We start from the raw sequence: 57671 nt of genomic DNA on the forward strand, positions 1-57671 counted from the left end.
ATATGATCCCCTCGGCGATCATGGTGCTCGACCACATCTGTCTCACTTCCACCGGCAAACTCGACCGCAAGGCATTGCCCGAGCCGGTGTTCACCGAGACCACGCCGTTCCGGCCGCCCCGCACCCCACTCGAACACACCATCGCCGAGATATTCGCCGAGGTGCTGCACACCGATACCGTGGGGCTCGACGACTCGTTCTTCACCCTCGGCGGCGACAGCATCATGTCGATTCAGCTGGTCAACCGGGCCAAGGCGGCGGGGGTGGTGTTCACCGCGCGTGATGTGTTCGAGCGCAGGACGGTTGCCGGATTGGCCGAGGTCGCCGCGCTCGACAGCGCCGCGACGACCCCACTTCCGGCGGAACTCCCCGGCGGCGGGGTGGGACGCATCCCGCTCACCCCGATCATCCTCCGGCTGCTCGACCGGGCGGAGTCGGGGTTCGGTCGCTTCTCCCAGGCGGTGCTGCTGGGGCTGCCCCCGGGAATCGACCGGCAACGCCTGGCGGACACGATTCAGGTGGTCCTCGATCGACACGATATGTTGCGCGCGCGGCTGTACCCGGCGGCCGACGGCAGCTGGACGTGGGAAACCCTGCCGGTCGGTTCGATCCGAGCCGATGATGTCGTCCACCGGGTGACGATGGTGGGCAAACCGGGAAGCGCCGAATTCCGCGCATCGGCGGCGGCCGAACTGGACGCCGCCGCGGACCGATTCGATCCGGGCTCCGGAATCGTGGTGCAGGTGGTCTGGTTCGACCCGGCGGACACCGCGGAATCGGGCAGGGCGCTGGTGCTGGTGCACCATACGGCGATCGACGGAGTGTCCTGGCGGGTGCTCATACCGGATCTCGCGGCCACATGGGCGCGAATCGACTCCGGGGAGCCACCGGAACCGGCCCCGGTGGGAACATCGATGCGTCGGTGGGCGCATGGTCTGGTCGAGGCCGCCCAAAGCTCGGAGCGGGCCGCCGAGCTCGCGTTCTGGCAGGCGATGATCTCCGGCGACGACCCGGTGATCGGCTCCCGGTCCCTCGACCCCGCGGTCGACGTGACCGCCACCACCGACACGGTCGAAATCGATATACCCCCCGAGGTGACGGGTGCGCTGTTGACCACCGTGCCCGCGGTATTCCACGGCAGTGTGTCCGACGGGCTGCTGGCCGCCCTGGCGGTGGCGGTGGCGAAGTGGCGACGTGAGCACGGCTCGGATACGGCCGTCGCTGCGACGGATGTGGTGATCGGTCTGGAAGGACACGGCCGTGAAGAGCATGTGCTCCCGGGCGCGGACCTGAGCCGGACGGTGGGCTGGTTCACGACGAGTTTCCCTCTGCGACTGGATCTGTCGGGTGTCGACCTCGACGAGGCGTACGCGGGCGGGCCCGCCCTGGGGGTCGCGGTCAAGTCCGTGAAGGAACAGCTGCTCGCCGTACCGGACCACGGTATCGGCTACGGGATGTTGCGTTATCTCAACGAGGACACCCGGCCGATACTCGAGCACGCGCCGACTCCGCAGATCGGGTTCAACTACTTCGGCCGTATCCCCACCGGGGTTCCCGACGGAACCCGGCCGGTCGGTTGGCTCCCGGTCGGCGCCGGTGAAGATGTCCCGGGTGCCGAGTTCACCGGTGCGCGTGACCCCGAGATGCCGGTATCGGCGGTGCTCGATATCAATGCGCTCGTCCTGGACGACGGCGAGCGGCCGCGACTACGGGCGACCTGTTCGTATCCGACCGGGGTGCTCACCGCCGACCGGGTGCGTGAGGTGGTCGAGTCGTGGCGTCGGGTACTGACCACATTGGCGACGGCGGCCGATCGTATCGGGGGACGAACACCGTCGGATCTGGAGCTGGTGCGGCTCGAACAGTCCGAGATCGAACGACTCGAGGATCGGTATCCGACCCTGAGCGATATCTGGCCGGTGACACCGTTGCAGGAGGGATTGCTGTTCCACGCGCTGTTGGCCGAGGAATCGGTGGACGCCTATGCGGTCCAGTTGGTCCTCGAACTGCGTGGTCGGGTGGACCCGGAACGGCTGCGCCGGGCCGGGCGGACGCTGCTCGACCGGCATGCGAATCTGCGTGCCGCGTTCGTCACCGATATCGGGCCGGTGCAGGTGGTCGTCGACGGGGTGGAGGCGCCGTGGACGGAACTCGATCTGTCCGCCGCGGATGAGCGCGCCCGGGATCATGAGTGGCGTCGCCTGATGGCCGCGGATCGCGCGACCCGGTTCGACCCGTCCCGTGCCCCGCTGCTGCGCTGGATGCTGGTCACCATCGGTCCGGAGCACTACCGCCTGGTGCTGACCAATCATCACCTGCTGCTCGATGGTTGGTCGACACCGCTGCTCGTGCGGGAGTTGTTGGTGTTGTACGCCACCGACGGCGACGCCACGGCACTGCCCCGAATCCGCCCCTACCGGGACTATCTGGGGTGGCTCGCCCGGCAGGACCAGTCCGCATCGCTCGATGTCTGGGCCCGGGTATTCGCCGGCGCCGACGAACCGACCCTGGTGGCCACATCCGATTCCGGTCGCCGCTACACCGAATCCCGCGATGTGCGCGGCGAACTGACCGAAGAGCAGACCGCGGCTCTGACCGAGCTGGCGCGCTCACGCGGAATCACCCTCAACACCGTGATCCAGGTGGCGTGGGCGATCGTATTGGGTGCGTGGACGTCCCGAACGGATGTCACCTTCGGAGCCATGGTTTCCGGCCGGCCGGCGCACCTGACGGGCATCGAAGCGATGATCGGGCTGTTCGTCAACACATTGCCGGTGCGTGTCCGTCTCGACACCGGCGAGAGTGTGGGACAGCTGCTCGACCGGATCCAGGCGGAGCAAACCGCGCTGCTCGAACACCACCATGTGGGCCTGACCGAGATCGAGCGCGTGGCGGGTTCGGCAGCGATGTTCGACACGATGACGGTGTTCGAGTCCTATCCGGTCGACCGTGGCGGGCTGACCGCGGACACCGATATCGCCGGTCTGCGACTGGTCGATGTGACCGGGGTCGACGCCGCGCACTATCCGGTGGGGGTGGTCGCCCACGTCGACACACGACTGCATCTCACCATCAAGTACCTGCCGGAACTCTTCGACCACGCCATGATGGACGCGACCCTGCATCGGGTCCTGCGGGTGCTCGACATCGTCGCCGCCGAACCGGACCGGCCCACGGCCCGGCTGAATCTGCTCTCCCCGGCGGAATACCGTGAGTTGGCTCCGGTCTCGGGTACATCGGCCGCACCGGCGCGGGTGTTGCCGAAGTTGTTGGCCGCGGCCGTGGCGAAGGACCCGAACGCGACCGCCGTGGTGTGCGAGGACCGCCGATGGAGCTACGGCGAACTGGACGCGGAGTCGAACCGGTTGGCCCACATGCTGATACGACGTGGTATGGGACCGGAATCGACCATCGCGGTGGGGTTGGCCCGATCGGTCGAATCGGTGCTCGCGGTGTGGGCGGTGGCGAAGTCGGGGGCGGCATTCCTACCCGTGGACCCGAACTACCCCGCCGATCGGATCGCATACATGCTGAGCGATTCACATGTGACGGTGGGAATCACCTTGTCGCAGTGGTGGGACCGGCTCCCCACATCGGTGCGGTGGCTGGTTCTCGACAAGCCGACGGTGGCGGCGGAGGTAGCGCAATCACCGGCGACGCCGATTACCGACGCGCAGCGCACACTACCGGTACGGGTCGATCAGGCGGCGTATGTGATCTACACCTCCGGGTCGACGGGGACACCGAAGGGTGTGGTGGTACCGCATCGGGGATTGGCGAATCTCAGTACCGACCAACGATCGCGATTCGGCGCCGGACCGGGTGCGCGGGTGCTGCACACCGCGTCCCCGGGTTTCGACGCGGCGGTCCTGGAATATCTGTGGGCGTTCACGACGGGCGCGCAGCTGGTGGTCGCGCCGTCGACCGTTTACGGCGGAATCGAGCTGGCGCAGCTGCTGTCACGGGAGCGGGTGACCCACGCGGCCATGACGCCGGCGGCCTTGACGACGGTCGACCCGACCGGGCTGGAAGACCTGCAGACCGTGGTACTCGGTGGTGAGGCGCCCGCGCCGGAGTTGTTGTCCCGGTGGGCGCGGGATCGGAAACTGGCCAATACCTACGGTCCCGCCGAGGCCACCATTCAGACCAATGCCAGCACCCCGATGACGGCGGGTGCGGCCGTGACGATCGGTAGTCCGATCCGCGGTATCGGTGAGCTCGTACTCGACCCGTGGCTGCGACCGGTGCCGATCGGGGTTGTGGGTGAGTTGTACATCGCGGGCCCGGGTTTGGCTCGTGGCTACCGCAACCGGGTCGGTCCGACGGTCTCCCGGTTCGTCGCCGACCCGTTCGGGAAGCCGGGGCAGCGGATGTACCGGACCGGGGATCTGGTGCGTTGGGTGCGGTCCCCGGCGGGGGACCCGACGCTCGAGTTCGTGGGGCGAGCGGATTTCCAGGTGAAGGTCCGTGGTTTTCGTATCGAGCTCGGTGAGGTGGAATCGGCCCTGCTGGCCTGTGCAGGAGTGATGCGTGCGGCGGCGACCGTGCACCGGGGTACGACCACCGGTGATCGGCTGGTCGGGTATGTGGAGCCCGAGCCCGGTGTCGAACTCGACCCGTCCGCGATACTGACCGCCCTCCGGCAGCGGTTGGCCCCGCATACGGTTCCCGCGACCGTTCTGGTGCTCGACGCGCTACCGGTGACGGTGAACGGCAAACTCGACCGCGCCTCCCTACCCGAACCGGTTTTCTCCCCCCGCTCCGACTCTCGCCCACCGGCCACCGAGGTTGAGACCACACTGGCGAAGCTCTTCGCGGAGGTGCTCGGGCTCGACGAGGTGGGGGCCGACGATTCGTTCTTCGCCCTGGGCGGCGACAGCATCATGGCGATTCAACTGGTCAATCGGGCCAGGGCGGCGGACGTGGTGTTCTCCGTGCGGGATGTCTTCGACCACGGAACCGTCGCCGAGTTGGCCGAAACGGCCGGTCGAGCCGACACCGCGGCGCCCCCCCTGCCGGCGGAACTGCCCGGCGGAGGTGTGGGGCAGGTTCCGGTGACCCCGATCATGTGCTGGATGCTCGAGCGCGGCGGCTTCGACCGTTTCTGCCAGTGGGTGATGCTCACCCTGCCGGCCGGCATCGACGCCGGCGGAATCGCCACCACCGTACAAGCGGTGCTCGATCACCACGATATGTTGCGGGCTCGGCTGTGCCCGAATCCCGGACCCGATGCCGGGTGGTCGTTGCAGGTGCGGCCGACCGCGGTATGCGCCGCCGGGCTCATTCGACGGGCGCCGGTGGACGCGGAACCGGACAGCGACGCCTTCGCCGAGTTCGCCGCCGCCGAGGCGAACTCGGCGGCCGAGCGCCTCGACCCCACCGCGGGCGTCATGGTGCAACTGGTGTGGCTCGACCGGGCCGAACGACCGGGACGGTTGCTGGTCGTCGCGCATCATCTGGTGGTCGACGGTGTGTCGTGGCGGATTCTGGTACCCGACCTCGCGATGGCGTGGGCGCAGGTGTGCGCCGGCCAACGACCGCGACTCGCGCCGGTCGGCACATCCATGCGTCGCTGGGCCCACGCCCTACACACCGCCGCGGAGAAACTCGACGAATGCGACTGGTGGCGTTCCACCCTCGATATCGGCGATCCGCCGATCGGGACCCGTCCGATCGATCCGGCCGTGGATGTGCAGGCCACCGTGGCGACCACCGAGGTGGCACTACCGCCCACGGTGACCCGTGCCGTACTCACCGCTGTGCCCGAGGCATTCCACACCGGTGTGGACGAAACCCTGATCGCGGGGCTGGCGCTGGCGCTGACGCGATGGCGGAAACGCCGTGGCGACACCGGGTCCGAAACACTGCTGACCCTCGAGAGCCACGGCCGTCGCGACACGGTGCTTCCCGGCGCGGACCTGACCCGCACCGTCGGCTGGTTCACCACCACCTATCCGGCGCGGCTCGATCTGTCCGGTATCGAAATCGACGATGCTTTCGCTGCCGGCGCCGCCGCCGGAACGGTGATCAAATCGGTCAAGGAACAGCTCCGCCGAATCCCCGGTCACGGGATCGGTTACGGACTGCTGCGCTATCTCAACGTCGAGACCGCGCGCATACTGCGGGAGCTGCCCACACCCCAGGTGAGTTTCAACTATCTGGGCCGATTCGACACCGTTCCCACGGCATTACGTGAAAGTGGGTGGATGCCCGCGGGCGGCGGAACCGACGGCGGTGGCGTCCAGGACCCCGATGCGGTCGTGGCGTCCCTGCTGGGTGTCAATGCGTTCATCACGGACACCCCGGACGGGCCGATGCTCACCGCCGCCTGGGAGCACCCCACCGGCCCGCTCACCCGCGCCGAGGTCGCCGAACTCGCGCACCTGTGGTGCGATGCGGTGGCCGCGCTGGCCACGTACGCCTCGCGACCCGATACCGGCGGCCTGACCCCCTCCGATCTCGATCTCGTCGCGCTCGATCAGAACACCATCGACCGGATCGAGCACCGGTATCCGGCGCCGGTGGATATCTGGCCGCTCACACCGTTGCAGGCCGGGATGCTGTTCCACGCCCGGCTCGCCGACGGCGCGCCCGAGGCCCATGCGCGCGACGCCTATGTGGTGCAACTGTGCCTGGACCTCGGCGGCCACGTCGACGCGGACCGGCTGCGGCGCGCCGCGCGGGCGCTGCTCGATCGGCACCCGAATCTGCGGGCCGCCTTCGTACCCGACGGTGTGGCCGAAGCGGTCCAGGTGGTGCCCCGGCACGTCGATGTGCCGTTCACTCGGATCGATCTGACCGAATGCGCCGATATCGCCTCCGCTCTCGACGATCTCATGGCGGCCGACCGCCGCGACCGCTTCGACACGACCGTGCCGCCGCTGCTCCGCATGACCTTGATCGGTATCGACGCCCAGCGCTACCGCCTGCTGTTGAGCATGCATCACATCCTGATCGACGGCTGGTCCACCCCGCTGCTGGTCCGGGAACTGCTGACCCTCTACGCCTGCGACAGCGACCCGAAGGTATCCGCGGTGGGGCGCCCCTTCCGTGACTATCTGGTGTGGCTGAAGGCCCAGGATCGGGCGGCGGCGGAAACCGTATGGGCACGGGCATTCGACGGTGTGTCCGAGCCCACCGTCCTGGCATCCGCGGATCGCGCGCGCCGGTACACCACCACCGCCCGCGAAGTGCGGGTGCGGTTGAGCGAAGGGCGCACCGCGGCATTGGTCGACGCGGCCCGCAGACAGGAGGTCACGCTCAACACCATCGTTCAGGCCGCCTGGGCGATCGTATTGGCCAATGCGACCGCCCGCGAGGACGTGGTGTTCGGCACCACTGTGTCCGGACGCCCGGCGCAGGTCGCGGGCATCGAATCGATGATCGGGCTGTTCATCGACACCGTTCCGGTACGGGTCCGGCTGGACCACGGTGAAAGCCTCGCCCACCTGCTGCGCCGCATCCGGGCCGAACAGGCCGTGTTACTCGACCACCACCACCTGGGGCTCGCCCGAATCCAGCAGGTCGCCGGTCCCGGGGCCATGTTCGACACCGTGATGGCGTTCGAGTCCTACCCGATCGACCGGTCCGGGTTGTCCGAGGACACCGATATCGCCGGTATGCGCATCCTCGACGTCCACGGGCGGGACGCCGCACACTATCCGCTCGGGCTGATCGTCCACCACGACACCTGTCTGCACCTGACCTTCAAACATCTGCCCGATCTGCTCGGCCGCTCCACGGTCGACGCCCTCGCCGACCGGGTGCTGCGGGTGCTCGACACCATCATCGACCACATCGACCTGCCCGTGGCCCGCCTCGGGCTGCTCACCCCGGCCGAGCGGGACGCGCTGGTACCCGTACGCGGCCGCCGTGGCACGGCGATATCGGTACTGCCGCGGGTGTTGACGGCCACGCCGCGGCCCGACGCGGAGGCCGTGGTCGGCACCGGCATCCGGCTGTCCTATCGGGAACTCGAGGAAACCTCGAACCGGTGGGCGCGGGTCCTGATCGCAGCCGGAACAGGACCGGAATCGGTGGTGGCCGTGGCATTGCCGCGTTCCGTCGACGCCGTGATCGCCGTATGGGCGATCGCCAAGGCCGGTGGTGCGTTCGTGCAGATCGACCCCACCCGACCCCATGCCCGCAATACGACCGTATTGACGGATTCCGGTGCCGTCGTGGGGCTCACCCACGAGTCGTACCGCGACCGGCTACCGGACACCATCGAATGGCTCGACCTCGATGGCTCCTCCTTCACCACGGCGGCGTCCGCCGCGGCCACGACCACCATCACCGACGCCGAACGAACGGTTCCGCTGCGACCGGAGCATCCGGCCTACCTGATCTACACCTCGGGTTCCACCGGGACCCCCAAAGGGGTGATGGTCACCCACACCGGGGTAGCGAACCTGGCCGCCGAGGCGCGGGAACGGTTCGGCATCACTCCGGATTCCCGGGTTCTGGCCGCCTCCCCACCGACCTTCGACGTCTCGATTCTCGAATGGGTCGGTGCGGCCGCCGCCGGAGCCGCCCTGGTCCTCACTCCCACCCCGGTGGGTGCGGGCACCGAACTGGCGGATCTGGTCGCCGCCGAGCACGTCACCCACGCCGCCCTCACCCCGACCCTGCTCGCCGCGACATACCCCGACGGTCTCCGGACCCTGATCACCGGGGGCGAGCCGTTCCCACCGGAGCTGGCTCGCCGTTGGACGCGTGACCATACGCTGATCAACAGCTACGGGGCCACCGAGACCACGGTGGTGAGCTGTGCCGACGATCCGCTCACCACGGTCACCGACACCCCCATCCCCATGGGCGGTCCCGTTCGGGGATTCACCGTCGTCGTGCTCGATCGCATGCTACGTCCCGTTCCGACCGGAGTGGTCGGCGAACTGTATGTGTCCGGCCCGGGTCTGGCCCGCGGCTACCATCGGCAACCCGGGCTGACGGCCGCCCGGTTCGTTCCCGCCCCGTACGGGCCGGCCGGAACCCGGATGTATCGCACCGGCGACCTGGTCTCCTGGACCGCCAACCACACCCTGCAATACCGGGGGCGCAGCGATCGGCAACTCGAGGTCCAGGGCAACCGCATCGAACCCGGTGAGGTCGAATCCGCGCTGCGCGGCCACCCCGACGTCACCCATGCCGCGGTCACCGTGCACACCGGACCCGTCGGCGCCGACCGGCTCACCGGCTATATCGTCCCCGCGCCGAACACCACGCCCGACACCGCCGCGATAACCACATACCTCGCGAGCCGACTACCCACCCATATGATCCCCACCGCCATCCTGGTTCTGGATCGGCTCCCGCTCACCTCCACCGGGAAACTCGACTATCGGGCCCTGCCCGTGCCGGATCGGCGGCCCGCACGGTTCCGGCCGCCGTCCACCCCATTGGAGCGCGCCGTCTGCGCGGCCTTCACCTACACCCTCCGGCTCGAAAGGACCGGCCTCGACGACGGTTTCTTCGATCTCGGCGGCAATTCCCTGGCCGCCATCCAACTGGTGGCGCGCCTGGAGGAGACAACGGGGGTGAATGTGCCGATCCACTGGGTCTTCACCGACCCGACACCACAATCGCTGGCCCGCCGTATCGAGGCCCGGCAGCGCGGTCTCGAGGAGCAGGGACCCGACGACGCGCTGGCGGTCCGGCTCCCGCTACGCGCCGCGGGTACGGACCCGCCGCTGTTCTGCGTCCACCCGGCCATCGGATTGGCCTGGGGTTTCAGCGGTCTCGTGCAGCACCTCGACCCCGAACGTCCCGTCCACGGACTGCAATCCCCGGCACTGACCGACCCGGACGCGCGGTTCGACACCCTCACCGAACTCGCCGGTCGCTATGTCGCGGAGATCCGGGCCGTCCAACCACACGGCCCGTACCACCTGCTCGGTTACTCGTTGGGCGGCACCATCGCACATGAGATCGCCGTGCAACTCCGCCGCGCGGGTGAGCCCGTCGCCACACTCGCCATGATGGACACTCGTGTGGTCGACGCGCGCGGCGCCCATGTTCCCGTGCCGACCCTCGCGGACGCGCTCACCGAATTCGCCGGTGTTGCCGCACCCCTGATTCCCGCCGACCTCACCGTCGAGGCCGCGACCGAGTTGCTCCACCGGCAGGGCGGACTTTTCACCGCCCTGGCCCCTGAACATCTGGAGACCCTGCATCGCGACTACACCCGGCTCATCGAGCTCACCCGCGAGCATCGCCCGGCGCGTTTCGACGGTGATCTGCTCTACTTCCGGGCCACCGCCGGCGACCCGGACGCCGGTCCCTCTCCGTCCCGAGCATGGAACGAACACATCCTCGGCGCCATCACCGAGCATCGCGTTCCCACCCGACACGAACAGATGACCGACCCCGAGGTGCTCCGCGCAATCGCACTCGCGCTGAACACATATTTCCGCCGCACCCCCATGCTCTCTTCGGGGCACCCCAACTCGACAAGGACAGGCTGCTCATGAATACCGACCGAATCCTCGGAACACGTTCCGGTGTAGAGCCGACCGGTCTTTTCGCTCCGGACTCGGAAACCGAGGCCATCGAACACCCCCGAGCGGCCGAGCTGCGCCGATGGGCTCGCGATTACCTGTGCCGACCCCACCCGGACCTCGGTCGCCCCGGTCCTGTCTGTCCCTACACCAGTCACGCCATCGCGCGTCGGTACCTATGGGCCGCGTTCGTCGACGGTTGTGATATCGGCGTCCAGCGGCTCGAGGATATCGTCGACGATCTGTACGACCTGTTCCCCTCCCTACCGCCGCGGGATCCACCCGATTCGCAGTTCAAAGCCGTCCTCGCCGTCTTTCCCGACCTCACCGACCACGCGGCCATCGACACCGTCCAACGCGACCTGAAAACCAGGTTCGTCGACAAAGGCCTGATGCTCGGCCAGTTCTATCCGGGGTGCACCTATCCCGGGCTGCACAATCCGGCATTCCCGGCGCTCGACGCGCCCTTGCCGATGCTCGCCGTCCGCCATATGGCTCCGACCGACTATCCGTTCCTCACCTCCCGCCCCGAATGGATCGACACCTATCTCCGGATCTTCGCGCCCGCCATCCCCGGGTTCGTCACCACGGTCATGTCCGGCAAACTCGTGCAGCCACTCACCGTTCCGGAAAACGCTTCGTGAGATATTTCCGGGCCCGTTTTCGCAGGGGCGCCCGGGTGTTCGTTCGCCCCTGCGTCGCGGCCCGCCGGAGCAAAGGTCGGTGGCAGGTATCGGGGACAGGACCGCGGAGCCGAGCGTCAGCGGGGGATTACGCGCTCCACCACCGTATGCACCAGCTCCGCCGCTCGCTTCTCGTCGAAGATCTCCGGGAGCGTGAGCCGTTCGAGGATGAGCCAGTTCAGGGCGAGATACAGGATCGTGACGGTGTCCTCGTCGCCCGGCATTCCGTGTTCCAGGTGATTGCGGATATTGAAATCCAGATCGGCGCGCACTCGTTCGGTGAGCAGGGCCTGGAGTTCGGGGCGTCGGGTGGCTTCCAGTCGGAGTTCGAGCAGCGCGAGATAGCCGGTGCGGAAGCGGGTTACGCGGTCCACCACCTCGGCCATGAGTCCGGCGACGGTTTCGCGGGTGCGCGGCCCGTGTAGTTCGGCCATGACCGTCGCGTCGGGGACCAGTCGCTCGTAATAACGGTTTCCCACCTGTACGAGGAGGTCATCGCGGTTGGTGAAGTAGTTGGAGGTAGTCCCGGTGGGCACCCCCGCCTCCTTGTCCACTGCGCGGAAGGTCAGGCCGCGGGCGCCTTCGCGGGCCAGGACCTCGATCGATGCATCCAGTAAGGCCTGTCGACGCTCCGGATTCGTACGAACCACTTGACACCACTCCATCTGTAGTACTACGTTGAAACTACTTCAAGTATAGTACTACAAATAAGGTGGTAAACATGCGAAAGCTGGTCTACTACGTGGGGGTCTCCCTCGACGGTTACATCGCGGGTCCGCAAGGTGAGTTCGATTTCTATCCGGTGAGCGAGGACATGATGGCCTGGGGCCCCGAGTATTACCCGGAGTCCATACCCACCCACCTCCGTGAGCAGGTCGGCATGCCGATCGATACGCCGAACAAGGCCTGGGGCACCGTGGTCATGGGCCGTGGCACCTACGAACCGGCGCTCGCGGCGGGCGTCACCAGTCCGTACGACCACATGAAGCAGTACATCTTCTCGAGCACTCTCGCTCCGGTGGACAATCCACAGGTGACGGTTGTCGACACCGATCCGGCGGAGCTGGTGCGGCAGCTGAAGAAGGAAGAGGGTCTGGACATCTGGCTCTGTGGCGGTGGAAACCTGGCCGCTCAACTCATCGACGAGATCGACCAATTGATCATCAAGAGCTACCCGGTGATCGCGGGCGACGGCATCAGCGCCTTCACCGGCAGGTTCCAACCCACCCGGTTTGCGGTCACCCGACGGCAGGAGTTCGGCAACGGGGCGCAGATCACCTGGTTCGACCGCGTGTGATGCGGCGCGATCCCGCCGGAGATCCGGTTCCCCGGCGTCGTGGACTTTTTCGAAAGGCGGTACCGATATGCGAAAGCAGCACAGCACCTATCACCCCATCCGGGATGACCGGACACGCCTCGTGGTTCGTCCCGCGCCTCCGCGCACGGTCGTCATCTCCAGGAGCGGATGGGCCCGGCACGGTGGTCGCGGCGCGCGATAACGCCCGACCGGTGTTCGGTGATCGGTTGACGACCGGTCGCCGCGCACCGCAACGAGGCGTCCAGTTCCCGCGCCAGCTCGCCCACACGACCATGGCCGGCGGGAGCGTTCGGATAACGCATCAGCACGGCCACCACGACCGGGCCGGCCAGAATCCGGGCCTTCGTCATGTGCTCCGCGCCGACGGTGCGGTCGTCGCCGGCGGCGAGTTCGAAAGACCGGGCCGCGTGTGCGGCCGAACCGAGGATGTGCAGAACCTGGGTCGCTTTCGCGAGGGGGTGGAGAAACGCCGCCCCCGCCGCGGCGGCGGCCGCTCGCGCGGCCTCACTCGCGGCGGCCTGTCCTGTCTCACGCGCTGCTCGGTACGCCCGGTGCGCATCCCACGCGGCGTCTCGAATCGCCTTGGTTCGTTCGGCTCCGTCCGCGAAGGCCCGCGCGGCATCGATCGCGACTCGTGGGCGCTCGTCCTCGGGGCGGGCGGTGTGGAAGATCGTCAAGGCGGGTTCCGCGCAGGCCACGGCATAGCGGGTGACCTCGCGTAGTTCGGCCATATCGAGCTCGATCGTCGGATTCCTGTCGGCCGGGTCCATGGCATTCAACCGTATCGTTGAACCATCGGTTGAATCTCTCCGGTGATACCGGCAGGACAATGCCGCGAAACCTTCAAGACGAGGTGCTGTATGGGCGCGGCGGGTCCGCTGTTGCGCAGCCCGGTTATCGGGCACTCGCGATCGCGTTGTGCGCCCGCGTGGTGAATGCGTCGAGCACATCGATACGAACATCGGGAACCTCGACTCCCATCACCAGACCATCGGTGGTGACGGTGAAATCGAAGGCGAAGAACGAACAGCAGCTCGACTCCCGCGCCGCCAGATCCCGCGCGACCGATTCGGCGACGGGATCCACCACGAGCTCGAGGCGGGTCGGTTCCGGTCGGCGAACACTGCGCGCCGACTCGGCGAAGAAACGGTCGAACTCGCCGATCCGAATCGGCTGTTCCGTGGTGGGCAGGGTACACGTCTCCGGCACCCACCCGGCGCTACCGGCGGAAATCATCATCACACCACGGTAGGCCCGTGCTCCGCTGCCGTCACCGCTCGACAGATTCCGCGATCGCCGCGCGAACGATCCCGCATGTCTGTGACAACGGCCCCGAAACGCAACGGCCCCGAAACACAACAGCCCCGAAACGCAACGGCCCCGAAACGAAGGCAATGGCGAGCGGCAGTGGTATTCGACCGACGATTCGCTCCCCTGGCGCCGCGCGATCCGGAGATACCGTCGGCGCGGCGTCTTCGGGTGCGTCCCGGTGGGAGTCCTGTCCGGACGGGTCCGGCTCCGTCCGGGCTGCTCGATCTCGCGCCGTAACCGACATGGACGACGCCGAGAGGTATGCCGTGTCGCCGGGTTTCGGCTCAGATGGCCCGTTTCACCTTCGCCGCGTATTCGTAGCGGCGTTCCCAATCCGGCCCGTCCGGGGCGATGATCACCCGCTCGACGCCGTTCGCCGCGTACTCGGCCAATTGCTCGGCGGCGCGGGTGGGGTCGTCGGAGAGCGCGGGAGCGACAATCGTGACGGCCGGTGTGGGCCTGCTGTATTCGTCGGCGAAGCGCGTCAGTTCGGCGACCGCGGCCGGCAGGGCATCGGGACCGAGGCCGAGGGCGATCCAACCGTCGGCATAGGCCGCGGCGCGGCGGCGGGCCCGGGGGCCGTCGCCGGCCACGAGCACCGGCGGCATATCGGAGCCCGGTGTCAGGGCGACCTCTGTCCCGTCGGGCAGCGTCGTGGCCCGGCCCGCCACCAGATCCGGTAGGGCTGCGAGCGCCTCATCGGTGTGTCGGCCCCGTTCGGCGAACGATGCGCCCGCAGCGCGCCAACCGATATCGCCGTGGACCGGATTGCCGGTGCCGACTCCGAGCAGCAGCCGGTTACCGGAGACGTATTGGAGAGTCGCGATCTGTTTCGCCGCCCACGCCACCGGGCGCAGCGCGAGCAGCAGTACCCCGTAGCCGACCCGGATGCGGTCGGTCACCGCGGCGGCGGTGGACAGCACGACCGTGCTCTCCAGTATCGGCGCACTGGCCACCAGATGGTCGGTCGACCACACCGAGTCGAGGCCGAAGTTCTCGGCGAGCCGTGCCGCGGCGCGGATATCGCCGAGAATCGGCTGCGCCGGGTCGGGGGTGGAGGTGGGCAGGATGACACCGATATCGAGAGGCAAGACAGTCCTATCGTGTTCAGGCCTATCGTGTTCAGGCCGTTCGTCCATAGGGGATGGGAAGCTCGATAGGGGAAACCGCCGCCGCGGCGAAAAATTCCGAACCGTTCTCTTCGTGGAGGACGGGTGCCACCCCGGCGGCCGTTGGGGGAGAAAGCGATTCGCGAGAAGTTCACTACCGATGAGTAATCTTCGTCGACGATATCCATGCGGATGTGATCTCCGCCCTATTTCCGGTCGGCGCCGAGCGGTCGTGATCATTCCTCGCCGGCAAACACTCCGAATACCCACCACACGACACCGTCGACCGTTCGGCCGAGGTTTTCGGCCACCGCGAGCGCATCCTCGACCTGCTTCCCCGACGACGGCGCGCGGCCGGTCCGTCCGATCCGTCGTGAATACCTCATCGGCACCGGTGATCTGCTGTTTTGTCGTCTCGAAGGGTGTGATCACCGGAGTGGTCGGTCCGATATCGATGTCCTCTTCGGGTACGGTCGCTTTCGGTATTGGGACTACCACTATGCGTCGGCGGGGAAAGCGCGGTACCGTAGCGCCGCGTGATTACCTGTCTGCCGTCGTACCTCCCCGGTCGGGAGTCGAGATGACCATCGAGCAATCCGTCGAGCACCCGGTCGAAGACGATGTCACGCAGCTGGCGCGGCGAGTCGAGAAAGCTCGCCGGCGGCTCGCCTACCAGTTCGACCCCGCCTTGACCGAGGCGTTGTCCGAGGGTGAACTGCAAGCCGAGCGCGAACTGGCCGAACGTATTCGCGAACAGGAACGCGAACAACGTTGGAAGGAGATCCAGGCGGCGGCCTCGGCGGCCGATCGTGCCCGACAGACCACCCAGGAGATCGAGAAGGCCGATATGCGAGATCTGCTGATCGCACGCAAGGCGATCGCCGCACAGCGTCGGGAATCCAGTCCCCATGCCAAACTCGCATCGCTGTACCGGCACCGCGCCTGGTCGCTGCGCGCACTGGCCGGTGTGGTCGGTGCGGGCATGCTGTGGTCGGCGGTCAATGTCCAGCAGAACATCGCGCCCACCGGACCGACCGATCCGCTGTTCTGGTTCAGTTATCTGCTGGAGGCGATGATCAGCGTCTGTCTGGTCATCATCATGATCGGTACCAGCAAGGTCTCCGAATGGGAGGTGCTCGACAGTCGCGGTCAGGTCGTGGCCGCCGAGCTCGCCCTGCTGTCGCTCACCGTCGGGTTGAACACCTACCCCTATATCCAGGCCGGCAACTGGTATGACGTTGCCGTGCACGCGGTCGCTCCGGTGATGATCGGTGTTGCGCTGCTCATCCACGAGGCGGTGAGCTCCCGGTACGGTATGGCCATCGCGCGGGCCACCGAGCAGGTCCGGGATCTGCCCGACCCGGCCGAACAGATCCGCCGCACCCTGCCCCGGGTCGGCTACCACCTGAGCGCGGCGGCCGATGCGGCGCAGGCTCTTCCGGAACAGAGTTACGGGGAGCTCGAGGAGGCCTCCTCGTCGGAATCCGACGAGTACGTCGATATCGTCGACGCGGAGGAGGCCGGTGAGGAGCCCGAAACGGCGGAGTCCGCGAGTTCGGGCGCCGATTCCGCGAGCAAGGAGGCTGCGGCGCCGAGCGGCGGCACGACGCGGAATGCCTTCTCGGGCGCGAACGGTTCGGCGCGGTTCACCGACTCCGCGGGGACCGACGGTCGCTCGACGACATTGTCGTTGGACGACCTGCTGAGTGCCGCCGATGGTGTTTCGTCCACCAAGTCCGCGGCCAAACTCAAGGCCGATGTGCCTCTCGACGAACAGCTCGCGGATTGGTCTCCGCCGCTGAGTGCCACGGATGCCCCGGCGCCGCCGGCGAAGAAGGCCACCTCGGCCAAGTCGACGACCCGCACCACATCGAAGAGCGCCACTGCGCGCAGCGCTTCGTCCGGTGGGTCGACAGCCGCGAAGAAGTCGACCGCCGGTGCGGGAGCGGATGCCTCCGGTGCCGCGGAAGGCACGCCGGCACCCGCCAAGAAGACCGGTCGTTCCGCATCGGCCAAGTCCACTTCGTCCACCGAATCGTCCTCCGCGTCGAAGAAGTCCGGAGGCCGGTCGGGGAAGGCGAGCGCGTCGGAGAATTCGGCCGGGTCCGCCGAATCGGTGGCCGGTTCCGGCGCGGTATCCGAATCGGCCGCCGGCTCGTCGACCCCGGGCGCGAACGGCGCGGAGAACTCGGGGTCCGGTGACGATGGCAGTATCGTCGCCGCCTACCCGCATATCTTCCGACCCAACAGCACCTATGACACCGGTCAGTACCGGGTGGCGGATATGCTGGAACAGGATATCGCCAAGATGCAGGCCGAGCGGGAGCGTCGCCGGGCGCAGGCGGCTCGGAGCGCATCCAAGAGCGGGGCATGAGCGCCACCACCGGGTGAGGGGGTGCGGCAATGACGGAGCGGAAACCACCGGACATCGGTTTCGAGTCCTGGGTGGACCGCAAGATCCGCGAGGCGACCGAACGTGGCGAGTTCGAGAACTTGCGCGGGGCCGGCAAACCCCTCCCCGGTGCGGGTAACCCCTATTACGACGAGGACTGGTGGCTGAAGGAATACCTGCGGCGGGAAGGGGTGGATGGCGAGGCGCTGCTACCCGCGTCGCTGCTGTTGCGTCGTGATGTGGAACGCTTGCCGGAAACGGTGGCCGAGTTGCGGTCCGAACAGCAGGTGCGCGAGGAGGTTTCCGCGCTCAACCATCGGATCGTGGAATGGCTGCGCATGCCGACCGGCCCGCATATCCCCCTCTCCCCGGTGGACGCCGACGAGATCGTTCGACAGTGGCGCCGCCGGCGTGGGCGGGAGCCACGCCTCGCGCCTCCGCCGCCCACCCGGCCGCCGACGCCGACGGGGGAGCCGCCGATGCGGTATTCGTGGTGGCGGCGGCTGCTTCGGCGCGGCGGATGACTTCGTATCGCGCGGTTGGGGATGGCGGACTCGCGCCCGGTGCGCTTGTATGGCGGAATGGATCTACACACACTCGCCGACCGGATCGAGATCACCGATCTGTTCACCCGGTACGCGCATGCCGTCGACAGTCGGGACTGGGACCTCTACCGCACGGTTTTCACTCCGGACGCGCAAATCGATTACAGCGCCGCGGGTGGGCCCAGTGGTGATCTCGAGACGGTGGTGGCGGCCTTGGCCGAGCAGTTGCGGCTGTTCCGCCGCACCCAACATTTCGTCTCCAATATCGATGTGCGGCTCGACGGTGATCGTGCAACGGTGCGGGCGATGTTCTTCAACCCGATGATCGTGTCGGAAGGTAGGCAGTTCACCTGCGGCGGCTGGTACAACCACGATCTGATCCGCACCGCGGACGGTTGGCGGAGCGCCCGTCTGGTGGAGGAGGCGGCCTGGTTCGACGGTCTGGAACAAGCCTTCGCCGAGTAGGTCCGGTCCTGGATTCACCAGGTCCGGTTCGGCGGGGTCCCCGGAACTCCGAAGGGATCGGTGACCGTCCCCGCGCCATAAAATTAGAACATGTTCTTGCCGTGTCGGGGTGTGCGTGCGAGTCTGATCCCATGGACCTCGTGGCACTCGAAACCATCCGCCGCCTCAAGTACCGGTACTTCCGGACCTTGGACCTGAAACAGTGGGACGAATTCGCCGATACCCTCACCGTCGACGTCGACGGGCGTTACGGCACCCATGCGATGGGGGAGCCGCTGATCTTCACCGGCCGCGAGGCGGTCGTCGATTTCATGCGCGGCAACCTCGGCCCGTCCATCGTCTCCACCCATGTGGCCAATCATCCGGAGATCACCGTCGACGGTGACACCGCCACCGGTAGCTGGCTGTTCGAGGACACGGTGATCGCCACCGAATACGGTGTGCTGATCCGTGGCGCCGGGTACTACACCGACCGCTACCGCCGCGATGCCGACGGGGTGTGGCGAATCGCCGCCACCGGTTACCAACGCATCTACGAATCCTCACAGTCCCTGTCGGACACCCCGAGTCATCGGCTGCTGTCGAATATGTGGGCGTCGAGCGAGCAGGTCTGAGCCCCGCGAGATCCTTCGGGAGTCGGGGCGGCGCCCCACCGGTTCGGACAGCTGTCCGAACCATATATCGGACGAGGGTGTCGCCCCGTGCTCGCTTACAGTACGGTCACACCGGTATCCGAAGTGCTGCGGTGCCGGCAAACTGCGGGCAGGGTTCTGCATACCCGCCGAACACGGACGGGTACCGAGAACTCGATATGCCGGGGACCGGGTGATCCGGGCTGCCGGCAGGCAGCGATACACAGGAGCGGAATGAGCGCCAAAACCGAACTCGTCCACGAACTGAACGGCCCCACGGCAGCCACCGAAATGCTCTCCGAAGCGGAAATGGCGGACCTGCTGTCGCTGTTCCGGGACGCGCAGCAGCGGGAGAAGCAACTGCTCATCGAGGCCGTCGACGGCATGATCCGGTTCTATCCCGGCCCGTTCAAGGCGATCACACGCAGGATCATGTTCGGGGATCTGCTCGAGAAATGAGCGATCTGGTCACGCACGCACAGCTGGTCCTGTTGGCGCGCACCCTACATGTGCCCGTCGAGCGGATCGCCTATCTGGAACGCCTCGGCGACGAGCACCTGCACGAACTGGTGCAACGGTTTTCGGCGCGCATCTACGAATACCACGGCGAGATGTTCAAACGGATCGGTCGACTGATCCCGATCATTCCGCTGCGCATCTCGCTGCCGCTGGTCCAGCGGGTCGTGCCGCCGATGATGACCGGCCGCGCCGCCGGCGCGGTGGGCGTGGACTATCCGGATGCGGCCGCCGAAACGCTCACCATGCTCAAAACCGAATACGCCGCGGACTGCACGCCCTACGTCGACCCCCGGGCCCTCGGCGAACTGGGCGACATCATGGCATCCGATCCGCTGGTGGCGATCCTCAACGAGATACTGGCCCGCAAGGACTACGTCACGGCCGGTCCGTTCCTGGAATTCGCCTCACCGCGGTTGGTCGAGGCGATCGAGGCCGGGGTCCGGGACGATGTCGGCATCATATTCTCCGTCGCGAACGCCTACTCCGCGCCCGCGGTCAGCAGAATCCTGCGCCAACTGCTGGGCGGTCGGTTCCAGCGCATCCCACGCATGGTGCAGACCGTGCTCGAGGGGTCAACCGAACTGCAATACGCGGCGATATCGGTGTTCGGGCGCTGCGAACCGGATGTGATCGCCGGCATCGGGGACATCATCTTCTCCGTCGGCACGCCCGAGGGCATCCGAGATTTCCTCGTGAACGTCATTCGAATGGGCGCCGTCGCCGAGGTGATGACCTTCACCGGTCATCTGAGTTTGTCCGCGTTGGGCACGATGGCGATGAACCCGCTGTTCGCCGATACCGTCGTCTTCCCCGCCCTGGTGTCGGGGGTCGGCGCCCAGGATCGGGCGGATCCGTGGCGCGGGCTGCTCGCGCTGGCCGAGCGCTCCCCGGACCGGCAACAGCACATCGTCGAATTGATCTCCCGGCTGCCGGCCGAGTCCTTGACCGCCCTGCCCTCGATCGCCACCGAGGGCGATCTGTGGCAGTTGCTGTTACGCATCCTCGCCGCCGGCGCCCGGGAAAGCCAGTACCGCATCGGTACGGTATGGGCGACCCTGTCCCCGGAGCGGCGGGCCGGGGTCCATCGCCGAATCGCCGAGCTCCGACTGGAACAGTCGCTGCCCGGGATCGTCGAACAGGTGCCGGAGGTCTCCGTGGAGGAGGTGTTCTACCAACGGCGTCGGCGGCTGCGGCACCGTTTCACCCCGGCCGACAGCTGGTGAGCGCACGGAGACCGTGACATACCCGTCGTGGCTCGATTGGGTCGCTGTTCGGAATCGAATCCGCTGCGTCGGTGGTAGTCGTGGCCGGTGGCGGTAAGTATCGGGTGACCATCGGTGCTATCCGATGTTCGGTTATCCGATATTCGTTCCGAGTGGACGCCCGCCGCCCGTCCCGGTGGTGCGCGTCCCGGTGAGGAGTCGGTACTCGATGAGCAACAGGCTGTTCTTCGGTCGGATGGTTCGTACCGCGGTTCTCGCCGGTGTCGCGGTATCCGGATCGGTGCTTTCGATTCCCGCGGCGGCGGACCCGTTGTGGCCGAACGGCCCCGATGTTCCGGGTGTTCCGGCGATCATCCCGACGGTCGCGCCGTGCTCGTCCGCGGCCCGCGCCTGTATGCGCCTGGGCACGAACGAGCTGTGGCTGCTCGACGGTGGAAAAGTGGTTTACGGCCCGACCCCGGTCTCGCACGGTATGCCCGGCTACGAAACCCCGCCCGGGGTGTTCCGCGTCTCGTTCAAGCGGCCGTATCACTGGAGCACCATGCACCACGCTCCCATGCACTACGCCGTGTTCTTCAACGGTGATATCGCATTCCACGTGGGACCGGTCGAACACAAATCGCACGGCTGCGTGCGGATGACACAGGAGGGTGCGATCGCGCTCTACCATCATCTCGAACCCGGAGACGTGGTGGAGGTCGTTCCGTAGCCACCGCTTCCGGTGCGGCCGAGCAATAGCCGGGGTCCCAGTGGTCGAGCGCGTGTGTGGACTCCGTACGCTCCCGGAGTATGTGGATCATCGTAGTGGTAGGTCTGGTCAGTGCCGTTATCATCGCGGTCGGTTTCTCCCTCGGGTTCCCCGACTGAGCCGACCCGCTGTCACTCGGTGGGCTCGGACCCGTCCGGGGCGGATGCCGCGGGCGGGTCCGGGACCGGACGCAGTCGTACCCACACCGCGAAGGTCACAGCAACGACGATCATTCCCACGCCCGCCCACAGGTTGGCGTTCACACCGCCGGTCTCACCATCCCGCGCGGCGGGGTTGTCGACCAGACCTACGATCACCAGGATCACGCCGTAGCACGTCAGCAGCACGCCGATAACGGTCCGGATGTCAAAGAGCACGGTGATCTCCTATCCCGTGGCGATATTGAGGGCGATGACCACGATCGCTGCGATGGCCGCGAGCGGAATCGGTCGCCGATACCAGGGCAGTGTCGCGGCCTCGGGATCGATGCGTTGTTCGCGCGGGGTCTGCGAGTAGACGAGGCCGACGAGTTCGGTGGCGGGTTTGGGGGTGGTCCCCGCCGTAACGGTGACGCTGACCACGATATCCACTACGAATGCTGTGCCGGCGGCCACGAAACTGGCGCCCTGACCGGACAAATGGAATGCTTCCATTTCGTGCAGGACGAATACCACCACGGCCGAGCCGGTTCCGGCGACGAGGCCGGACCAACCGGCAGCCGGCGTCATCCGCTTCCAGAACATGCCAAGGATGAAGGTGGCGAACAGCGGCGCGTTGAAGAAGCTGAACAGGGTTTGCAGGTAATCCATGATGTTGCCGAACCCGCTCGCGATGAACGCCGTGAAGATGGCCGCGACCGTGGCGCCGACGGTGGCGAGCCGACCGACCCGCACATAGTAGCCGTCCGGCCGGTCCCGGACGACGTACTGCTGCCACAGGTCGAAGCCGAACACGGTGTTGAAGGCGGAGATATTGGCCGCCATACCGGCCATGAACGCGGCCAGCAGCCCCGCCAGCCCCACGCCGAGCAGCCCGTTGGGCAGCACATCTTTCATGAGATACAGCAGCGCATGGTTGTAGGTGACGTCGCTGTCGATATCCGGGTTCGCGGTCACCGCCCGTTTGTACTCGGCCATCTGCGGCACCAGCACCGCGCTGATCATGCCCGGCACGACCACGATCAGCGGGATCAGCATCTTCGGATACGCGCCGATTATCGGCGTGCACCGGGCGGCGGCCATGGAATGCGTGGCCAGTGCTCGCTGTACTTCCACGAAGTTGGTGGTCCAGTAGCCGAACGACAGCACGAATCCCAGCCCCACCGTGATACCGAGCACGGACAGGAAATCGTCGGCGAATCCGCTGAGCGCGTTACCGGGCCAGGAATCCAACTGCGCCGCACCGCCCGGTGAGGCGATGACCCGTTCGCGCAGACCGGACCAACCGCCGACGCGGTGCAGGCCGACCAGGGTGAGCGGTAGCAGTGCGGCGACGATCACGAAGAACTGCAGGACCTCGTTGTAGATGGCCGCGGACAGTCCGCCGAGGGTGATGTAGGACAGCACGATCATCGCGGCGACGACCACCGACACCCACAGCGGCCACCCCAACAGCACATTCACGATGGAACCCAGCAGATACAGGTTCACCCCGGCAATGAGGATCTGCGCGACGGCGAAGCTCAGCGCATTCACCAGATGCGCTCCGGTGCCGAACCGGAGCCGCATGAACTCCGGCACACTGCGCACCTTCGAACCGTAGTAGAACGGCATCATCACCACGCCGAGGAACAGCATGGCCGGTACCGCGCCGATCCAGAAGTAGTGGAAGGCGGGGAAACCGTATTCGGCGCCATTGGCCGACATCCCTATGATCTCGACCGCGCCGAGGTTGGCCGAGATGAAGGCGAGTCCGGTCACCCAGGCGGGTAGGGAACGGCCGGACAAGAAGAAGTCGATACTCGACGAGCTCTTTCGGCGGGCGAGGAAGCCGACGCCGAGCACGAAGACGAAATACAGTGCGATCAGGGCGTAGTCGACGGGTCGGGCGTTCAGTCGCAGTACCTCGCTCTCGGCGAGGACCATGGGACCCTCGGCGAGAACGAGGGGAACGGATGGCGGCTGCGGCATAGGGTGCTCCTCCCGAAGCGGCCACGAACCCGCGGAGCGGCGAAGCGGTCCCAGGGGGTTCCGGTGCGCAGAATTTACCCCGCCGCGCCGAATGACATGCGGGTTTCGCTCGATTCCGGTGTGTCCGTGCCCTGGACGTGAGCAGGTGGTCGTGCACCACGCGCATCGTTGCTACCATTGATCGGGGCGCATCCGATCCTGTTGGGCGCCAGGGTATTTCGATAAACATCCCTGGCGTCCCGCTGGCGTGCGCGGATTGTCGGGGTCGTGCCGAGGAGTCGCCGTGATCATACGCGTGCCTGACACGGAGACATTGTCCGGTGTCGAGAAATTCGTCCACAGATTGGTGACCGAATTGGGTCTCGGCTCCGCCCGAGCGGGCGGTGTGGCGGTTTTCGACTGTCCCATACCCCGACCACGCCGTGGCCGCTCCGCCACTTCGACCGCCGACCTGGTGATCTGGACCCCGCACGGCTGTACGGTGGTCGTGATCAGGGGGTTCGGTTCGGTACAGCACGGGCCGCTGGAGATCCGCGATACCGGACGATGGCTGGTGGGTGACCGGCCCGCCGATCTGGCGGTGTCGAAATCCGCGCCGAATCCGCTGATACAGGCCCATAAACAGGCCGCGGAATTGCGGAACTGCTTCCGGCCGCACGGCCTGGACGACGAGATCGACATCCTGGTCGTGCTCGTGCCCAAAACCGGTTCCCGAATCACCTGGAACGAGATGAGCCCGGGACCCGGCAGCGATATCGTCCTGGTCCGCATCGGACAGTCCACCGCGCTGACGGAGTATTTCCGGCGTCCCCGGACCGGCCCGGTGCGGTGGCGGGCCGAAGATGTGATCAGGGCCTTCGAGATACTCGACCTCGACGAACACCTTCCTGCCCCGGAAGAACTGGTGGTCGAGGGCTTTCCCACATCGATGCCGGTGTGGGCTCCCGTCCCGGATGTCGAGGGCGCCCCGGCGGTGGACGTCGGCGCCCCGGAACCGGCGTGGGCGGTCGCGGGTGGAGCCGGTGCGGCGTCTCCTGTCGTCCCGGCCCCGAGCGACGTCGCGTCGCCGGACGTCCCTGGAGAGGCGGAGCCCTCCGCGATGGGGGAAGCCGATGCGATGTGGGCGAACACCGAGGACGAAGCGAGAGGGGTGACCCGTGTCGAACGGTTGGACCTGTCGCCGGCGCCCGAGGGCGGCGGTCGCAGTCCGTCCGGGTCGACGGATGCGGTTTCCGAGGTGGATGGATCCGGCGCCGTAACGGTGGCCGGGAATACCGCTCCCGCGGCGGAGGAACCGCCCGCGCTCGTGGGCGGAACGGAGCTCGAACCCGGTACCGGTCGGCCCGGTCCGGCCGCTGCGTCAACGGTCGTCGACCGCAACCCTGGACCGTCCCGCCCCGGCGAGGACCGGCTCCCGCACCCGGCCCCGACCGCGGAACCACGAGAGGCGGCTCCCGTCCCCGAACCCGTCGCGTCGGCTTCCGGACGGCGGAGCGGCGCCGTCGAGAGCGTCTCGGCCGCCGCCTCCACCCTCGTCGCCGAGGCGGGGGAGTGGTTCGGATCCGTCCGCTCGACCGTGGTCGGCCTCGGTCGGCGTCCGGAACCGAAGGATGGTACGGACCGGGCGGAGCCGTACGTCGCCGATCCTCCCGATACCCCGGCCCCTGCGTCGGCCTACGCCCCACCGTCCGTCGCCGTATCCGAGACCGACCGATATCGGGAGAGCCCGCTCGACCGGGCCGCCGAGTGGCCGGTGATCGGAGTGGCGCTGCGTCGCCCGGTCGCTCTGTTGACGGCCGGCGCGCTGGTTGTGGTGGCGCTGGTGGCCTCCGCATTCGCGGCATCCGGAATCGCCCGGTTCGATATCGAGGAGTACGAGCGGATGTGTGCGGAGCCACGTGGGTTCACCACCGCCGCCGCCTACACCTCGACGGGACCGAGTCCGGTGTATCTCGCGGGAGATCTGCGGTCGACCGGTATCGGCGGTTCGCCGGTGTGGGGGCCAGAGGAGCCGGCGTCCGTGCAGCTCATCGCCTGCCTGTCCGCGACGCGCACCGGAACGCTGGTTCGCACCTGCCAGTACGGGCCCATCGGCGGGAATCCCGTCGGACGCACCCTGAACCTGTTTCGCGCCGTTTATCGGGTGAGTGTCTACGAGGCTCGCACCGGACGCCTGCTCACCGGTGTCGAGCTCGACGGTGAACGGTTCTCCGCGGACCCGGCGTCCACCGAAACCGATATCTGCCGGGCCGCCGCGGACGCTCCCGACGACGATCTCCCCGGGCGCCGATACGGTCGTCCGTCGCAGCGGCAGATCCGGCAGGTGCTGGATCCGCTGGTGCGCCCGGAGCGAGTCTCCTGATTCGCCGGTGGACGTGCGGAGGCGGTCGACCGGATAGGGTCGATGAGCCGAACCGACGGCGTGGAGGCGACCGGCAGGAGGGACACAGTGAGCGCAGGGACGATCCTCATCACCGGGGCGAGTTCGGGACTGGGTGCGGAGATGGCCCGTCAGTTCGCGGTGCGCGGATACGATCTCGCATTGTGTGCGCGGCGCACCGACCGGTTGGCCGAGCTCGCCGAGCAGATCGGTGCCGCCTCTCCCGGGGTTCGGGTGCGGGTGGCCGAACTCGATGTCACCGACGACGACGCGGTGTTCCGGGTGTTCGACGAATTCGCTGCCGAATCGGGCCGTATCGACCGGGTGATCGTGAATGCCGGCCTGGGCAAGGGCACACCGCTCGGCACCGGTGGGTACCGCGCCAACCGGCAGACCACCATGACCAATTTCGTCGGGGCGCTGGCGCAGATGGAGGCGGCCATGCGACTGTTCCGCGCCCAGGGTGGGGGACATCTGGTGGTGGTCTCGTCGATGTCGGCGCTGCGCGGCTGGCCCAAGGCGATGACCACCTATGCCGCCACCAAGGCCGGGGTCGCGACCCTGGCCGAGGGGATCGCGGCGGAACGGGTTCCCGGTGTGGATGTGTCGATCGTCTACCCGGGGTATATCGAATCGGAGATGAACGAGCGTGCGAAACAGCGTCCCGTCTTCCTCGTCGACACCCCGACCGGTGTTCGGGCCATGGTCTCGGCCATCGAGAAGCGCAAGTTCAAGGCCTACGTTCCGTCGTGGCCCTGGGCGCTGGTGGCGCCGGCGCTGAAGATATTGCCCGCCGCGGTGATCCGCCGATTGGGATGAACACCACCGGCGGGTTTTCCGTGGTGGTGGGAGGACGGACGATCGTCGCCGACCGGAAACGGTCACGCCGCAGCAACACCGGACCGGACCGAACAGCGAGTGCGGTCGAGCCGAGGCCGCCGGAGAGGAACAGGATGACCACCACATCGGGGATCACCGGACTGTCCCTGGCCGAGCGGGCCGCACTCGGCAGTGGCGCCGATTTCTGGACCACCAAGGCCATCGGGCCGATCCCGGCGCTGACCATGACCGACGGCCCACACGGGGTGCGACGACAAGCCGGGTCGACCGATCACCTGGGCCTGGCCGACAGCCTGCCCGCCACCTGTTTCCCGCCCGGGGTGGCGCTCGGACAGAGCTGGGATCCCGAGCTGGTGCATCGGGTCGGCGAGGCATTGGGCCGGGAGGCGCGGGCGTTCGGCGTGGATGTGCTGCTCGGGCCCGGAGTCAATATCAAACGGGACCCGCGTGGCGGCCGGAACTTCGAGTACTACTCCGAGGACCCCCTGCTCACCGGCGTGCTCGGCGCGGCCTGGGTGACGGGTCTGCAGAGCACCGGTGTGGGCGCGTCGCTGAAACATTTCGCTGCCAATAACGCCGAATACGATCGGATGCGCATCAGCTCCGATATCGATCCGCGACCGTTGCGAGAGATCTATCTGCGTGCTTTCGCCCATATCGTGCGCACCGCGCGCCCGTGGATGGTGATGTGCTCCTACAACCGGATCAACGGGGTGCCCGCGGCGCAGAACGAGTGGCTGCTCACCCGGGTGTTACGCGAGGAATGGGGTTTCGACGGGGCCGTGGTCAGCGACTGGGGCGCGGTGTCCGACCGTCCGGCGGCGGTGGCGGCGGGACTGGATCTGGAGATGCCGGGCAGCGGTCCCGCCACCGACGAGCGGGTGGTCGCCGCGGTCGAGGCCGGCACGCTCGACCCGGCGTGTGTGGACCGGGCCGCGGCGAATATGGCCGTGCTGGCGGCGAAGGTCGAACAGGGTCGGGCCGCGGTGGCGGTGCCCGTCGACCCGGACGCGCATCATGAGCTCGCACGCGCGGTCGCGGCCCGTTGCATCGTGTTGCTACAGAACGAAGGTGGGCTACTGCCCCTGCCGGCGCAGCGGTCGGTGGCGGTGATCGGCGAATTCGCCGAATCGCCGCGATACCAGGGTGGCGGTAGCTCGCATGTGAACCCCACCCGACTCGACAACCCACTGGCCGAGATCCGCGACCGGGTCGCCGGCGCCACGATGACCTTCGCCCGCGGTTTCACCACCGATGGAACCCCCGACGAGGAACTCCGAGCCGAAGCGGTGGCCGCCGCTCGTGCCGCGGAGACGGCCATCGTCTTCCTGGGACTCGCCGCCGGACAGGAATCCGAGGGTTTCGACCGCGACGATATCGAACTGCCCGCCGATCAGCTGCGGTTGCTCACGGATATCACCCGGGTCCAGCCGAATACGGTCGTGGTGCTCTCCCACGGTGGTGTGCTGCGGTTGGCGCCGGTCGCGGCCGTCGCGCCCGCCGTCCTCGACGGGGCGCTGCTCGGTCAGGGCGGGGGAGCGGCACTCGCCGATGTGCTGTTCGGTGTGGTGAACCCATCGGGACGACTCGCGGAAACGGTGCCGATGCGGTTGGCGGATTGTCCGGCCTATCTCGACTTCCCCGGAGAGCATTCGCATATCCGGTACGCCGAGGGATTGCACGTGGGGTACCGCTGGTACGACACCCGCGAGCTCACGGTGTGCTTCCCGTTCGGCCACGGACTGTCCTACACCACATTCGAGTACGCCGAGCCGGAGGCCACTGTCACGGACTCGGAGGTGATCGTACGGATCACCGTCACCAACATCGGTGAACGCGCGGGCCGGGAGGTCGTGCAGGTCTATACCGCCGTTCCGGGCTCGACCGTGGTGCGACCGCGACGGGAACTCAAAGGTTTCGCCGCCACCACCGAGTTGGCGCCCGGTGCGAGCGAACGGGTGACGATCCGCATCGACCGCGCGGACCTGGCCTACTGGGATACCCGCATCGATCGGTGGGTGGTCGAGGGCGGCGAATACGAAATCCGGGTGGGCGCGTCCAGTCGCGATCTGCGTGCCGCCGTCCGGGTCACGGTGCGTGGTGACGAACCTCGGATACCGCTCACCACCGACTCCACCCTCGGTGAGGTCCTGGCGAATCCGGCCGCCGCTGCCGCGCTCGGTGAGATGTTCTCCGGTATGTCCGGCGAGCGGACCGGCACCGCGTTCGGCGTCGACATCATGCGCATGATGGCGTCCGTTCCGCTGAACCGGCTGGCCAATTTCGGAGTGGCGCCCGAACGTCTGGACGAACTGCTCGCCATCGTGAACGGCACAGAACACGACTGACCCTGTACCCGAGGTCGAGGAGGACGAGACCTTACCGAAATGTGCTCATCCGGTCGTCTTTTCGCCATTCGATGGGCCGCCGAACCGGACGCGGTATTTCCGCCGAGAGTCATGACCTCGTATTGCGATATGCGGCGATGTAACACGCGATTTCTTGGAGGGACATCATGCGCAGCATCCGGTAGGAGGGCCCGATTTCTTCGGATTCGACGTGTAGTTCTCGTTCGGCTGCGGCCCACATCTCGGCAACCGAGATCGAGTCGAAACCGTGTGTGTCCAGGCGGCCTTGAATATCTATCCGCTCCTGCGGAACCTCCAGTGTGCGGGCGAGGTATCCCACAAGCCACCGCAGTTCCTCGGCGGCTCGCTCGGTCGGGGCGGTGGGAAGTGTTTCGCCGGTGGTTTTCGCCCCCATAAGGGCGGCTCGCGCCGCGGCGGCGAAACTGTCGAGAGCCGTCCGGAGCTGGGTGTCCAGCCGCCTGCACAGATCGAATTGCCCCTCGGACAGCGTTCCCGACGTAAGCTCGTGGACGACTCTCGACAACAGGGTGTGGAGGATTCGTGCGGCCTCTTCGGTCCGCCGGGTCGGTGTCAGGACCCCCTCGGGGCCGAGGAGGAACACCATAGCGCACGAACGGGCCAGGGTATCGATATCGGTGTCCACACTCCGTAGTCGTGTTCGCGCATCGTCGAGGTCGGGGGAAGGTGCCTCGAGTAGACGCCGAATCACGGCCAACTCGTGGCGAAGTCGCACCCCGGCATCCATGAGTGCGCTGTAGGCCTCGCGTCGTTGTTCACGATTCCACTGTTGTTCACGATTCCACTGCGCTTCGTCGCCGGAGATCTGAGACGCCGCGTGCCGACGACCGAACACCCCCGCGATCGTCGCCGCCCCCAGCGCTCCGACCGCGCCGACTCCCGTCCCGATCACCGCTACCCACGCCGAATCCATATCGGCACACTAGTTCTCGTCTCGGGGCGGGTGAAGTGACCGTCTCCCGCGGGCGGTGGTCGCTTCACCTGCCGGCCATCCGATCGCTCATCGAGGTCGGTCGATCGCGATCACGGTGTACGGCGTGGTGGGTTCCGGTGGTGTGGTGAAGCGGGCGTTGGGCAGATACAGCCGGTCGCCGGTCGCCGCGACGGTCGTCGGTACGTCGAAGCGCGGGTCGGTGATACGCCGGGTCACCGTGCCGGTGTTGCCCGTTCGGTCGAGTGTGATCACGGCGATCGTGTCGATCCGGTTCTGTACGACGAGCAGGGTGGTGTCCTGCAGGAGGAGCCCGTCTCCGTGGGGGACCGCCTCGACGCCGAGGTCGATGTTTCGGGTCGTGCCCGTGGCGGGGTCGACCCGGAACAGTCGGCCGGTGGCGGACTGGACGATGATCAGCCCCGTACCGTCGGGTGTGCGCACGATTCCATTGGCATTGATCGCGCCGGGCACGTGGACGATATCGCCGGTCAAGGGGAGTCGCACCCACTGCGTCGGCCGCAGGAAGCCTGCCATCGCGGTCGATGGGCAGGTGGTACAGCGTGGGCGTGTACGAGTCGGTGAACCACGCGCCCGTGGGCGTGAGCACCACATCGTTGACGAATGTGTTCGGCGGTGTGCCGAGTCGATAGCTCGCCACCACCGTGCCGGTACGGGTGTCCACGACGCGCGCGTCGCCCGCGGCGCCGCCGGCGACGAACAGCCGCCCGCGGTCGTCGACGGTGAGTCCCAGCGCCGGTGTGCCCGGTCCGGGGCTCAGGATGGTGCCCTGTCCGGTGGTCAGGTCGGCGCGGTAGAGGGAGCCATCCGCGCGGGAGCCGAAGTAGGCCTCCGACGGCCGGCCGATTGCGATGCCTTCCGGTTGGAACCCGGCGGGTAGATCGATCGTGGTGGGCAGGTCCACCCGATGTGGCGCCGATCGGTCCGTGCGGATCGACACCGTGGCCCCGAGGCAGGCGAGTGCCCCGAGGCAGGTGAGCGTGATCGCGATGAGGTGGATTCGCTTCATATCCCCGGTGTCGTTCGGTTCAGTGCGCGACGGTGAAATGCCGTTCTTCGCTGGGATTTTCGAGCTCGTCGAGGACGGCCACGGCGAGGTCTTCGGCCGAGATGCGGGACGCGCCGGAGGCATCGGTGACGAGTGTGGTGGTGCCGCGTCGGTATTTTCCGGTGCGCTTTCCGGGTTCGAGGATCACGGGTGGGCTGAGATAGACCCAGTTGCCCGGCCGTGCTCGGCACACTTCCAGTTGGACGACACTGGCGGAGGCGATAGGGCGAATCGTGTCGGGTACGTAGTTCGGGTCATCGATGACGAGCCGTTCGGGATGGTCCGGTATCCGCAGGGGTGCGGCCCCACCGACGACGAGGATCCGGGTTCGTGCCGTGGCGGCCGCTTCGAGCAATGCTGTCGTGGTCCGGGCGACCAGGTGTTCGTGTCCGGCGGTGGGCCGGGTCGCGGCCACGACGGCATCGGTGCCCGAGAACAGTGTGCTCATCCGGTCGGGATCGTCGGCGTCGCCTTCGACGGCGCTCACGCCGGGCGGCAATGTGGTCGGTCGTGTGGTGCGACATATCGCAATGAGGTCGTGGCCGCGGTGTGTGGCTTCGGCGACGACACGCGAGCCGACCATACCGGCGGCTCCGACGACGGCGATCTTCATCGAGATGTTCCTTTCGGTGCGGGGGTTGCAGGGGAGGTGTGCGACCGGCCGGGGGAGGGCAGTTGTCCCGCGACGATCGCGGTGAGCGAGAGCCCGAATCCCACGAGTTGGAGCGGGCCGAAGGTCTGGCCGAGCGCGAGAGCGCCGAGCACGGCGGCGACGAGTGGCGAGAGCAGGGTGAGGAGCGCGACGGAGGTGACGGGCAGGGTCCCGATGCCCTGGAACCAGAGGGCGTAGGCGATCAGGCCGCCGACCGATCCCAACCAGAGGTAGCCGAGGGCGGCGGTCGCGCCGAAGGTGGGTGGGGCCCCTTCGACGAAGAAGGTGACGGGTAGCAGGAAGAGACCGCCTGCGGTGAGTTGCCACCCGGCAAAGGCGGTGGGACCGACGCCGGTGGGGCGTCCCCACCGTTTGGTGAGGGTTACGCCCAGTGCCATCGAGGCCGCGCCGGCGAGGCCTGCCAGGACCCCGACGGTATCGAGGTCGGCGTCCGGTCCGATCACCACCAGGCCGATGCCGATGACCCCGATCACGCCCCAGCCGAGGCGCCACAGGGAGGGGTTTTCCCGGAGGACCACCACGGCCAGGACGGCGACGACGAGTGGTTGGGCGGCCGCCAGGGTCGCGGCGACACCGCCCGGTAGGCGTTCGGCGGCGACGAACAGCATCGGGAAGAGCAGACCGATGTTCAGAATGCCGAGTACCGCGGCTTTTCCCCACCAGGATCCGCGGGGCAATGCGCGGGTGATCACCAGGGCGATCAGTCCGGCAGGCAGGGCACGCAGCAGCCCCGCGAACAATGGGTGCCCCGGTGGGAGGAGTTCGGTGGTGACGAGGTAGGTGGTGCCCCAGGCGAAGGGGGCGAGCGCCGTCAGGGCGGTGCGGGAGAGCTTGCCGTGGGGAGCGCCTCTGGCGGTTGTTCCGGAAATCCGTTGTGTTACCGAGTTTGTCACGCCTCGCAGTCTCACCCGAGGCGCATCTATGAGTCCAACACATGTTTGTCAATCTATCGATCTGAATACAAGATTGATCCATGGAGCTTCAGCAGATGCGCTACGTGATCGCCGTCGCCGAGACGAACAGTTTCACCCGGGCCGCCAAACGGTGTCTGGTCGTCCAATCCGCCCTCAGTCATCAGATCGCCCGGCTGGAAAAGGAACTCGGCGCCCGGCTTTTCGAGCGCACCAGCCGCCGAGTTCGGCTGACACCGGCCGGCGAGGCGTTCCTCCCGGCCGCTCGCCAGTGTCTGGACGCCGCCGAGCGCGCCGCCGCGGAGGTCGCCGCGGCGGTGGGTCAGGTGCGGGGCCGGCTTGCCGTGGGATTGATTCCCTCCGTCACCGCGGTCGATCTACCGGGCGCGCTGCGTGATTTCCGCCGGCGGTATCCGCAGGTACGCATCGGTTTGCGGGTGGGCGCGAGCGAGGACCTCGTGGAGCAGGTTGCGCAGGGAATCCTCGACGTGGCCTTTCTCGGATTGCCGACCACGACGCGCCCTCGTGGGGTCGCAGCCCGCGAACTCGCTCGCGATCGTCTCGTCGCCGTGGTCGCGCCGAATCATCCGCTCGCCGGCGAATCCACGGTCACCCTGCACCGACTTTCATCCGAGATATTCGTGGACCTTCCGGCGGGAACGGCCGGGCGCGCCCAATCCGATCAGGCATTCGCGGCCGCCGGGCTCGAGCGGGATGTCGCGTTCGAGGTGACAACCGCGGACTACATCGCCCGGCTCGTCGAACAGGATCTGTGCGTGGCCATGCTTCCCGCCGCCTACGCGCCGCAACTCACCGGTGTGGTCACCGTCGAGGTCGCCGACGCGCCGGCCCGGGTGGAGTACATCGTCTGGAATGCCGGTGGTGGCACCCCGGCGGCGAATGCTTTCCTCGACGTCCTCGGAATCGCCGTCTTCGGTCGGGACGGTTCATGAGCGCGAGGAAGTCGCACCCCGACAGGGTATTCGGCAGGGTGCGGGATTCCTACGACACCATCGTCTCGATGGGCTGTCGGTGAAGTCCGATTCGAGTACGTTTTCCGTCGGACCACCCGGCCTCACGCGGCTCCCGGCAGAGTACTCGAGGACGATACGACGACCGCAGGCCGTAGCCGAGCGATAATGCCCTCCAGGTCGAGGGTGAACATATCGGGTCGGAAGACGTGCCCACCGGACACCTCGTGCGCCTCGTGCGGGATTCCGGCATTGCCGAGAAGAGTGCGAAACTCCCGCTGACCGGCGCGTACCTGGTTCTCGTTCACACTGTCGAACCAGTTGACCGGGTCGGGACTGGTACCGGCGACCAGGAAAATCCGTTTGTTCCGGTAGCTGTCGATGTGCTCGACCGGGTTGTCGGCGCTGACCCGGGCCTGATTCCAGAACGGCGCCCCGTAGACCGTGCCGCCGCCCAGTTCCACGGCCGCCGAGGATATGTTCGCCCAATGTACGACCAGGCCGAAGTCGCGGCGCAGACTGGCCGGGCCGGAATGGCTGCTGACCGAGGCGAAGTGGCCGAAGTATTTGGCCGTGTACTTCAGCGCACCGAAGCCGCCCATCGAGAATCCGGCAACAGCGCGTCCGTCGTACTCGGCGTATGTCCGGAAATTCGCATCGATCCAGGGGATCAATTGGGCGATGTGGAATGTCTCCCAATTGCGTGGGCCGACAAACGAGCCGACCGGGTTGGAGTACCAGCCCGCGTGCCCGCCGTCGGGCATCACGACGATAATCGGCTTGCCGGCGGTGAGATCGCGGATGCCCCAGAAGTCGAAGGTGCGGAAGTCCTGGTCGAGGCCGCCGCCGTGCAGCAGGTAGAGGACGGGGTAGGTGCGTCCACTGGTGCGGTAGTCCTCGGGAAGCAGGACGTTGACCCCGGGGTTCCAGCCGATTGCCTGGGTCTGGAATCGGTAGTACCACATACGTGGATCGTTCTCGTTGCGGTCCACGATCGACAGTCCGAACCCGTCGCTGCGCCCGACGAATATCACCAGCACATCCCCGGCATCGATGGTGTCGGGATCGGCGATGCCGTTGACGCCGGCGATCAGCGGGGAAAACGACGTGTCGCCGTAGAAACGTATTGCCAATGCGGACAATGTGTCTCCGGCGAGCACCTTGTATCGCACGAGGTCGGGGATGATCAGCGGGCGTCCCGTATCGATGGTATCGGGTGTGGCGGTCCCGGCGGTGGGGATTCCACTGGCATCGGCGATGAGGCGAGCGAGTCCGGCGTCGCCGTAGAAGCGTAAAGCCAAGTCCGACAATGTGTCTCCGGAAACCGCCTCGTATCTCGTGTAATCGGGGACGAGTAGTCGTCGCCCCACGTCGACGGTATCGGGTGCGGTGCCGCCATGGGTGTCGGGGCGGTCGATTCCGCTGGCGGTGGCGATCAGTCGGGATAGCTCCGCGTCGCCGTAGAAGCGCAAGGCCAAGGTCGACAACGTTTCTCCGGCGACGACCGTATGTGTTCTGACCATCTGTCCCACCTCTTGAAATAGCTATTTGCTATATATTCCAACGTTGGGAATGTATTGTCCAGTGCTACGGCCGAACTCGATCGAGTGGCGGAAACCGTTACGAACGGATGGGTCGTCGCCGATGTGGACCGGCCGTGTCCTGCGCCGTCTATGTCGTCGGATCCGGTGTTTCGCTCACCGTCCGTTTCGAATCACACCGCGGATCCGGCCCGCCCGGCTCGCCGTCCGGAAGTGGGGACTCGGTGGTTTCGCGATGGGTGGGCAGTAGTACCGCGGCGAATGCGACCACGACCATGGTCCCCGCGATCACCGTGAACGCCCGATCACAGCCGGCCAACGTTTCCGGTGCGGTTACCGTGATCAGCGCCGATAAACCGAGTGCGGCACCGATCTGTTTGGTGGTGTTCATCAATCCCGCCGCCGCCCCCGCGTCCCGGGGGTGGACGCCGGCGGTGGCCGCGGCGGTGAGTGGGGTGTTCAGCAGTCCGGAGCCGAGACCGATCGCCACCGCCGGGCCCAGAATCCCGGTCACATACCCGCTGTCGGGCTGAAGTCGCGCCTGCCACACGAATCCGACGGCCGCGGTCAGCGCGCCCACCGTGATCAGCGTCCGGCCGGTGACGAAACGCATCAGCCACGGGGTGACTCGGACGCCGACCACGATCGTGACCACGGTATGCGGTAGAAACGCCAACCCCGTTCGCAATGGGCCGTAGCCCAGGCCGGTCTGCATTGCCAGGGTGAGGAAGAACCACATCGGGTTCAGGCCCGCTCCCGCCATCAGTAGTATCAGGTTTCCGGTGGTCACCGCTCGAATCCGAAACAGCCGCGTCGGAATCAACGGTGAATGGACCCATTTCGTCTCCACCAGCACGAACACCGCCAACAGCAGTGCTCCCGTGGCGATTCCGACCCCGGTGGTCCACGCGGCCCACCCGTGGACGGCGGCCTCCCCGATGCCATAGGCCAATGCGATGAGTCCGCAGGTGACCAGCACTGCCCCTGGGATATCCGGTCGTGGGCGCGCGCTCGACCGGTCCGCGGTGATCACCCGCAGCGCCACTCCGGCGGCGGCCACCCCGATCGGCACATTGATCAGCAGTGTCGCCCGCCACGAACCCCATTCGGTCAGTGCGCCGCCGAGGAGGTTGCCCGTGGTTCCGCCGGCCATCCCCAGCGCCGTCCACATCGCCGATGCTCGCGTCCGACCGGGCCCCTCCGGGAATGTCGTGGTCAGGATCGTCAATGTCACCGGCGCCAATGTCGCCGCGCCCACCCCCTGTATCGCTCGGGCGCCGATGAGCCACGCCCCCGAATCCGCCAGCCCTCCGATCAGGCTCCCCGCCACGAACACTCCCAGTGCGGCCATCAGCGTGCGCCGCCGTCCCATCAGATCCGCCGGCCGGCCGCCCAATGGCAGCAGTCCCGCGAACACCAAGGCGTAGGCATTGACGACCCAGCCCAATGCCGTCTCGCTCAATGTCAGTGCCGAGCGGATCGATGGCAGTGCCACATTCACCACCGATATGTCGAGCACCACCATGAACTGCGCCGCGCACACCACCAGTAGCACCGCGGTGGCTCGCATTGCCGGAGAGTCGGTGGTCATTCCTCGGCCGGGGTCGCTCGCATGCCCACCTCCATAGTGATACAGATGTACCGTATACACTTGTATCAAGAATGGAGGTCAGGAGGAAGCCCGATGCCCAGGACCGTCGACCACACCGCCCGTCGCGCCCAGATCGCCGATGCCCTTGTTCGCGTCGCCGCCCGGGACGGGCTGCACGCCGTCTCCATGCGTTCGGTCGCCGCCGAAGCCGGAATCTCGCTACGGCTGGTGCAGTACTACTTCCACACCAAAACCGGGCTCCTCCTCGGCGCCCTCGAACACCTCGAACACCAATCCCGCCATCGCTGGGTCCAACGCCTGGCCGGGCTGCCCGATCCGCCCCCGCCGCGCGCATTCATCGAGGCCTTCCTCACCGAGGCCCTACCCACCGACGAATCCAGCCGAGTCTTCCACCTGGTCGGCACCTCCTACGCCATGCTTGCTCTCACCGACCCCGATCTGGACGCCCAACCTTTCGCCGCCGGAATCGACCACCTCGAACACCAGCTGGCCGATGCGCTCACCCGTGCCGTCGATCACGGTGATCTGGCCCCCGGTATCGACCCCCACCACGAAGCCGCGCGTCTGATCGCCCTGGCCAATGGTCTCGGCACCAGTGTTCTCGCCGGTCGGCACACAACCGCCACCGCGCTCGAACTTCTGCGCTATCACCTCGACCAACTCTTCCCACCGGCCCGCGCCTCGTAGTCCGCATGTGTTTGTGCTGCGGCCGGTGAGTCGGAATGTGTGTCGGTCGGGAGGTCATTCCGCGTCGGAGAGTTTCTCTGCGCGGCGCTGTTCCAGGCGCTCCACGATTGCCCCGGCGAAGTCGGTCAGGGGTACGGGCTTGTCGCCGTAGCCCGTCAAATCGAGCTGCCGCGTACCATCTCTGAAGTCCTGATCCCAGAAGGGGTAGATACTCAGTTCCACGGTTTCATCTCCGGACCGGAACCGCAGATACGCCGGTTCGAGATCGGTTTGACCGTCATGCAGGCGGCTGTGATTGATGCGCGCGGCATGGCGCAGATTGTGGTCGATATTGTCCTTCGCCACCTCTATCGGAGAATTGCCCGCCCTGAACGGGGCAAGCGCTGTCTCCAGTCGCGGGAAATCCCGGGACCGCACGGCGATTGCCGGGTCGTCGGCGCTCAGGCGCACATGGCGCACGGGTTCGAGCGCCCGGTCGAGCCACGGGGGCAGTTGTGGTGTTTCCCGGACGAGGAACGATATCTCCCTGCTCCAGCCCGACGGGTCGTCCGGATGCAGCCGATAGTCGAGTCTGTCGAACGACGGGTCCGCGAGTACCTCCTCCGGCGGAGGGGTGGTGCCCTTGTCGAATACCGATACGTGTGCCTGTCGATCGCCTCGTGTGCCGGTGACGTCCAGTCTCACCCGGACATCGCCGCCCGAGGAATCGGTGGCGTAGGAGACGGTGTCGCCGAGGGTCAGCCCGGCATCGTCGATGCGTTTCGCGGGCCAGCCCCGTAATCGCTCCTCGAGCCAGTCCCATACGGCAATGGGTCCGTTGGGATCATCGTTGGGTACGGTCAGCTCCATTCGCTGTGTCGGCGGCCCGGGGGTTGGTGCGGCTGCCGAGGTTCTCAGCTCTTCGCCCGCCTTCGAGATTTCGTCTCCCCCTCGCCCGGCCGCGGTGGTTCCTCGGCGGGACGCCTCCATCGCGGGGGTGATGATGCCGTCCCGGTATCGACGGTTCGCGATATCGTCGGTCGCTCTCTCGGCACTGCGTCTCAGGATTTCGACGGCCCGAAAGATGATCTCGTTCCATCTATTGCCCACCGGAGTCCCTTTACGCGCTGGGTCCTAGCGGCCGCCCCGGAGTAGGTTACGAGCTTCCGAGTTCACCATGCCTTCGTACCATGTGCAGGAAAATCCTGCTCCACCGTGCCCTCGATGGCGGCTTCGGCAACGCCTCTTCCGCGGTCATCGATGGCCGCTCGTGGTGTAAAGACCGATCGGTCCCATCACCATCTGCGGCCGGTCCGGCAAGGTCGTGTCCGCGGCGGACCGCCGGGGCGGAGACAGCGCAACCGAGATGCGGCATTCTGGGCAAATCGGGGTCGTCGGTCGGTTACCGGGTTCACACTGGATATGTGGACCCGAACGACCTGGAACTGTTCGCGAAGGCCAACACGGTGGTCGGGGAGCAACTGTCGCTGGAACGACGCGCGGCGGGTCTGACCTGCCTGGAGCTCGACAATGCCGCGTTCCTGCTGCCGGGTACGACCATGCATGTCGAAAGAGGCGGGAAACTGTCGTCGAATACGCTGGACGCGATCGGCCTGGTGCTGGGCTTCGACCCGAAGGAGTTCTTGGAGGCCTGCCTGCGGGAAGCGCGACGACGCGAGCGCTGAGCTCACACATCGGGCCGGCGGTGTCCCGTTTCATCCCACGGCCTGGACGAGACGACGGAAGGATTGCCGGCCCCGAGCTCTGTTCGATTGCTTCGGGCTCAGGGAGCTACAGGCCTGTGTCGAGGTCGGCTCGACAGGTGATATCGGTCGAGGGGAGCCGGCCGGTGCCCAGGTAGTCGTTGATGGTGTCGTTCACGCATGCGCTGAGATCGGGGCGGAATGTGAGATGAATGCGGACATCCTGCAGGGTGACCAACCGGGAACCGGCCATCGCTCGATGGAGGGCGAGGCCGTGATGATAGGGGGTGCGGATATCGCCGGTCGCCTGCAGGATGAGCGCGGGAACGGTGTTGCGGACAATGGTGGGCGGTTCCAGGGGGCGCGGCCAGAACGCACACGGTTGGATATTGGCGGCCGGCGCGCCGAAGACCGGCTCGGTGGTGCGGGCCTGTTCGATATTGCGCCGATACCGGGCCGGGTCGGTGGGTGCGCCCACATCGCCGCAGGCGATGACGGCCAATGCGGAATTCTCCGAATTACGCAGGGCGGCGAGGGTATCCGCAAGGCCGGACGCCTGGGCCGTGGAAGCGGGTCTGCCTTCGGCGGCGTCGAGGAGTTCGCGCACGGTGGCGGCCAGGGTGTCGTCGAGACGATGGCTTCTGAGGAGGTTGTGCAGCAGGAACGGCAGTAGGTGGTCGTCGATTCGATAACCGTCGATCACGATCGGCCGCCGCGCGGCCCGGTGGATCAGGTCCTCGACGAGCATGCGCACCCGCTGTGCCGTATCACCGAGGTGATAGCGCCGATCCTGTTGCGCGATCCGGTTCGCCCACTCGTCCAGAGCTGCTTCGTCGGCCGGGCCCCAGTCCCGTACCAGACCCGTCCAATAGCGGTCGGGGTCGATAGCGCTGTCGAGGACGATGCGGTCGCTGCGTTCCGGGAACATCTGGGTGAACACCGCGCCCAGATAGGTTCCGTAGGACAGGCCGAAATAGCTGATCGTCTCCTCGCCGAGCACGCTGCGCACCAGGTCCATATCGCGGGCGGTGTTGCGGGTGGTGAGTCGAAGCAGTTTCTCCGGATCGTTTTTCGAACAGGTATTCGCCATATCCCGTGCGAGCGCGACCTCGTGCGTGAATTCGCTCGCGGATACTCCCGCAGAGCGAATCATCGCACGGCCCGGGCGCATCGAATGCGCCGATCCCGCGGGGGCCATCCCGATCAGGTCGTATTGCGCCAATACGTCGGGGGAGAGCACATCGCCGAGCAGACCGACGCTGTCCAGGCCCGACGCCCCCGGTCCACCGGGATTGGACAGCAGCACACCCCGCCGTCGGTCGGGGTCGGTGGCACGGACCCGGGAGATCGCCACCGTCATGGTGCGACCGTGCGGGTCACGGTAATCGAGTGGCACCACGACATCGGCGCATTCGGCACCGACCGCCGCCAACGACTCGGCCTCGCACGCCGTCCAACGCAATCGCTGGTGATAGAAGGGGAACTGGGTGGTATCACCCGCCACCAGCACCGTCGCCGCCGATACCGCTGCGAGAACGCAGCGCATGGGCCACCGGCTCGCCATCGCACCCTTTCGATTCGGAACCCCCGCATCGGGAGGATGACGAGGCTGCGCCATCTCCGAGCGGGTGACCCACGTCGCCGGCCATCCCCGATCGCGCGAGCAGTGGGATGGCCGGCAGTTCGATCAGGACTGGGGCTGTTCGGGTTTACGGGCCACCACCCGGAACACCAACCCACCGCGACCGGTGCGCGCGAAGTGTTCGAGCGTGAACCCGACCCTGGTGAGGTAGTCGACCGGTTCGCGGGTGAGGTGGTCCGCCGCGAACCGCACCGCCAATGGTTCGATCAAACGCATGATTGCCGCCAGTGGCCGGGCGCGGGCCGGTCCATGCTCGACCGCGACGAATATCCCCCCCGGTCGTAACACCCGCCACGCCGCCGCGGCGGCCGCCCCCGGATCGGGGATCGAGCAGAAGGTGTAGGTGGAGACCACGGTATCCGCCGAGTCGTCGGGCAGATCCAGCTGCTGGACATCACCGTGATGCAGTTCCACGGGAACCGCCGTGGAACGGGCGCGGGCTCGATCGAGCATCCGTTCGGACAAGTCCACCCCGATCACCCGATCGACGCCGGAGCCGTACAGCGGCAGGTTCAACCCGCTGCCCACCCCGATTTCCACCACCGTTCCGCGGGCCCGATCGATCGCCCATTGGCGGGCATCGCCGAGCAGCACCCGCTCGGACCATCCGATCTGGCGGTCGTATCCGCCGGCGATACGGTCGAAGATCTGTTCCACGCGATCCAGTTCACCGCGTGCTGCGTCACCAGCCATGAACCCACCTAACCAGCACGGCCTACCTCGGCGCATCAGGGGACTTCCCAAATCCGCTGTCATCAATATGCACAACGGAATCCGAGTTCATCGGAAGAATTCATCGGAAAACAGTCGATCTCGGTGTGGCGGCACATGGACGGCCGTTGCCGTTCTCGCTCTGTTTCGGACGAATTCTCTTGAACCGCAGCCATATTGGATCCGGTGAGTGTCCAGCTCGCCAGAAGGTCGAGCGCTCGACGCGAGGCCGAGCCCGCTTCGGCGGTGTAGAAGAACAGGGTCGTATCGGCATCTCCGGGCAGAGCGAGAGTTTCGAATTCGACGGTCGGTTCGCCGACGAGGGGATGGCGTAGCCGTTTGGACTCATGAGTGCGCTGATGCACCCGGTGCTGCTCCCACCACCGGTCGAACGCGGGACTCTGCTCGCGCAGTTCGGAGACGAGCTGCGTGCCGGCCCGGTCGTCCGGGTCCCGGCCGACGTCGAGACGCAGGCTTTCGACCGCGGCGCGCGCCTGGACCTCCCGGTCGACGAACAGCGACCGGGCACTGTCGTCGAGAAACATCCAGCGCGCGTAGTTGCGCTGCCGGGGGAGGCAACCGCTCGAAGTCGGCGAGTGGGGTCGCCACGCTGCCGGGAACCGTTGCCACGTGGTGGTGGATACGACTCGAACGACTGCGTTCAGCAGGTCACGTTCACATCGGCGGTCGGATCGAATGATACGTGCACATGGTCGTAGTGGTTGGCGGTCGGACTTCCCCGATCCTCCATATACGACCACCCGCTGCCGTCGTTGTACCGCTGCTGCCAGATCACATAGGTCACGCCGAAACGTTGTTGGTGGGCCAGTACGAAATCGGCGATCGCGTCACCGCGCGCGGGATCGGGCGTCATGAAATCCAGCGCCAATCCGGCGCCGTGGTCACCGTCGCCGCGACCGATGGCACCGCCGATATCGTCGATCCCGAATGTCTTATCGATCAGGTTGCCCACCTGCGCCACGTGTGGCCGGGCACCGGCAAGTTGGGTCGAGCACGGAATCGGGGGAGGTGGTGGCGGCGTGTGTTGCTGTGCGTATTTGGCCGACGGTTGTGGTCGATCGACCGCGGCCACCGGTTTCGGAGCTCTGGTCGGTGCGGGTGGGGTCGTGGTCGGCGGGGTTGTCTCGACCGCGGGAGCCGACAGTGAACCGACCGCCGCAGCGGGTTGGGTAGCCGTGTCCGGTCGAAGCATTACCCCCAGCGTGATCGCCACGGTGGCCGCGATCCCACATCCGACCAGGGGTGTGAGCGCCCGAGCTCGGGTGGGTTTGCGGTGTTGACCAGGCATGATGATGACAATCCATTAGCGCTCTGAAACAAGATCACTGTTAGATTACGAAATAATATCGATAATGTCACGCCACGGCGGTGGCGTACTTGGGTCACCAGTAGGGAGCTGAGGTCCTTCCGAATGGTGACCATCGCAGATGGACCTCGTAGGCGAGGACCGCCGAACTGTCGTTCGGTGATGCCGAGCGACCCGATACCTCGAACGAACGGCTCCTGGGATCGCACACGGAATAGGGATCGGTGACGAGCCCGTCGTCGAAACGGGTTCGACCCACAGATCCGGCGCCGATGGCCATCGACCTGCGTCGACTCCAACCATCCTCGGCGAGATGGTCGAGCCCGCGGCGAACCGATCGCACGCGGTCCCGGTTTCCGGCCGCACTCGAGCGGAACCGGAACCATGGGTCGGCAGAGCCGGCCGGCCGCCGAAACAAGACGGTTAAGGTTACCCGGGTGAGCATTGTGGAGACCGCAACACGCATCCGAATGGACAGCGGCGTCGAGCAATTGGTGTGCCACCCGCGGCTTCCCCTGGTGGTAGGCCTGGACTCCGAGCGGCCGGCGGTTCACATGTGGGATTGCCGGGAACTGCGGCATCTCGGAACCGTAGGTGCCGACTCGGCAGGTTACGGCGCTGCATATGGTTGGGAGCGGGCGCAGCGGAAACCCGTTGTCGCCTGGCACCCCGACGAGCCATTGCTGCTGGTGGCGAGCGAAGGCGACGTGGTGCGTTGGACCCCGACGGGACAGTCCGCGCTGGAAGGTCTTCCGAGCAACGCCGATTACCATTCCCTCGCGTTCGGCCCGGACGGACACACCCTGTGGGCCGCACCCTCCTCCGATGACGAAGAAGACGCGTGGGAGCGTTCCGATGTCATCGACCTCACCTCGGGCGCGCGCGGTATCGGTCCGGCGTGGGACACCGGAATCGCGGTGCATCCGGCCGGCGGTCTGGTGGCCACACTGCACAGCAATCAAGGCGCGACGCTCGTACTCTTCGCGCGCACCGATCGCATGGGCCCGCCGGCAGCAATGCGGGTGCTGCGTCGGGCGTTGATCCTGGACGTCGATGGTTACAAGACCCCGATCTTCAGCGCGGATGGGCGTTATATGGCGATCCGGGGCAATTCGTACGAGCACTCACTGGATGTATTCGAGTTCCCCTCGCTCGAACTCGTTCTGCGGACAACACTGGGGCAGCCCCACTCGGGCCACTCCTACTCGGAAGAGCAGTTCGAATACATGCGCTCGTGGTCGCCGCACAACATCGCGTTCGGGGCCCGGCCCGGGGTGCTGTGGATCGGAACGCCGACCGGGGCCTTGATCGAAGTCGACCTGGACGAGCAACGCTCGGCCGAGCACGAGGGGGTGATCGACTCCCGGGTGACCGCACTGACCGCCACGGCGACAGGAGAGTTGCTCGTCGCCACCTCCGCGGGTGAACTCCTACTCCTGTCGGTGTCTGCCGACCCGGAGAAGACCGGTTCCACGAACGGCGACTCGTTGCGGACCCTGGTCACCGCTTTCGTGGACTCAACTCGCGAGGTACCCGCCGACGCCAACCTCGAGCGGGATCTTCTTCTCACCGATGGAACGCGGACCTGGGATTCGGACGACCTGACGACGGTAACGACCGCAACCTCGACCGATCCGACCTGGCTGCAACTTCGCGCATTCCTCAACCACGCCCGCGATCGGCACGAAGGACAGTAGCCCGACGGCTGTCCGATGGTATCGGGCTCGTCGACGCGGTAGGACCGGTGTGTGAACCGTCGGGCAGGGCGCCGACCGCCGCCCGAAATCGCTACGCTGCCATGGTGAGCCGCATCGGGTGGCTCACCATTCGTTCACGGGTGCGAGCGAGGCGACCGAATCGAAGGAGCATGCGATGGCAGGCGACGGTGTCAAAATCCCAGGCTGGCTGAAACCGATGAACCGGGCGATGGTCGCCGTCAGTCGGATAGGTGTCTCGCTGCCGATGGCATTGCTCACCGTGCCGGGGCGTAAAACGGGTAAGCCCCGGACCACACCGATCACCCCATTCGAATATCAGGGCGTCGAATACGTGCTGGGCGGTATTCCGGGTGCGGATTGGGTGCGGAACGTACAGGCCGCCGCCACCGCGGAACTGAAGATCGGGCGACGTAAGCGGACCGTGCGGCTGGTGGAGGTTCCGGTAGCCGAGAGCGAGCCGGTGTTGCGGGAATTCCCACGTCTCGTTCCCGCCGGTGTGCCGATCATGATCAAGTCCGGTGTCGTGACCAGCGACGACCCCGACGAATTCGCTGCCCTGGCCGGTCGCTGCACACTGTTCCGTATCGAGGACGCCTGACGAAACCGATTAGGGGATAACGGATTCCGGTTCTCGTGTGTGGAATACGCCAAGCGGTTCCGGATCGGCTCATCTCCGAGCCGGTCGACGAACTCACACCGGTCGATGGTGGGTTGAGGTATGGGCGGGAGCTCGGTTCACCGGGACCCAAATATTCTTTGTAGCAGCATATTCTGTGGCAGATGGATGAAATCGCCATCGTCGTACGCGCTCGTGGTCCAGGTGCTCGGCATCCCTTCCATACTCGACGTCGTCGATCCTCTTCAATCCGGCTCACGCCGTCTCGGCCGGACCACTGGCGCGCCGACACGGGCCACGGCTACCGTGTCCGCCGGCACCGGCCACGCTGTCGGCCCATCATCCCGCGTATCGTCCGCCGCGGCATCGATGACCCCGCCCGCCTGGGTTTTCATCGCTAGAAGATCGAACGCACACTCGCCTGGCTCATCGGATACCGGTGCCTGGCCCTCCGCTACGAACGCCACGGGCATGTATTCGCGCTTGCTGCCGCGCTCATCTGCTACAAGCAACTCACCACATGAGACACCCTCTGAGCGGTTCTGGGTGGGGTCGTCTCCGGTATCGGTCGACGGTGGGTTCGGAGGCCCATGGACGGTCGGTTGGCTGATTGAGGTCGAAATATGCTTTGCGACAGCGCATTTGATAGCAGATGGCTAAAATCGCCACGTGTTGGGTATCGGCTTCGGCCAACCGATTGCTGTCGAGTGGGGGATGGATGGGCTGGCGAGAAGAAGTTGTGACCGCACTTCGTTCGTGGCTGGAAATGGAGGGGGGAGGTGCCGAGGGACCTACCTGGCGGCGGATCGGCAGCGCGGTGCGGGGTGGGCAACCGGGCATGTTCGAGGTGGATGTCCGCGGGTCGATGCTCAGTGCCGACCAGCTACAGGCGGAAAGTTTGCGGCTCGCCGAGTCGGATCGGGAGAAAGTCGATGATGGACACCCGGTGATGGAGGTGTCACATGATGGGGCACGGCTGCGGGTGCGAGTAGCGGAGTTCGCCGATCTGGGTGATCCGACATTGTGGTTGTACCAGCAACCGGCCACATTTCTGATCGACTCGCTCATCAAGGGAATATCCGGCATCACGGATGAGCGGCTGGCAGGTGTGCTTGCGCGTGGAGAACTCCGCGGCGAGCTCGCGGGGACCGGCCTGCCTTCCGACCTGTTACTTCCGAGTCAGGACTTGGCGTATCGCGCCTGCCGGGGGAGTGGGCTGTGGATGGTATGGGGGCCGCCGGGAACCGGAAAGACCTCGGTGCTCACCCGGGCGATTGTCGACATGATCGCAGACGGAAAGCGGGTGTTGCTGGTGTCGGCGACGAATATCGCTGTCGACAATGTGCTGGTGAAGGTGGCTCCGCAGATCGCGACCGAGCCGGGCGTCGTCGTTCGGGTGGGTACTCCGCATTTGTCAGAAGTCGCGGACAACGCCGATATCTGTCTGCCGCTCATGGTGCGGCAGCGTCTCGATGACCTCGATCGCCGCCGGAATTCGGTCGGGGCGGAACTCGCGACCATCGGCAAGCGGACCGGGCGGTTGAACGAGCTGACCACGGCGCTGACGGGCTTCGACGTGGTGAAGTTCGCTCGGGCGGAGCGGCGGCTGGCCGACCCGGCGCTCACCATCGAGGCATTGTCCGATCAACGCACCACTGCGATCGTGAAACGAGACGATGTCGAGGCGGCATGTACTCGCGCGGCCAGCCGGGTCGCGGAGACCGAGCAGCACTATCGCGACTGCGCCGAGGATCGTGAACGATGGTCGGCCATCGATGCGCTCATGTTCGAGCTTCGGACGATCGAAGCAGAGGCGACCAAATGGGAAGCGGAGGTGCAGTTGTGTATTCGGGCCGTCGCGGATGCGGAACGAATACTCGACGACCTCGACCGGCGTCCGCGATGGGAACGAATCACCGAGCCCGGTAGGAAGAGGCAAGCGCGAGCGGAACGGGATCTGCTGAAGGCCCGATGGGCTGCTACCGTCCGGGATCGTGATGTCGCGATACCAGTATTGCAACGACGGATCCACGATCTGCAGGAGGACATAGCTCGGCGCAGACGGCAGATCACCCTCGAGCGTGCCGATATCGCCCGAATAACCGAGGAGCGCCGAACCGCGGCTGCGGAATATCGCGATCGACGGGACGAACTGGAGCGGTACGAGGCCGAGATCGCCCGACTCGACAACGAGTTGGAGCGTACGAAGGAAGCGGTGGAGGAAGTACGCTCCGCCCGAAGGAAACAACTTCCGCTCTTGCACGCCGAGGCCGAGGCGCTGCGGGCAAGTGGTGCCGATGATCACATCCGTGAACCGACGCTGCGTAAGCAGTACCAGCAGTTGCAGGAACAATACGAGGCATTGGCGCGGGATGCCCAGGGAGAGATCATCCGTGGAGCCCGACTGGTCGCGATCACGCTCGCGAAATTCCGAACGACTCCCACTGCTATGGCGGGAACCTACGATGTAGTTCTTGTCGACGAGGTCGGCACGGCGTCGTTGCCCGAAGTTCTGCTCGCGGTGGCGGCCGCTCAGCACACAGCTGTTCTGCTCGGAGATTTCCTACAGCTCGGACCTGTCGTTCCGCAGGTCCTGAAGGGAAGTAGACGACCGGACGTGCAGCGGTGGCTGCTCACCGAGGTATTCGCTCATTGTGGAATCGATTCACCCCGGTCCGCACAGGCGCATCCGGGATGTGTTTGCCTCGATGTCCAACATCGATTCGGCCTGGATGTCATGCACTTGGCCAATTCCATCGCTTACGACGGAATCCTGAGAGCAGGACCTACGATCCGACATCGGGCACAGACTGTCGAAGCAGGTGATGCCGAAATCGTGCTCGTCGATACGGATGGGTTGAGCGATCTCGCCCAAATCTATCGAACGGGTCGAGCCAAGGGGTGGTGGCCTGCCGGGATACTGCTGTCACGGGCGATTGCCGAACTCCATCAACAGGAGAACTCCACGGTCGGTGTCGTCACACCGTATGCGCTCCAGGCCGAGGCGACGCTGGAAGGTATGCGGCAGATCGAGTCCGGGGATACGATGCTCGCGGAAGTTGGCACCGCGCACCGCTTCCAAGGCCGCGAATTCGATATCGTAATTTTCGACCTCGTCGAATCCGCCGATTGTCCTGGAATGTGGATGGCGAAGGCGAGCCGCACTCCCGATGCGAACGAGTTCATGCGAAGCGGGCTGCGGTTGTTCAATGTGGCGATCACCCGGGTGCGGCATCGCATATATGTCCTCGGTAGTCGACGGCAGGTCGAGGCAGCCGCTACACACACGGCGTTGGGCGCGTTGCACACGATGCTCGTTGCCAAGCGGGTCCGCACACTCGCCGCGACCGAGCTCGTTGCACCACTTGCCTCCACCAAACCGCTGGGGCCGGTCGGAAGCCGGGTGGCCGAGATTCTCGCGAAACATGTGCAGGTCAGTGATATCCAGGACGAGGTCCAGTTCTACAAGACTTTCGCCGACCGGCTGCGGCAGGCGCAGAACTCGATCTGGTTGTGGGCGCCGTGGGTGGCGAATCGGCTGCGTTCATTGTTGCCGGTGCTCGACGAAGCCGCCCGACGCGGTGTACGGATCGTCGTGTTCATTCGCGACCCGACCGACGAGCTGCAACAACGTTCCCAGGATTTGATCGATGAGCTTTCTGCAGTGGTGGATACGGTGGTCTGTGTCAACGTCATGCATCAGAAGATCGTCGTCATCGATGAGCAGATGGTCATAATCGGCAGCCTGAACCCGTTGTCGCAGAGCAATACTCGCGAAATCATGGTCACGATGCACGGAACGCATTTCGCCAAGAAGATTCTCGACGGTCAACATGCCGAAATATTTGCCCGTCCGCCTACCTGCGCCGGATGCGGACTTCGGGAGGTCGATCTCAAGAGACGTAAGGACGAGACCTGGTACTGGCGGTGTCGGAACCGGACGTGCCCGGCACGAAAAGGGAATCGGGCATGGACCCAAAATATCGACCTGAATGCTGTTCCGCGGGGTTCGAACCGGGGTGTTGTTCGTCGTTGATGGCGTGATCTGGGTGGCCTGATCGCGGATGTGTTCGCCGCCGCCACCGATCTGGATTGGCATCCGCCCGACACCGGTTCCCTGCACGGTGACCTCACGGAGTTGAACCGCGAGATACAGGATTCGCTCACCGAGGAACCGTCGATCGCGCTGGCGCTGATCGCGGTGTCCTTCCGTTCGAAGGACGCGGCGCGAGCCCTGCGACAACTGTGGGAGGACCGCTATACGCAGTGCGAGATCGTCGCGGAGCGTGCGATCGAGCGCGGTGAGATTCCGGCCGGAACCGATCCGCGCGCGCTGCTTGTCGCGGCCACGGCGCCGGTGTATCACCGGTTGGTGCTGTTGCGCGCTCCGGCCGATGCCGGTTTTCCGGAGCGTGCGGCCGGGGCAGCGGTGTCGGCCGCACGAGCCGGTGCTTTCGAATCGCCGGTGGCGGAAGCCGATACCGTGGAAACATCCAGTGGATAGAAGGCTTACGAGATCGGCTCGAGTTCCCGTTGGCTGCCGTCCTCGTGGCCGGCTTATCCGCCGGGAGTGGTTCTGCGGCCGACCATCAGGGTGCCACTGTAGATGGTGCCGGATCGCCATCGGCGGGCAATGGTGCGATATGTGCACGGCCGAACGCTGTTGTTCTCACGCCCGATCGGTTCTCGGGCGAACCGTCGCCGGCCCCGATGGCCTATGCCTTGCACGTCAATCCCTTTTTCGCCATTCCGATTCGGCCGTGTCCAGCAACAGCTTGTGTAGTACCTGCGCGGGCTCACTGGCCTGGGCGCCGTTCATTTCGACGTCGAAGAACGATTCGGCCAGGGCTTCCACCGGATTCAGGCTTCCATCGTCGTGGAAGCCGTATCCGCTCAGTTGGTCCCGCCACTGCTCGTATGTCATACCATCATTCCGATGACCGTATTTCCGGCTGTAATAATCTTTCAGGGTTTCCTCGGCTTTGTCGAGGGCCTTGGATTTTCCGGAATCGGACAGTGCGTGACCGAATTCGTGGATCGCCGCGTAATATGCAGGCCGTTCATCCGCCCCTGGAGGGAAATGTTTTTTCTCTACGGATCTGCGCGCCCTCTCGGCCAGTAGATTCGGATCCTTGGCGTATTTCTCGCTGAATGCTATCGCGGTGCCGTATCGTGGCGGATGGTCCACCAGCGACTTGCTCTCCCAGGACTCTGCAAAACTTCTGGCGCCTTTTTTCAGGCGATCGATCCGCACCGCTACGATGCTGGTTTTCGGATACTTGGTGAGCATATCGTCGATGCCCGTGACGAACTCGCGAACCGTGTGCGTATCGAACCCCGGTGTACCGAAACCGAACACATCGAGATTGTGTCGTTCGGCCAGATCTTCCCCGATCCGACTATTGACCCTGGGGTCGGAGACCACGCGTCGAGAGAGCTCGGATCTCGATCCGGACCCACCATCTCGATGAGCTGTCTTCGGCCCCTGGCCGGAGACGATATCTCCTGCGGTTCGGTTTTTCTCGGCAATTTCATCGGTGAATCGGCGCATGCCGTTGGGGAGGATTGAAATCGAGGATGAATCGTGTTGTGCGTACTTGCCCAATGATCGGACCAGGCGTAAGGCGCCGTCGCGAACCAATAGCGCGAGCTCCATCGCCTTGTTGGGCATCGAACCTCCACAACATCCGACGATCCTATCGATCGAACCGGATGGTCCAGCGCCATATGAGAGACCGGCGTGCGCCGAGTTCGGGCGACGTTACCACCGGGGGTGCATCACTTGTAGCCCTGTGATTGTCCGAAGGTGGGTGTTCTCGACGGTCGAGTGTGATCGGCAGGTGGCGGTTTCGGGATCTGCGCGGAACCGCCACCGTGCCGATTCGAGAGGGGACTCAGGACATCGGCCGGATGCGTCAGTGGACGACGTCGTAGACCAGTTTCTGGATTCCGTTGCCGTAGGACTCGCTCTCGACGAGTCGAAGGTTCTGCTTGTCCTTGTCGGTATCGCTGAACAGCCGCTTACCGGCGCCGAGCAGGACCGGGAAGACGAGCAGGTGGTATCGGTCGATCAGGCCCGCATCGGACAGGCCGCGGTTCAAGGTGGCGCTGCCGTGGATGATGATCGGCCCGGTCTGGGTCTCCTTGAGCGTGGCGATATCGTCCAGTGAACGGAGGATATTGACCTCACCCCAGTTGGAGACCAGATCCTGCTCCTGCAGTGTGGTCGACACCACGTATTTCGGCATCGCGTTGTAGTCGGGGAATTCTTCGGTCATCTTCGGCCACACCGGCGCGAACGCCTCGTAGCTGACTCTGCCCAACAGCATGGCCTCGGCCTCTTTCTGCTCGCGGCCCTTGATCTCGTAGGCGGCCGCGTCGAACTCGATATCGGTGAAGGTCCAGCCCGAGTTGCGGTAGCCGGGCTCCCCTCCGGGAGCCTCGACGACACCGTCGAGCGAGATGAACGCAGTCGAGATCAGGATGGACATCGGTTCTACTCCTTCGTGGTATAGGGCGCTGTAGTCGCATGCGCCGATGGGAACCACCACATGCGATATCGCGTGTCGAGGAAGTAGACGGTTATCGGTCGCGAAAATCATCGGTTACCCACCCGAGAGTTCCGGCCGTGCCGCGGGGCCGGTTGAGGGGCAGCCCGAGGAGTATCGGAGACGACCGGGGAGATGGTGGGACCGGCCTGTCGGAGTTCCGCTTGTGCGATACCACCGGCGGGAGCCGGCCACGGCCGGAGACGGTCAGGGGCGGAAGTGCGGTCGGCGGTTCGCCGAGCCTACCGAGTGGATCAGGTCGATGCGATCATCTGCCGGAATATGGTCGGCTCGAAGACAATGCGGGGGCGGGTATGGGAGGTTGGGTGCGTCCTCGCCGCCTCCGAACGTTCTGTCGGAGGCGGCGAGTGGACATCACTGCACGGCGGTGCCTTCGAGTTCGACCATCAGGGTGGGGGTCGCCAGTCGGGTGACCCCGAGCATCGTGGTGGCCGGTGCCGACTCGGAAGCGCCCAGCCGCGACGCCAGCACGTCGTAGTGCTGAAGGAGCAAGTCGACATCGGTGGTGTAGACATTGAGCCGGACGAGATTCGCCGGCGACATTCCGGCTTTTTCGAGCACGGCCTCCAGATTGTCGAGGCTCAGCGCCAACTGTGCCGCCATATCACCGGCATGTTGGGGTTCGCCGGCGTCGTTCGTCGCGGTCTGCCCGGAGCAGTACAGGGTGCGGGTGTGTCCGGAGACGAGTTCTCCCTGGTTGAATCCCATTCCCAACGACCACGTCACCGGGTTGATCGCCGTTCGTTCCGCTACCACATCAGCTCCATTCGGTTCGTTGAAATGCGTACGCCTATCGGCCAGGTGGCCGCTGTCCTCGACGTCGCGGTGGTAAGCCTCCCAACGAAACACGACATCTCATGTCGTGTATTCGGTAGAGTTTTCGTATGCGCGCCGACCGGTTGGTGTCGCTGGTGTTGTTGTTGCGCCGGCGTGGTCGGATGACCGCGGCCGAGCTGGCCGAGCGGCTGGAAGTATCCACCCGTACCGTATTGCGCGATATCGAAGCGCTGTCCGCGGCCGGCGTCCCGGTCTATGCCGAACGCGGCCGACGCGGTGGTTTCGCATTGTTACCCGGGTTTCGGACCGAGCTCACCGGGCTGAACCACGATGAGGCGCTTGCCCTGCTGATCGCCGGATCGCGGCGCGGTGCGCAGGCCTTCGGCCTCGGTTCGGCACTTGCCTCGGCAATGCTCAAAGTGGTCGATGCTCTCCCCGAGAGCTATCGGGCCACCGCGGTCGACGGGGCCGAACGATTGCTCATCGACCCGGAGACCGATCTATTGGCGCGTCGGCTGGTCGCCGAGGAGGTGTCCGGCGACATATTGGCCGAGGTCCGGCGTGCGGTATTCGCCGGACACAGGTTGCGTATCCACTATGCGGCCGTCGGCCAGAGCCCGAAGTGGCGCACCGTGGACCCGATCGGCCTGGTCATTGCGCGCGACCGGGGCTATCTGCTGGCCAGGAGGTCCGGAGCGGATCGCACCTATCGACTGTCGCGGGTGTTGGCCGCGAAGGAACTCCCGGAGCCGGCCCGGCGACCGGATCGGGTCGACCTGGAGCGGATGTGGCAGGAACGCAGCGCCCGGTTTCGGACCGGCGGGGACCAGGTCACCGTATCGGTGCGGGTGGATCCGGCGCGACGGGAAGAGTTGGTGGGCACCGCGTTGGCCGTCCGCGCCGAGGAACCCGATGCGGATGGGCAACTGCGGTTGGAAGTCACCTTCCAGGATTCACGACATGCCGAATGGGCGTTGTGGCAGCTCACCACGGATGCGGAGGTCCTGGAGCCGCTGTCGTTGCGCGCAACTCTGCGCGATCGTGCCGCCGCGATTGTCGCCCGTTATGCGGAGCCTTCTTGAAAGTCGTTCCTCGCGGCCCGCTCCGAGCGCCTGACATCAGGCGGCGATGAGTCCTGCCGGGGTGGCCGGCTTCTCGGCGATGGCGAGGAACCGGCCGTTGCGGTGAAAGGATGTGATGGCGGCGGTGCCGAAGAATTCCTGCTCGTCGCCGGAGGTGATCCTCCCGGTGCGGGTCAGGGACGGTCGGCGGTCTGTTGGGCCTCGTATTCGGCCAGGACGGCGTAACCGGCGGGATCGCCGAAGGCGAAGAGGCGATACCAGCCGTCGAGCACGTGGGGTTCGTAGATATCGAGAGCGCCCAGCACTTCTCGGGCGAATTCGAAGGGAGCCGTCGAGTTGGCGGTGATCACGCCGGCGTCGGTGACCGCGGGTTCGTCGAGATAGTGTTCGGTTCCGGCGTACCCGGAGGCGATGAGGTATTCGGCCATATTGCTGGTGTGCTTGCGGTTGTCGAGCAGTCCTTGGCGGGCCAGGCCGAAGGTCGCGCCGCAGATCGCGGCGACCGGGACACCGGCGTCGACGAACTCCTGGGCCTTCTGCGCGAACGCGGTCAGCTTGTCGGTTTCCCATCCCTCGGCGCCGGGCAGGATCAGCATGGCGCTGTCGGCGGGGGCGAGATCGGCCAATGCCATATCCGGCACGATCCGCATACCGCCCATGGTGGTGATCGGTTGTGTGCTCGGGCCGACCGTGCGTATCACGTATCGGCCCGGTTCCTTGTGGCAGGCTCCATTGCTGATGTGTGCGGTGGCCGCGCCCACCTCCCAGTCGGCGAGGGTGTCGTATACGGCGACATGAACCGAACGTGCTTCCATGACAGCATCCTGATCGGCCGACAACATACTGTCGACCGATTTGATGTGCAATGTGGACGAAAATGAACGAGTGACGACCGAGCTTTCGATCTTTTCCGATTACCACCAGATTTACCACCAGATCGAACTCGTGGATGGCGACCCGGAGAAGATCGTCGCGTGGGACCATGCGCATTGGGTGGGACGACCACATGGCGATCGCGGAGAACGCCGCCGCCATCATGACCGGCGTGAACGCCCGCGTGCATATCACGGTGGAGGTTGGCCGTGCCGCTCCGATCGACGACAGTCATGCTTTCGACACCGTGTTCGAGTTCGGTTTGCGGGTCGATTCCGGCAGGTTGACGGTGACCTCGCCGATGTCGTGGCCGGGGGAGCAGGTGCCCGTCCCCGAGGATGGCTGCGTATCCGGGCGTCCCTGTCGGCATCGCCTTGCGATTACGACGACTCCGCATCGGACGACCCGGAAAGTTGGCGACGTATCCGACTCCAGTGCCGGCCGGGTGATCGCGCCGACCCCGGCTTGATCAAGGGCTGGTCGGGTGATCGCGCCGACCCCGGCTTGATCAAGGGCTGGTCGGGAGCCGTTTTCATAGTCCCGGCAGGGTAGCGGACGGGTGAGTATCGGCCGGTCGAGCCTACTCACGCGCCGGTCGAGAACAACTGCTCGGCATGACTTTCAGTCTTCCTCCCACCACGGCCTGGTGTCCGTGACGGCGACGAACTCGTGGAAGTCCATATTGCCGAGCTCCAGGTTGCACGCCATCGACCCGACCATGCGGCAGGGCAGGACGGTGGACTGCCCCGGGGTGTCGTGCAGGTCGACAACGGTCAGCGGCCGGTCGGGCTCGGTGAAGGTGCGAGCGTCGGCGAGCACGACCAAACGCTCCTCGCGCGGCGAGACCAGCGCGGGAACCTGACCCGGCAGCAGGCCCGCGTAGGCCGGGTCATCGACGACCGATGCCGTCAACGGGAATTCGTCCACATCGATATCGTCCAGGTCCAGGTCTGCGCCCACCCATCCGTTCTCGTCGACCCCGCCCAGTTCGTCGAGCAGGGCATACCAGCCTTGATCGTCGTCGAAGACGGTACGGATCAGCAGTACGGCCCCGTCGGCCGGTAGTGCCGGGAAGACGCGAGGGGTTGCCGGCGGTGTGGGGTAGGCCGGTTGGCCCGCGTCGCCCTGATACACGCCGCACGCGTCCATCTCGCGCACCAGCCGATCGAATGTGAGCGCGCCGCCGAGCAGTTCGGCCAGGATCTCGCCGAGTCGGGTCGACGGGACCCGTACACCGCGCCCCGGCACCACCGCCAGATCCACCAGTAACGGCCCGCTCCCGCCGTACACCACCGGAATATCGGCCAGGACCACAACCGGCGGTATCGGACCGTCGTCCGGGACGAGCGCCGGAAAGTTCCCACCGTGCAGGTAATTCCACTCGAGATTCTCGACCGGCCGCAGCCGCACCGCACCGTCTTCGAGGACGAACGCATCACCGTCCCGACGGCCGGCGAGCTCGTCGAGCAGCCCACCCCACAGTGCCGCGCCGTCCTCGTAGCATGTGCCGACCAACAGCACCTCCCCGGCCGCGGGACGGGGAAGTCCGGGAAAGGACATGATTCTCCTTCGAAAGACCGCTGTGGTCGCCCTGTCGTAATCGGTCCGGCCACTGCCCATCACAGCACATCCGGTCGGGCCGGGGGTGTCGAAGATGCGGTCACTCGTGCCCGTGTGCCGTTGGCGGTCACCGCCAGTGGAGGTCACCGAGCAATGTCGTTTCCGCGCCTCCGTCGGCGAAGATGATCTGACCGGTCACGAATCGGTTGTCCGCGCCGGCAAGCCAACAGAGGAGCTCGGCGACCCATTCCGGTCGGCCGGGAAAGCCACCGAACGGTTGTGGCGCCGCGGTTTCCATGGCGGCGCGGGTGTCGTCGTTCGTGAGGATCCACGCGGCCGCGGGGGTGTCGACGACACCGGGCGCGACAGCGTTCAGGGCGATACCGGCCCCCGCCCACGAGGGGGTCGGAGCGACTCTGCGCACCCAGCGATTCAGCGCGCGTTTGGCGATACCGTAAGCGCCCGCAGTGCCGTCGATGGTCGGGTTCTCGTCGATATAGGCGACGGCGGTGGCCTCGTCGCCGTCGAGGCATGCCTGCACCACGCGCTCGTCCGCGGGCGCCAGCGACGAGGTCGACGAGACGACCACCGCTCGGGGCGCCGTGCTTTGTGCCAATAGTGGCCGTAGTCCCTCGAGTGTCGCGACGGCCCCGAAGTAGTTCGTTTCGAGGAGACCGGTTCTGCCGCCCCCGGCGACGGCGAGTACCGCATCGATGGGTCCACGCTCGCTCACCTGGTCGATCAATGCCTGCCGTCCCGCAGTGGTGGACAGGTCGGCCACGATATCGGCGTCGATCAGGTCGCAACCGATGACCTCGGCGCCGCGCTCGCGCAGCATTGTCGTGGTCTCGGCACCGATACCCGATGCGGAGCCGGTCACGACATACCTCCGGCCGGCGGTACCCGTATGTGTCATCGACAGTCCTTTCGTCTACCGGTCGGCGACGTCTTCCCGTCGCGGATGTGCACTCGTGGCGCGGTCGAAGAGTTCGACCAGTTCGTTTCCGCAGCGATCGGGATCGGCCCCGGCGGAAAGGAGCGGGACCACACTGTCGATGGCAGCGCGTAGCGCCGCCGCCATGACCTGCGGATCGAACGGACGGAAGGCCCCAGTGTCCTGACCTTCCGTGAACAAGCGGGCCAACCGGTTCACCGCTTCGATGTGGTGCCGCTCCCAGACGCCGTGACCGCCGTTGAGCAGGATTTGCTGGAGCGCTCGCACCTGCGGCAGGTGCTCGGCGATGAACGCCACATTCGCCCGGATGGCGGTGGCGAGCACTTCCCGCGCGCCGGTTGCGGTCGCCAGCGCGGTCCGCATATGGGCGTCGGCGTCGGCAACGATCTGGTCGGCGATGGCCGCGAACAGCTCGTCCTTGCCGGAGAAGTGATAGGTGATCAGCCGTTTGCTACTGAGGCCGGCCCTACTGCGAATGGCCTCGAAGGTGGTGGCCTGGTAGCCGAGCTCGTCCAGTAGGGCCACCGCGGTTCGGGTGATCTGTTGTCTGCGGGCTTCGGTCGCCGCCCGATGGGGGGTCACGACCA

The 57671-nt window shown here is 66.1% G+C and carries 46 protein-coding genes (1 of these 46 running past the window's edge); 22 read left to right on the top strand and 24 right to left on the bottom strand.

The genetic code is table 11. The features are described from left to right. Positions 1-20: 20 nt before the first annotated feature. Together ON32_RS25615 and ON32_RS25620 are read left to right on the top strand one after the other, a co-directional pair. Entirely contained in the window at positions 21-10469 is a 10449-nt protein-coding gene (locus ON32_RS25615) for a non-ribosomal peptide synthetase (protein ID WP_217998117.1), read from the top strand. Further along, a complete protein-coding gene (locus ON32_RS25620; RefSeq protein WP_051133687.1) occupies positions 10466-11140 on the top strand; it encodes a DUF6875 domain-containing protein in 675 nt (224 codons plus the stop codon). The genes ON32_RS25615 and ON32_RS25620 overlap by 4 nt, the downstream gene beginning before the upstream one ends. A gap of 116 nt (positions 11141-11256) precedes the next feature. Here the strand turns inward: ON32_RS25620 and ON32_RS25625 are convergent, their stop codons facing one another. Beyond that, complete coding sequence (locus tag ON32_RS25625) at positions 11257-11829, bottom strand: TetR/AcrR family transcriptional regulator (protein ID WP_040793608.1); 573 nt, start codon at positions 11827-11829, stop codon at positions 11257-11259. Positions 11830-11900: 71 nt separating this feature from the next. On the opposite strand from ON32_RS25625, the gene ON32_RS25630 reads away from it, so the two are divergent. Then, positions 11901-12476 carry a dihydrofolate reductase family protein gene (locus tag ON32_RS25630; protein ID WP_040793609.1) on the top strand — a complete coding sequence of 192 codons (576 nt, stop codon included), beginning with the start codon at positions 11901-11903 and terminating at the stop codon, positions 12474-12476. 152 nt (positions 12477-12628) lie between these two features. Here ON32_RS25630 and ON32_RS25635 read toward each other — a convergent pair whose 3' ends face one another. From ON32_RS25635 to ON32_RS25645, 3 genes are all read right to left on the bottom strand, one after another. After that, positions 12629-13267: a putative immunity protein gene (locus ON32_RS25635; protein WP_217998118.1), complete on the bottom strand. Its 639-nt coding sequence runs from the start codon at positions 13265-13267 to the stop codon at positions 12629-12631. Positions 13268-13391: 124 nt separating this feature from the next. Beyond that, positions 13392-13736 carry a hypothetical protein gene (locus ON32_RS25640; protein WP_040793665.1) on the bottom strand — a complete coding sequence of 115 codons (345 nt, stop codon included), beginning with the start codon at positions 13734-13736 and terminating at the stop codon, positions 13392-13394. A gap of 356 nt (positions 13737-14092) precedes the next feature. Then, positions 14093-14899 (bottom strand): LLM class flavin-dependent oxidoreductase, encoded by an 807-nt coding sequence (locus ON32_RS25645; protein WP_040793610.1) that lies wholly within the window; start codon positions 14897-14899, stop codon positions 14093-14095. A 598-nt stretch (positions 14900-15497) separates the two neighbouring features. Here ON32_RS25645 and ON32_RS30390 point away from each other — a divergent pair. From ON32_RS30390 to ON32_RS25680, 7 genes are all read left to right on the top strand, one after another. Next, positions 15498-17291 (top strand): hypothetical protein, encoded by a 1794-nt coding sequence (locus ON32_RS30390; protein WP_051133689.1) that lies wholly within the window; start codon positions 15498-15500, stop codon positions 17289-17291. Between the two features lie 29 nt (positions 17292-17320). After that, positions 17321-17833 (top strand): DnaJ family domain-containing protein, encoded by a 513-nt coding sequence (locus tag ON32_RS25655; protein ID WP_040793611.1) that lies wholly within the window; start codon positions 17321-17323, stop codon positions 17831-17833. Between the two features lie 57 nt (positions 17834-17890). Further along, a complete protein-coding gene (locus tag ON32_RS25660) occupies positions 17891-18319 on the top strand; it encodes a nuclear transport factor 2 family protein (RefSeq protein WP_040793667.1) in 429 nt (142 codons plus the stop codon). A 131-nt stretch (positions 18320-18450) separates the two neighbouring features. Further along, complete coding sequence (locus ON32_RS25665) at positions 18451-18933, top strand: nuclear transport factor 2 family protein (protein WP_040793612.1); 483 nt, start codon at positions 18451-18453, stop codon at positions 18931-18933. Between the two features lie 252 nt (positions 18934-19185). Further along, positions 19186-19410, top strand: a complete 225-nt coding sequence (locus ON32_RS25670) for a hypothetical protein (protein ID WP_040793613.1) — start codon at positions 19186-19188, stop codon at positions 19408-19410. Next, entirely contained in the window at positions 19407-20693 is a 1287-nt protein-coding gene (locus ON32_RS25675) for a hypothetical protein (protein WP_040793614.1), read from the top strand. The genes ON32_RS25670 and ON32_RS25675 overlap by 4 nt, the downstream gene beginning before the upstream one ends. Before the next feature lie 208 nt (positions 20694-20901). Continuing rightward, positions 20902-21402 (top strand): L,D-transpeptidase, encoded by a 501-nt coding sequence (locus tag ON32_RS25680; RefSeq protein ID WP_051133698.1) that lies wholly within the window; start codon positions 20902-20904, stop codon positions 21400-21402. A 170-nt stretch (positions 21403-21572) separates the two neighbouring features. Here ON32_RS25680 and ON32_RS25685 read toward each other — a convergent pair whose 3' ends face one another. Beyond that, positions 21573-21818, bottom strand: a complete 246-nt coding sequence (locus ON32_RS25685) for a hypothetical protein (protein WP_040793615.1) — start codon at positions 21816-21818, stop codon at positions 21573-21575. Between the two features lie 9 nt (positions 21819-21827). Beyond that, positions 21828-23525: a sodium:solute symporter family protein gene (locus ON32_RS25690; RefSeq protein ID WP_040793669.1), complete on the bottom strand. Its 1698-nt coding sequence runs from the start codon at positions 23523-23525 to the stop codon at positions 21828-21830. Between the two features lie 328 nt (positions 23526-23853). Between ON32_RS25690 and ON32_RS25695 the strand changes: the two genes are divergently transcribed. From ON32_RS25695 to ON32_RS25705, 3 genes are all read left to right on the top strand, one after another. Then, entirely contained in the window at positions 23854-25932 is a 2079-nt protein-coding gene (locus ON32_RS25695) for a hypothetical protein (protein ID WP_157224370.1), read from the top strand. Positions 25933-25974: 42 nt separating this feature from the next. Continuing rightward, positions 25975-26769, top strand: a complete 795-nt coding sequence (locus ON32_RS25700; RefSeq protein ID WP_217998119.1) for an SDR family oxidoreductase — start codon at positions 25975-25977, stop codon at positions 26767-26769. Between the two features lie 134 nt (positions 26770-26903). Then, a complete protein-coding gene (locus ON32_RS25705; RefSeq protein WP_040793670.1) occupies positions 26904-29138 on the top strand; it encodes a glycoside hydrolase family 3 C-terminal domain-containing protein in 2235 nt (744 codons plus the stop codon). Positions 29139-29247: 109 nt separating this feature from the next. Here the strand turns inward: ON32_RS25705 and ON32_RS25710 are convergent, their stop codons facing one another. The 4 genes from ON32_RS25710 to ON32_RS25725 form a co-directional block, all read right to left on the bottom strand. Continuing rightward, complete coding sequence (locus tag ON32_RS25710; protein WP_040793618.1) at positions 29248-30090, bottom strand: acyl carrier protein; 843 nt, start codon at positions 30088-30090, stop codon at positions 29248-29250. A gap of 87 nt (positions 30091-30177) precedes the next feature. Beyond that, positions 30178-30645, bottom strand: coding sequence for an SMP-30/gluconolactonase/LRE family protein (locus tag ON32_RS30395; protein WP_245551291.1), 468 nt, complete (start codon positions 30643-30645; stop codon positions 30178-30180). A gap of 512 nt (positions 30646-31157) precedes the next feature. Further along, positions 31158-31790, bottom strand: coding sequence for an NAD(P)-dependent oxidoreductase (locus tag ON32_RS25720; RefSeq protein ID WP_040793619.1), 633 nt, complete (start codon positions 31788-31790; stop codon positions 31158-31160). Beyond that, entirely contained in the window at positions 31787-32743 is a 957-nt protein-coding gene (locus tag ON32_RS25725) for an EamA family transporter (RefSeq protein ID WP_306307669.1), read from the bottom strand. Before ON32_RS25725 ends, ON32_RS25720 begins: the two co-directional genes overlap by 4 nt. Positions 32744-32823: 80 nt before the next feature. Here ON32_RS25725 and ON32_RS25730 point away from each other — a divergent pair, with 80 nt between their 5' ends. After that, a complete protein-coding gene (locus tag ON32_RS25730; RefSeq protein ID WP_040793620.1) occupies positions 32824-33714 on the top strand; it encodes a LysR family transcriptional regulator in 891 nt (296 codons plus the stop codon). 122 nt (positions 33715-33836) lie between these two features. On the opposite strand, the gene ON32_RS25735 is transcribed toward ON32_RS25730, so the two are convergent. Both ON32_RS25735 and ON32_RS25740 read right to left on the bottom strand, forming a co-directional pair. After that, a complete protein-coding gene (locus ON32_RS25735; protein WP_040793672.1) occupies positions 33837-35255 on the bottom strand; it encodes an alpha/beta hydrolase-fold protein in 1419 nt (472 codons plus the stop codon). Between the two features lie 148 nt (positions 35256-35403). Then, positions 35404-36843, bottom strand: a complete 1440-nt coding sequence (locus tag ON32_RS25740; protein WP_169331679.1) for an MFS transporter — start codon at positions 36841-36843, stop codon at positions 35404-35406. 114 nt (positions 36844-36957) lie between these two features. Here ON32_RS25740 and ON32_RS25745 point away from each other — a divergent pair, with 114 nt between their 5' ends. After that, positions 36958-37572: a TetR/AcrR family transcriptional regulator gene (locus tag ON32_RS25745; protein ID WP_040793621.1), complete on the top strand. Its 615-nt coding sequence runs from the start codon at positions 36958-36960 to the stop codon at positions 37570-37572. Between the two features lie 54 nt (positions 37573-37626). On the opposite strand, the gene ON32_RS25750 is transcribed toward ON32_RS25745, so the two are convergent. Next, positions 37627-38661 (bottom strand): hypothetical protein, encoded by a 1035-nt coding sequence (locus tag ON32_RS25750; protein WP_040793622.1) that lies wholly within the window; start codon positions 38659-38661, stop codon positions 37627-37629. 314 nt (positions 38662-38975) lie between these two features. Here ON32_RS25750 and ON32_RS25755 point away from each other — a divergent pair, with 314 nt between their 5' ends. After that, the gene (locus ON32_RS25755; RefSeq protein WP_040793623.1) at positions 38976-39236 is read left to right on the top strand and encodes a hypothetical protein; all 261 of its coding nucleotides are present in this window, start codon (positions 38976-38978) and stop codon (positions 39234-39236) included. 106 nt (positions 39237-39342) lie between these two features. Here the strand turns inward: ON32_RS25755 and ON32_RS25760 are convergent, their stop codons facing one another. The 4 genes from ON32_RS25760 to ON32_RS30710 form a co-directional block, all read right to left on the bottom strand. Beyond that, positions 39343-40818, bottom strand: a complete 1476-nt coding sequence (locus ON32_RS25760) for an alpha/beta hydrolase (protein ID WP_040793624.1) — start codon at positions 40816-40818, stop codon at positions 39343-39345. Between the two features lie 123 nt (positions 40819-40941). Beyond that, positions 40942-41589: a class I SAM-dependent methyltransferase gene (locus ON32_RS25765; RefSeq protein WP_040793625.1), complete on the bottom strand. Its 648-nt coding sequence runs from the start codon at positions 41587-41589 to the stop codon at positions 40942-40944. 62 nt (positions 41590-41651) lie between these two features. Continuing rightward, on the bottom strand, positions 41652-42152 hold the full coding sequence (locus tag ON32_RS25770) for an MmyB family transcriptional regulator (RefSeq protein WP_169331680.1): 501 nt from the start codon (positions 42150-42152) through the stop codon (positions 41652-41654). Positions 42153-42268: 116 nt separating this feature from the next. Then, on the bottom strand, positions 42269-42916 hold the full coding sequence (locus ON32_RS30710) for a VldE C-terminal domain-containing protein (RefSeq protein ID WP_040793626.1): 648 nt from the start codon (positions 42914-42916) through the stop codon (positions 42269-42271). 455 nt (positions 42917-43371) lie between these two features. Between ON32_RS30710 and ON32_RS25785 the strand changes: the two genes are divergently transcribed. The 4 genes from ON32_RS25785 (at position 43372) to ON32_RS29780 (ending at position 49772) form a co-directional block, all read left to right on the top strand. After that, on the top strand, positions 43372-44631 hold the full coding sequence (locus tag ON32_RS25785) for a YncE family protein (protein WP_245551292.1): 1260 nt from the start codon (positions 43372-43374) through the stop codon (positions 44629-44631). 175 nt (positions 44632-44806) lie between these two features. Beyond that, positions 44807-45250, top strand: coding sequence for a nitroreductase family deazaflavin-dependent oxidoreductase (locus ON32_RS25790; protein WP_040793676.1), 444 nt, complete (start codon positions 44807-44809; stop codon positions 45248-45250). A 757-nt stretch (positions 45251-46007) separates the two neighbouring features. Then, entirely contained in the window at positions 46008-49304 is a 3297-nt protein-coding gene (locus ON32_RS29775; RefSeq protein ID WP_217998120.1) for an AAA domain-containing protein, read from the top strand. 30 nt (positions 49305-49334) lie between these two features. Beyond that, complete coding sequence (locus tag ON32_RS29780; protein WP_245551293.1) at positions 49335-49772, top strand: TetR-like C-terminal domain-containing protein; 438 nt, start codon at positions 49335-49337, stop codon at positions 49770-49772. Positions 49773-49997: 225 nt separating this feature from the next. On the opposite strand, the gene ON32_RS25805 is transcribed toward ON32_RS29780, so the two are convergent. The 3 genes from ON32_RS25805 to ON32_RS25815 all read right to left on the bottom strand — a co-directional run bounded on the left by ON32_RS25805 (position 49998) and on the right by ON32_RS25815 (position 52545). Next, entirely contained in the window at positions 49998-50939 is a 942-nt protein-coding gene (locus ON32_RS25805; protein ID WP_040793628.1) for a hypothetical protein, read from the bottom strand. 244 nt (positions 50940-51183) lie between these two features. Then, positions 51184-51759: a dihydrofolate reductase family protein gene (locus ON32_RS25810; RefSeq protein WP_040793678.1), complete on the bottom strand. Its 576-nt coding sequence runs from the start codon at positions 51757-51759 to the stop codon at positions 51184-51186. Between the two features lie 432 nt (positions 51760-52191). Further along, a complete protein-coding gene (locus tag ON32_RS25815; protein WP_051133699.1) occupies positions 52192-52545 on the bottom strand; it encodes a RidA family protein in 354 nt (117 codons plus the stop codon). Positions 52546-52721: 176 nt separating this feature from the next. Here ON32_RS25815 and ON32_RS25820 point away from each other — a divergent pair, with 176 nt between their 5' ends. Continuing rightward, on the top strand, positions 52722-53696 hold the full coding sequence (locus ON32_RS25820; protein WP_040793629.1) for a helix-turn-helix transcriptional regulator: 975 nt from the start codon (positions 52722-52724) through the stop codon (positions 53694-53696). Positions 53697-53869: 173 nt separating this feature from the next. On the opposite strand, the gene ON32_RS25825 is transcribed toward ON32_RS25820, so the two are convergent. Then, positions 53870-54511: a type 1 glutamine amidotransferase family protein gene (locus ON32_RS25825; RefSeq protein WP_040793680.1), complete on the bottom strand. Its 642-nt coding sequence runs from the start codon at positions 54509-54511 to the stop codon at positions 53870-53872. A 167-nt stretch (positions 54512-54678) separates the two neighbouring features. Here ON32_RS25825 and ON32_RS27400 point away from each other — a divergent pair, with 167 nt between their 5' ends. Then, positions 54679-55038, top strand: a complete 360-nt coding sequence (locus tag ON32_RS27400; RefSeq protein ID WP_157224371.1) for a hypothetical protein — start codon at positions 54679-54681, stop codon at positions 55036-55038. A gap of 152 nt (positions 55039-55190) precedes the next feature. Here ON32_RS27400 and ON32_RS25835 read toward each other — a convergent pair whose 3' ends face one another. From ON32_RS25835 to ON32_RS25845, 3 genes are all read right to left on the bottom strand, one after another. Continuing rightward, positions 55191-56129: a DUF6924 domain-containing protein gene (locus ON32_RS25835; RefSeq protein ID WP_040793630.1), complete on the bottom strand. Its 939-nt coding sequence runs from the start codon at positions 56127-56129 to the stop codon at positions 55191-55193. A 127-nt stretch (positions 56130-56256) separates the two neighbouring features. Beyond that, complete coding sequence (locus tag ON32_RS25840; protein ID WP_245551294.1) at positions 56257-57009, bottom strand: SDR family oxidoreductase; 753 nt, start codon at positions 57007-57009, stop codon at positions 56257-56259. Positions 57010-57060: 51 nt separating this feature from the next. Beyond that, on the bottom strand, positions 57061-57671 hold the 3' portion of the coding sequence (locus ON32_RS25845; protein WP_040793632.1) for a TetR/AcrR family transcriptional regulator. 1 nt of this gene lie beyond the right edge of the window; only the last 611 of its 612 coding nucleotides appear in the window; the start codon is cut by the window's right edge — 2 of its three bases fall inside, at positions 57670-57671; its stop codon occupies positions 57061-57063.

The organism is Nocardia paucivorans NBRC 100373, assembly GCF_000308675.1.
In the GTDB taxonomy this organism is placed as follows: Bacteria; Actinomycetota; Actinomycetes; order Mycobacteriales; family Mycobacteriaceae; genus Nocardia; species Nocardia paucivorans.

Bases quoted from the DNA above. Each gene is read 5' to 3' on its own strand.
- ON32_RS25615 (WP_217998117.1), top strand. From the start codon at position 21: ATGGTGCTCGACCACATCTGTCTCACTTCCACCGGCAAACTCGACCGC.
- ON32_RS25620 (WP_051133687.1), top strand. From the start codon at position 10,466: ATGAATACCGACCGAATCCTCGGAACACGTTCCGGTGTAGAGCCGACC.
- ON32_RS25630 (WP_040793609.1), top strand. From the start codon at position 11,901: ATGCGAAAGCTGGTCTACTACGTGGGGGTCTCCCTCGACGGTTACATC.
- ON32_RS25635 (WP_217998118.1), bottom strand. From the start codon at position 13,267: ATGGACCCGGCCGACAGGAATCCGACGATCGAGCTCGATATGGCCGAA.
- ON32_RS25640 (WP_040793665.1), bottom strand. From the start codon at position 13,736: ATGATGATTTCCGCCGGTAGCGCCGGGTGGGTGCCGGAGACGTGTACC.
- ON32_RS30390 (WP_051133689.1), top strand. From the start codon at position 15,498: ATGACCATCGAGCAATCCGTCGAGCACCCGGTCGAAGACGATGTCACG.
- ON32_RS25655 (WP_040793611.1), top strand. From the start codon at position 17,321: ATGACGGAGCGGAAACCACCGGACATCGGTTTCGAGTCCTGGGTGGAC.
- ON32_RS25660 (WP_040793667.1), top strand. From the start codon at position 17,891: ATGGATCTACACACACTCGCCGACCGGATCGAGATCACCGATCTGTTC.
- ON32_RS25665 (WP_040793612.1), top strand. From the start codon at position 18,451: ATGGACCTCGTGGCACTCGAAACCATCCGCCGCCTCAAGTACCGGTAC.
- ON32_RS25670 (WP_040793613.1), top strand. From the start codon at position 19,186: ATGAGCGCCAAAACCGAACTCGTCCACGAACTGAACGGCCCCACGGCA.
- ON32_RS25675 (WP_040793614.1), top strand. From the start codon at position 19,407: ATGAGCGATCTGGTCACGCACGCACAGCTGGTCCTGTTGGCGCGCACC.
- ON32_RS25680 (WP_051133698.1), top strand. From the start codon at position 20,902: ATGAGCAACAGGCTGTTCTTCGGTCGGATGGTTCGTACCGCGGTTCTC.
- ON32_RS25690 (WP_040793669.1), bottom strand. From the start codon at position 23,525: ATGGTCCTCGCCGAGAGCGAGGTACTGCGACTGAACGCCCGACCCGTC.
- ON32_RS25700 (WP_217998119.1), top strand. From the start codon at position 25,975: ATGAGCCGAACCGACGGCGTGGAGGCGACCGGCAGGAGGGACACAGTG.
- ON32_RS25705 (WP_040793670.1), top strand. From the start codon at position 26,904: ATGACCACCACATCGGGGATCACCGGACTGTCCCTGGCCGAGCGGGCC.
- ON32_RS25710 (WP_040793618.1), bottom strand. From the start codon at position 30,090: ATGGATTCGGCGTGGGTAGCGGTGATCGGGACGGGAGTCGGCGCGGTC.
- ON32_RS30395 (WP_245551291.1), bottom strand. From the start codon at position 30,645: ATGGCAGGCTTCCTGCGGCCGACGCAGTGGGTGCGACTCCCCTTGACC.
- ON32_RS25720 (WP_040793619.1), bottom strand. From the start codon at position 31,790: ATGAAGATCGCCGTCGTCGGAGCCGCCGGTATGGTCGGCTCGCGTGTC.
- ON32_RS25730 (WP_040793620.1), top strand. From the start codon at position 32,824: ATGGAGCTTCAGCAGATGCGCTACGTGATCGCCGTCGCCGAGACGAAC.
- ON32_RS25735 (WP_040793672.1), bottom strand. From the start codon at position 35,255: ATGGTCAGAACACATACGGTCGTCGCCGGAGAAACGTTGTCGACCTTG.
- ON32_RS25740 (WP_169331679.1), bottom strand. From the start codon at position 36,843: ATGCGAGCCACCGCGGTGCTACTGGTGGTGTGCGCGGCGCAGTTCATG.
- ON32_RS25745 (WP_040793621.1), top strand. From the start codon at position 36,958: ATGCCCAGGACCGTCGACCACACCGCCCGTCGCGCCCAGATCGCCGAT.
- ON32_RS25760 (WP_040793624.1), bottom strand. From the start codon at position 40,818: ATGGCGAGCCGGTGGCCCATGCGCTGCGTTCTCGCAGCGGTATCGGCG.
- ON32_RS25765 (WP_040793625.1), bottom strand. From the start codon at position 41,589: ATGGCTGGTGACGCAGCACGCGGTGAACTGGATCGCGTGGAACAGATC.
- ON32_RS25770 (WP_169331680.1), bottom strand. From the start codon at position 42,152: ATGTTTCTCGACGACAGTGCCCGGTCGCTGTTCGTCGACCGGGAGGTC.
- ON32_RS30710 (WP_040793626.1), bottom strand. From the start codon at position 42,916: ATGCCTGGTCAACACCGCAAACCCACCCGAGCTCGGGCGCTCACACCC.
- ON32_RS25790 (WP_040793676.1), top strand. From the start codon at position 44,807: ATGGCAGGCGACGGTGTCAAAATCCCAGGCTGGCTGAAACCGATGAAC.
- ON32_RS25805 (WP_040793628.1), bottom strand. From the start codon at position 50,939: ATGCCCAACAAGGCGATGGAGCTCGCGCTATTGGTTCGCGACGGCGCC.
- ON32_RS25810 (WP_040793678.1), bottom strand. From the start codon at position 51,759: ATGTCCATCCTGATCTCGACTGCGTTCATCTCGCTCGACGGTGTCGTC.
- ON32_RS25815 (WP_051133699.1), bottom strand. From the start codon at position 52,545: ATGGGATTCAACCAGGGAGAACTCGTCTCCGGACACACCCGCACCCTG.
- ON32_RS25820 (WP_040793629.1), top strand. From the start codon at position 52,722: ATGCGCGCCGACCGGTTGGTGTCGCTGGTGTTGTTGTTGCGCCGGCGT.
- ON32_RS25825 (WP_040793680.1), bottom strand. From the start codon at position 54,511: ATGGAAGCACGTTCGGTTCATGTCGCCGTATACGACACCCTCGCCGAC.
- ON32_RS27400 (WP_157224371.1), top strand. From the start codon at position 54,679: ATGCGCATTGGGTGGGACGACCACATGGCGATCGCGGAGAACGCCGCC.
- ON32_RS25835 (WP_040793630.1), bottom strand. From the start codon at position 56,129: ATGTCCTTTCCCGGACTTCCCCGTCCCGCGGCCGGGGAGGTGCTGTTG.